Annotated in this window: 55 protein-coding genes (2 of these 55 running past the window's edge); 29 read left to right on the plus strand and 26 right to left on the minus strand. The window is 69.8% G+C overall.

Annotated elements, in window-relative coordinates; genetic code table 11:
• From PQI07_RS03630 to ruvA, 5 genes are all read right to left on the minus strand, one after another.
• Positions 1-618, minus strand: partial view of a 2,3-bisphosphoglycerate-dependent phosphoglycerate mutase gene (locus PQI07_RS03630; RefSeq protein WP_274926059.1) — the 5' portion only. 21 nt of this gene lie to the left of the window's left edge; 618 of the gene's 639 nt are visible here — the first part of the coding sequence; the start codon lies at positions 616-618; its stop codon lies beyond the left edge, outside the window.
• 17 nt (positions 619-635) lie between these two features.
• Complete coding sequence (dapB, locus tag PQI07_RS03635) at positions 636-1,433, minus strand: 4-hydroxy-tetrahydrodipicolinate reductase (RefSeq protein WP_274926060.1); 798 nt, start codon at positions 1,431-1,433, stop codon at positions 636-638.
• Between the two features lie 111 nt (positions 1,434-1,544).
• Positions 1,545-2,042, minus strand: a complete 498-nt coding sequence (bfr, locus tag PQI07_RS03640) for a bacterioferritin (RefSeq protein WP_043380322.1) — start codon at positions 2,040-2,042, stop codon at positions 1,545-1,547.
• A gap of 44 nt (positions 2,043-2,086) precedes the next feature.
• Positions 2,087-2,359 (minus strand): (2Fe-2S)-binding protein, encoded by a 273-nt coding sequence (locus PQI07_RS03645; protein ID WP_274927676.1) that lies wholly within the window; start codon positions 2,357-2,359, stop codon positions 2,087-2,089.
• Positions 2,360-2,551: 192 nt separating this feature from the next.
• A complete protein-coding gene (gene ruvA, locus PQI07_RS03650; RefSeq protein WP_043352190.1) occupies positions 2,552-3,169 on the minus strand; it encodes a Holliday junction branch migration protein RuvA in 618 nt (205 codons plus the stop codon).
• 133 nt (positions 3,170-3,302) lie between these two features.
• Between ruvA and PQI07_RS03655 the strand changes: the two genes are divergently transcribed.
• The 6 genes from PQI07_RS03655 to obgE all read left to right on the plus strand — a co-directional run bounded on the left by PQI07_RS03655 (position 3,303) and on the right by obgE (position 7,513).
• Complete coding sequence (locus tag PQI07_RS03655) at positions 3,303-3,935, plus strand: YceI family protein (RefSeq protein ID WP_043352189.1); 633 nt, start codon at positions 3,303-3,305, stop codon at positions 3,933-3,935.
• 415 nt (positions 3,936-4,350) lie between these two features.
• Positions 4,351-4,752, plus strand: a complete 402-nt coding sequence (locus tag PQI07_RS03660; protein ID WP_075382102.1) for a hypothetical protein — start codon at positions 4,351-4,353, stop codon at positions 4,750-4,752.
• A 191-nt stretch (positions 4,753-4,943) separates the two neighbouring features.
• Positions 4,944-5,258, plus strand: a complete 315-nt coding sequence (gene rplU / locus PQI07_RS03665) for a 50S ribosomal protein L21 (RefSeq protein ID WP_010683509.1) — start codon at positions 4,944-4,946, stop codon at positions 5,256-5,258.
• A gap of 86 nt (positions 5,259-5,344) precedes the next feature.
• Positions 5,345-5,611, plus strand: a complete 267-nt coding sequence (gene rpmA, locus PQI07_RS03670; RefSeq protein WP_043352185.1) for a 50S ribosomal protein L27 — start codon at positions 5,345-5,347, stop codon at positions 5,609-5,611.
• Between the two features lie 187 nt (positions 5,612-5,798).
• Positions 5,799-6,395 carry a GNAT family N-acetyltransferase gene (locus PQI07_RS03675; protein ID WP_182592465.1) on the plus strand — a complete coding sequence of 199 codons (597 nt, stop codon included), beginning with the start codon at positions 5,799-5,801 and terminating at the stop codon, positions 6,393-6,395.
• A gap of 89 nt (positions 6,396-6,484) precedes the next feature.
• Positions 6,485-7,513 (plus strand): GTPase ObgE, encoded by a 1,029-nt coding sequence (gene obgE / locus PQI07_RS03680; protein WP_043754988.1) that lies wholly within the window; start codon positions 6,485-6,487, stop codon positions 7,511-7,513.
• Positions 7,514-7,596: 83 nt separating this feature from the next.
• On the opposite strand, the gene PQI07_RS03685 is transcribed toward obgE, so the two are convergent.
• A complete protein-coding gene (locus PQI07_RS03685) occupies positions 7,597-8,787 on the minus strand; it encodes a cupin domain-containing protein (protein WP_274926061.1) in 1,191 nt (396 codons plus the stop codon).
• A gap of 293 nt (positions 8,788-9,080) precedes the next feature.
• On the opposite strand from PQI07_RS03685, the gene proB reads away from it, so the two are divergent.
• The 10 genes from proB to PQI07_RS03735 all read left to right on the plus strand — a co-directional run bounded on the left by proB (position 9,081) and on the right by PQI07_RS03735 (position 18,728).
• Positions 9,081-10,196, plus strand: coding sequence for a glutamate 5-kinase (gene proB / locus PQI07_RS03690; RefSeq protein ID WP_043358093.1), 1,116 nt, complete (start codon positions 9,081-9,083; stop codon positions 10,194-10,196).
• Between the two features lie 158 nt (positions 10,197-10,354).
• Entirely contained in the window at positions 10,355-11,653 is a 1,299-nt protein-coding gene (locus PQI07_RS03695) for a glutamate-5-semialdehyde dehydrogenase (RefSeq protein ID WP_274926062.1), read from the plus strand.
• A gap of 19 nt (positions 11,654-11,672) precedes the next feature.
• Positions 11,673-12,347 carry a nicotinate-nucleotide adenylyltransferase gene (locus PQI07_RS03700; RefSeq protein WP_274926063.1) on the plus strand — a complete coding sequence of 225 codons (675 nt, stop codon included), beginning with the start codon at positions 11,673-11,675 and terminating at the stop codon, positions 12,345-12,347.
• 57 nt (positions 12,348-12,404) lie between these two features.
• Positions 12,405-12,794: a ribosome silencing factor gene (rsfS, locus tag PQI07_RS03705; RefSeq protein WP_075381505.1), complete on the plus strand. Its 390-nt coding sequence runs from the start codon at positions 12,405-12,407 to the stop codon at positions 12,792-12,794.
• Between the two features lie 15 nt (positions 12,795-12,809).
• A complete protein-coding gene (gene rlmH / locus PQI07_RS03710; protein WP_043754982.1) occupies positions 12,810-13,304 on the plus strand; it encodes a 23S rRNA (pseudouridine(1915)-N(3))-methyltransferase RlmH in 495 nt (164 codons plus the stop codon).
• 90 nt (positions 13,305-13,394) lie between these two features.
• A complete protein-coding gene (locus PQI07_RS03715; RefSeq protein ID WP_446720974.1) occupies positions 13,395-14,678 on the plus strand; it encodes a murein hydrolase activator EnvC family protein in 1,284 nt (427 codons plus the stop codon).
• Positions 14,678-16,018: a S41 family peptidase gene (locus PQI07_RS03720; protein WP_043358098.1), complete on the plus strand. Its 1,341-nt coding sequence runs from the start codon at positions 14,678-14,680 to the stop codon at positions 16,016-16,018. The genes PQI07_RS03715 and PQI07_RS03720 overlap by 1 nt, the downstream gene beginning before the upstream one ends.
• A 171-nt stretch (positions 16,019-16,189) precedes the next feature.
• Positions 16,190-17,425, plus strand: a complete 1,236-nt coding sequence (locus PQI07_RS03725; protein ID WP_274926065.1) for a divergent polysaccharide deacetylase family protein — start codon at positions 16,190-16,192, stop codon at positions 17,423-17,425.
• A gap of 94 nt (positions 17,426-17,519) precedes the next feature.
• Entirely contained in the window at positions 17,520-18,074 is a 555-nt protein-coding gene (locus PQI07_RS03730) for an RNA pyrophosphohydrolase (protein WP_274926066.1), read from the plus strand.
• 24 nt (positions 18,075-18,098) lie between these two features.
• A complete protein-coding gene (locus PQI07_RS03735) occupies positions 18,099-18,728 on the plus strand; it encodes a DUF2939 domain-containing protein (protein WP_043754973.1) in 630 nt (209 codons plus the stop codon).
• 97 nt (positions 18,729-18,825) lie between these two features.
• Here the strand turns inward: PQI07_RS03735 and PQI07_RS03740 are convergent, their stop codons facing one another.
• Both PQI07_RS03740 and PQI07_RS03745 read right to left on the minus strand, forming a co-directional pair.
• Positions 18,826-19,191 carry a hypothetical protein gene (locus tag PQI07_RS03740; protein ID WP_053609426.1) on the minus strand — a complete coding sequence of 122 codons (366 nt, stop codon included), beginning with the start codon at positions 19,189-19,191 and terminating at the stop codon, positions 18,826-18,828.
• A 24-nt stretch (positions 19,192-19,215) separates the two neighbouring features.
• Complete coding sequence (locus tag PQI07_RS03745) at positions 19,216-19,644, minus strand: response regulator (protein WP_043358112.1); 429 nt, start codon at positions 19,642-19,644, stop codon at positions 19,216-19,218.
• 207 nt (positions 19,645-19,851) lie between these two features.
• On the opposite strand from PQI07_RS03745, the gene PQI07_RS03750 reads away from it, so the two are divergent.
• The 4 genes from PQI07_RS03750 (at position 19,852) to PQI07_RS03765 (ending at position 23,500) form a co-directional block, all read left to right on the plus strand.
• A complete protein-coding gene (locus PQI07_RS03750) occupies positions 19,852-20,526 on the plus strand; it encodes a YoaK family protein (RefSeq protein WP_043760585.1) in 675 nt (224 codons plus the stop codon).
• Complete coding sequence (locus tag PQI07_RS03755; protein WP_274926067.1) at positions 20,523-21,536, plus strand: WD40 repeat domain-containing protein; 1,014 nt, start codon at positions 20,523-20,525, stop codon at positions 21,534-21,536. Before PQI07_RS03750 ends, PQI07_RS03755 begins: the two co-directional genes overlap by 4 nt.
• Positions 21,537-21,630: 94 nt before the next feature.
• Entirely contained in the window at positions 21,631-22,155 is a 525-nt protein-coding gene (locus tag PQI07_RS03760; RefSeq protein ID WP_182592457.1) for a DUF2937 family protein, read from the plus strand.
• Positions 22,156-22,261: 106 nt separating this feature from the next.
• Complete coding sequence (locus tag PQI07_RS03765) at positions 22,262-23,500, plus strand: peptide ABC transporter permease (RefSeq protein WP_274927677.1); 1,239 nt, start codon at positions 22,262-22,264, stop codon at positions 23,498-23,500.
• Positions 23,501-23,504: 4 nt separating this feature from the next.
• Here the strand turns inward: PQI07_RS03765 and PQI07_RS03770 are convergent, their stop codons facing one another.
• Positions 23,505-24,518: an alpha/beta hydrolase gene (locus tag PQI07_RS03770; RefSeq protein ID WP_043351041.1), complete on the minus strand. Its 1,014-nt coding sequence runs from the start codon at positions 24,516-24,518 to the stop codon at positions 23,505-23,507.
• Positions 24,519-24,634: 116 nt separating this feature from the next.
• Entirely contained in the window at positions 24,635-25,936 is a 1,302-nt protein-coding gene (locus tag PQI07_RS03775; protein ID WP_274927678.1) for an RsmB/NOP family class I SAM-dependent RNA methyltransferase, read from the minus strand.
• A gap of 212 nt (positions 25,937-26,148) precedes the next feature.
• Here PQI07_RS03775 and PQI07_RS03780 point away from each other — a divergent pair, with 212 nt between their 5' ends.
• A complete protein-coding gene (locus tag PQI07_RS03780) occupies positions 26,149-26,322 on the plus strand; it encodes a hypothetical protein (protein ID WP_164706329.1) in 174 nt (57 codons plus the stop codon).
• 21 nt (positions 26,323-26,343) lie between these two features.
• Here PQI07_RS03780 and panE read toward each other — a convergent pair whose 3' ends face one another.
• The 3 genes from panE to PQI07_RS03795 form a co-directional block, all read right to left on the minus strand.
• Entirely contained in the window at positions 26,344-27,288 is a 945-nt protein-coding gene (panE, locus tag PQI07_RS03785; RefSeq protein ID WP_274926068.1) for a 2-dehydropantoate 2-reductase, read from the minus strand.
• Positions 27,289-27,295: 7 nt separating this feature from the next.
• Entirely contained in the window at positions 27,296-28,789 is a 1,494-nt protein-coding gene (gene guaB, locus PQI07_RS03790; protein ID WP_043351032.1) for an IMP dehydrogenase, read from the minus strand.
• A gap of 311 nt (positions 28,790-29,100) precedes the next feature.
• A complete protein-coding gene (locus PQI07_RS03795) occupies positions 29,101-29,991 on the minus strand; it encodes a DUF3313 domain-containing protein (RefSeq protein ID WP_043351034.1) in 891 nt (296 codons plus the stop codon).
• Positions 29,992-30,198: 207 nt separating this feature from the next.
• Between PQI07_RS03795 and PQI07_RS03800 the strand changes: the two genes are divergently transcribed.
• Positions 30,199-31,647, plus strand: coding sequence for an MFS transporter (locus tag PQI07_RS03800; protein WP_274926069.1), 1,449 nt, complete (start codon positions 30,199-30,201; stop codon positions 31,645-31,647).
• Here the strand turns inward: PQI07_RS03800 and PQI07_RS03805 are convergent, their stop codons facing one another.
• The 4 genes from PQI07_RS03805 to PQI07_RS03820 all read right to left on the minus strand — a co-directional run bounded on the left by PQI07_RS03805 (position 31,648) and on the right by PQI07_RS03820 (position 35,290).
• Positions 31,648-32,175: a DoxX family protein gene (locus PQI07_RS03805; RefSeq protein ID WP_274926070.1), complete on the minus strand. Its 528-nt coding sequence runs from the start codon at positions 32,173-32,175 to the stop codon at positions 31,648-31,650. It lies immediately after the preceding gene.
• Between the two features lie 75 nt (positions 32,176-32,250).
• Positions 32,251-33,522 carry a multidrug effflux MFS transporter gene (locus tag PQI07_RS03810; protein WP_075381497.1) on the minus strand — a complete coding sequence of 424 codons (1,272 nt, stop codon included), beginning with the start codon at positions 33,520-33,522 and terminating at the stop codon, positions 32,251-32,253.
• Between the two features lie 87 nt (positions 33,523-33,609).
• A complete protein-coding gene (locus PQI07_RS03815) occupies positions 33,610-34,896 on the minus strand; it encodes an MFS transporter (RefSeq protein ID WP_274926071.1) in 1,287 nt (428 codons plus the stop codon).
• A gap of 37 nt (positions 34,897-34,933) precedes the next feature.
• Positions 34,934-35,290, minus strand: a complete 357-nt coding sequence (locus PQI07_RS03820) for a MarR family winged helix-turn-helix transcriptional regulator (RefSeq protein ID WP_274926072.1) — start codon at positions 35,288-35,290, stop codon at positions 34,934-34,936.
• Between the two features lie 242 nt (positions 35,291-35,532).
• On the opposite strand from PQI07_RS03820, the gene PQI07_RS03825 reads away from it, so the two are divergent.
• Entirely contained in the window at positions 35,533-40,377 is a 4,845-nt protein-coding gene (locus tag PQI07_RS03825; protein WP_274926073.1) for an NAD-glutamate dehydrogenase, read from the plus strand.
• A 4-nt stretch (positions 40,378-40,381) separates the two neighbouring features.
• Here the strand turns inward: PQI07_RS03825 and PQI07_RS03830 are convergent, their stop codons facing one another.
• Together PQI07_RS03830 and PQI07_RS03835 are read right to left on the minus strand one after the other, a co-directional pair.
• Positions 40,382-41,557, minus strand: coding sequence for an MFS transporter (locus tag PQI07_RS03830; protein ID WP_274927679.1), 1,176 nt, complete (start codon positions 41,555-41,557; stop codon positions 40,382-40,384).
• 829 nt (positions 41,558-42,386) lie between these two features.
• On the minus strand, positions 42,387-42,905 hold the full coding sequence (locus PQI07_RS03835) for a Ros/MucR family transcriptional regulator (RefSeq protein WP_274926074.1): 519 nt from the start codon (positions 42,903-42,905) through the stop codon (positions 42,387-42,389).
• Positions 42,906-43,210: 305 nt separating this feature from the next.
• Here PQI07_RS03835 and PQI07_RS03840 point away from each other — a divergent pair, with 305 nt between their 5' ends.
• Positions 43,211-45,025 (plus strand): outer membrane beta-barrel protein, encoded by a 1,815-nt coding sequence (locus PQI07_RS03840; RefSeq protein ID WP_274926075.1) that lies wholly within the window; start codon positions 43,211-43,213, stop codon positions 45,023-45,025.
• Between the two features lie 95 nt (positions 45,026-45,120).
• Here PQI07_RS03840 and PQI07_RS03845 read toward each other — a convergent pair whose 3' ends face one another.
• Positions 45,121-45,612 carry a nucleoside deaminase gene (locus PQI07_RS03845; protein WP_274926076.1) on the minus strand — a complete coding sequence of 164 codons (492 nt, stop codon included), beginning with the start codon at positions 45,610-45,612 and terminating at the stop codon, positions 45,121-45,123.
• Positions 45,613-45,755: 143 nt separating this feature from the next.
• Here PQI07_RS03845 and PQI07_RS03850 point away from each other — a divergent pair, with 143 nt between their 5' ends.
• The 4 genes from PQI07_RS03850 (at position 45,756) to rsmD (ending at position 48,650) form a co-directional block, all read left to right on the plus strand.
• Complete coding sequence (locus PQI07_RS03850; RefSeq protein ID WP_043754943.1) at positions 45,756-45,947, plus strand: CsbD family protein; 192 nt, start codon at positions 45,756-45,758, stop codon at positions 45,945-45,947.
• Between the two features lie 77 nt (positions 45,948-46,024).
• Positions 46,025-46,201 carry a DUF1328 domain-containing protein gene (locus tag PQI07_RS03855; RefSeq protein ID WP_043348682.1) on the plus strand — a complete coding sequence of 59 codons (177 nt, stop codon included), beginning with the start codon at positions 46,025-46,027 and terminating at the stop codon, positions 46,199-46,201.
• 119 nt (positions 46,202-46,320) lie between these two features.
• The gene (locus PQI07_RS03860; protein WP_075381494.1) at positions 46,321-48,096 is read left to right on the plus strand and encodes a pseudouridine synthase; all 1,776 of its coding nucleotides are present in this window, start codon (positions 46,321-46,323) and stop codon (positions 48,094-48,096) included.
• Positions 48,093-48,650: a 16S rRNA (guanine(966)-N(2))-methyltransferase RsmD gene (gene rsmD / locus PQI07_RS03865; RefSeq protein WP_075381493.1), complete on the plus strand. Its 558-nt coding sequence runs from the start codon at positions 48,093-48,095 to the stop codon at positions 48,648-48,650. Before PQI07_RS03860 ends, rsmD begins: the two co-directional genes overlap by 4 nt.
• A gap of 6 nt (positions 48,651-48,656) precedes the next feature.
• Here rsmD and PQI07_RS03870 read toward each other — a convergent pair whose 3' ends face one another.
• The 4 genes from PQI07_RS03870 to PQI07_RS03885 all read right to left on the minus strand — a co-directional run bounded on the left by PQI07_RS03870 (position 48,657) and on the right by PQI07_RS03885 (position 51,404).
• Positions 48,657-49,031 (minus strand): cupin domain-containing protein, encoded by a 375-nt coding sequence (locus PQI07_RS03870; protein WP_075381492.1) that lies wholly within the window; start codon positions 49,029-49,031, stop codon positions 48,657-48,659.
• 58 nt (positions 49,032-49,089) lie between these two features.
• Positions 49,090-49,530: a helix-turn-helix domain-containing protein gene (locus tag PQI07_RS03875; RefSeq protein WP_043754937.1), complete on the minus strand. Its 441-nt coding sequence runs from the start codon at positions 49,528-49,530 to the stop codon at positions 49,090-49,092.
• Between the two features lie 399 nt (positions 49,531-49,929).
• The gene (locus tag PQI07_RS03880) at positions 49,930-50,868 is read right to left on the minus strand and encodes an alpha/beta fold hydrolase (protein WP_179697851.1); all 939 of its coding nucleotides are present in this window, start codon (positions 50,866-50,868) and stop codon (positions 49,930-49,932) included.
• Positions 50,865-51,404 carry a phasin family protein gene (locus PQI07_RS03885; protein ID WP_179697850.1) on the minus strand — a complete coding sequence of 180 codons (540 nt, stop codon included), beginning with the start codon at positions 51,402-51,404 and terminating at the stop codon, positions 50,865-50,867. The genes PQI07_RS03880 and PQI07_RS03885 overlap by 4 nt, the downstream gene beginning before the upstream one ends.
• Positions 51,405-51,629: 225 nt before the next feature.
• Here PQI07_RS03885 and PQI07_RS03890 point away from each other — a divergent pair, with 225 nt between their 5' ends.
• Entirely contained in the window at positions 51,630-53,282 is a 1,653-nt protein-coding gene (locus PQI07_RS03890; protein WP_182592451.1) for an AMP-binding protein, read from the plus strand.
• A 48-nt stretch (positions 53,283-53,330) separates the two neighbouring features.
• Here PQI07_RS03890 and PQI07_RS03895 read toward each other — a convergent pair whose 3' ends face one another.
• Entirely contained in the window at positions 53,331-54,098 is a 768-nt protein-coding gene (locus PQI07_RS03895; RefSeq protein ID WP_043380387.1) for an SDR family NAD(P)-dependent oxidoreductase, read from the minus strand.
• A gap of 215 nt (positions 54,099-54,313) precedes the next feature.
• Positions 54,314-56,163, minus strand: the 3' portion of a protein-coding gene (gene mutL / locus PQI07_RS03900; protein ID WP_274927680.1) for a DNA mismatch repair endonuclease MutL. The gene runs 97 nt beyond the window's last position; the window shows 1,850 of its 1,947 coding nt (coding positions 98-1,947); its start codon lies beyond the right edge, outside the window — the gene reads right to left on this strand; its stop codon occupies positions 54,314-54,316.

Consider the following 56,163-nt stretch of genomic DNA (forward strand, 5'->3'; position numbering starts at 1 on the left):
CTGCTCCAGCACGGTCTTCGAGGCGACCGTGGTGTCGGCGTTGAGGCGGTAGACCAGCGGGACCCCGGTCCGAATCTGGAGATCCGGCACCTGCTCCTCGTTCAGCCCATCGAGGACCATCGCCAGGGCGCGCAGCGAATTGCCATGGGCCGCCACCAGGACCCGCTGGCCGGTCATCACCCGGGGCAGGATCGCCGCAATGTAGTAGGGCAGCACCCGCGCGGCAGTGTCCTTCAGGCTCTCGCCGCCGGGCGGCCGCACGTCGTAGGACCGGCGCCAGGTATGGACCTGCGCGTCACCCCATCGGGCGCGGGCCGCATCCTTGTTGAGGCCGGAGAGGTCGCCGTAATCCCGCTCGTTGAGGGCCCTCTGCCGAATGATCGGAACATCCGGGAGAGCCATCTCCTCCAGGATCAGCGAGCAGGTGCGCTGGGCCCGCAACAATTCGGAGGTGAAGGCGACATCGAAGCCGTAGCCGTCCCGCTTCAACCCGCGGCCGGCCGCCCGGGCCTCGGCGATGCCGCGCTCGGTCAGGTCCGGGTCGCGCCAGCCCGTGAACAGGTTCTGGAGGTTCCACTCGCTCTGGCCGTGCCGGACGAGGACGAGGAGCCGTTCCATGGATGCACCGCTCCCGGTCACAGGCCGAGGACGTCGGCCATCGTGTAGAGCCCCGGCGGCTTGGGATGCGCCCAGAGCGCGGCCTTGACGGCGCCCGTGGCGAAAAGGCCGCGGTCGGCAGCGTGGTGGCTGATCGTCAGGCTCTCGCCGGTGCCGGCGAAGATCACGCTGTGGTCGCCGACGACGCTGCCGCCCCGCAGGGTGGCGAAGCCGATATCGCCTGGCCGGCGGGCGCCGGTATGCCCGTCCCGGGTGGAGACGCGGACCGTCTTCAGGTCGACGCCGCGGCCCTCGGCGGCGGCCTCGCCCAGCATCAGCGCCGTGCCGGACGGCGCATCCACCTTCATGCGGTGGTGCATCTCGGCAATCTCGATGTCGAACTCGTCGCCCAGCGCCTTCGCGACCCGGCGGACCAGCTCGGCCATCAGGTTGATGCCGAGCGACATGTTGCCCGATTGGACGATCCGGGCATGGTACGAGGCCGCCTTCAGCTTGGCGAAATCGTCCTCGGACAGGCCGGTCGTGCCGACGACGTGGACGATGCGGGCCTGGGCCGCCAGTTCGGCGAAGGCCACCGTGGCGGCGGGCGCGGTGAAATCGAGGACGCCATCGGCAGCCGCGAAGGCCGCGAGCGCGTCATCGGTGACCGGCACGTCGAGGGGCTGGAGACCGGCGAGCAGGCCCGCATCCTGCCCCAGGGCCGGGGAGCCTTGGCGCTCGATCGCCGCCGAGAGCGTACAGCCCTCAGACTGCGCCACCGCGCGGATCAGCATCCGCCCCATGCGCCCGTCGGCGCCGACCACCACGAGCCGCATTCCGTTCCCCAACCCACCTTGCTGCGCGCAGGATCCGCACCGCGCCGGCCCGTCCTGCGTCGGTGTCCGGGCTTCCCGTCTGCCGCAGGAGCGGCGGGAGCCCGGGCAACCTCACTCCTTCTCGGGGGCGATCTGCTCGAGGCCGCCGATATGCTTCTGCGCGTAGAGCGGCAGGCCGATCTGCTTGATCAGCTCCAGCTGCGTCTCGAGGAAGTCGATGTGCCCCTCCTCGTCCTCGGCCAGATCCTCGAACAGGCGCTTGGAGACCCGGTCGTTGATCGAATCGCAGTACTTCGCGGCCTCGAGATAGAGGCTGCGGGCCTCGTTCTCGGCGGCGAGATCGGAATCCAGGATCTCTTGGACGTTCTGGCCGATCCGCAGCGGGTCGAGCTCCTGCAGGTTCGGGAATCCGTCGAGGAACAAAATCCGGTCGATGAACCGGTCCGCGTGGTTCATCTCCTCGATCGATTCCTTGCGCCAGAATTTCGCCAGCTCGACGTAGCCCCAGTCATTGAGCATGCGGAAATGCAGCCAGTACTGGCTGACGGCCGTCAGCTCGCTGCGCAGGCCGCGATTCAGATACTCGATGACCTTGGTGTCGCCCTTCATGCCCCCGTACTCCTTACCGTGCTTTCAGGCGGGGGGTAGAAGCATCAGGCCGCGACTCCCTCATCCGCAGTTTGGAACTTCACCAAACTACACGCGCTTGCGCAAGTCGTCGTGCAGGCATGGCTGCTCTCCGCCGGCGCGCCTTGGCCCAGGGCACTCTGCATGATCGCCCGGATCGTGCGGGCGCAGCGCCCGCATTTCGGGCTGCAGCCGAGACAGGCATAGACCTGCGCGGGCGTGCGCGGGCAGCCTGGGCCGGGTGCGAGGCAGCTGCGGACCGCGCCGTCCGATATGACGTTACAAGAACAGACGATCATGCGCGCCGCAAATCCCGTCATCCCCGCGCCCGCAGCGGTCGTCGACGACCGTCCCGGGCACCTGCGCCAGTTTAGAAGAATTGAAAAGTAGCTGGCTTTTCAATGCCTTATTGGCTGCGGTCGACATGGCACCGCGGCCCGCGCGGGTCAAGGGCGTGCGATCTAAGTGCGCCCCAACGGTTCCGGGGCGCGTCAGCGCGCGAGTTCGCGCAGGCCGAGCCGGATGAGCACCTTGGCCTCGGCGCCCTCGCCCGCACCCTTGAGAGCCGCAGCGATGGCGGCGGCGGCCTGGACCTGCGGGTAGCCGAGATTGACCAGGGCGGAGACGGCATCCGCCACCGGCTGGGGGGCGGCGCCGTCCTCGACGGCTCCCGTGAGGGCAACGAGGGCGGGGTCGATCGGCGCGAAGGCCGGGGCCTTGTCCTTGAGCTCGGCGGCGAGCCGTGCCGCCAGACGCGGCCCGACCCCTGGAGCCCGGCTGATCGCGCCCTTGTCGCCGGTGGCGATGGCGCTGGCCAGCGCCTCGGGCTCCATCACCGAGAGCACGCCCAGCGCCACCCGCGCGCCGACGCCCTGCACGGTCTGAAGCAGGCGGAACCATTCCCGCTCGGCATCCGAGCGGAAGCCGTAAAGGCGGATCATGTCCTCGCGGACATGGGTTTCGATCGACAGCGAAGCGGGCTCGCCGACCTTGGGCATGCGCTGCAGGGTGCGCGCCGAACAATGCACGATATAGCCGACGCCCGACACGTCGAGGATCACGAAATCCTCGCCGAACGAGTCCACGACGCCCTTGAGCTTGCCGATCATGCCACGCCTGTCGCTGTCGCGGGATGCCTACAGAACCGCGGCGCCCTCCGCCAGACGTGCTTGAGCGCGCAGGGAGATCATGAAATCACGGGCGCCGCGCCGGCCGCGCTTGGCCGGTCACGGGGGGATGACCATGCGCGCGCCACTTCTTGCCCTGTTGGGCCTGCTGTGCTTCGGCCCGGCCCGGGGGGCGGACGATCCGTCAACGGCCCCCGTTCCGGTCGCGCCGAGCGCGGATCCGACGCAGGTCCGGCCCGGGAGCTACGTGCTCGATCCGGATCACGGCAAGATCACATGGTCCGTCTCGCATCTCGGCTACTCGACCTATTACGGCCAGTTCGCGGGTCTCAGCGGCACGCTCCAGCTCGATCCGAAGGCGCCGGAGAAGAGCCGCCTCGAGGTCACCGTGCCCCTGGGCGGCGTGATGACCGGGAGCGCGCGCCTGAACGAGCACCTCGCAGCCCCGGACTTCTTCGACACGGCCAAGTTCCCGAACGCCACTTTCACCGCCACGAAGGTCGAGCCCACCAGCCCGACCACGGCGCGGATCACCGGCGACCTGAACCTGCGCGGCACGGTCCGGCCCTTCGCGATCGACGCCACGTTCAATCAGGCCGGCATCCATCCGGTGGATCAGCGCTACACCGTGGGCTTCGACGGCCGGGCGGTCATCAAGCGCTCGGATTTCGGCATCAACGCCTATCTGCCGCAGCTCGGCGACGAGGTGAGCCTGCGCATCGAGGGCGAGTTCAAGGCCGCGCCCTGACGATCGGCCGACTCGGTCCGCGGAGCCGACAGCGCGGCTTCGCAACCGGCAAGGGTCGCGCACGGTGGGGCCCGGAGCCCGACGCGCCGACGCCGGGAACCGACGGTGTTTCCGGATCCGGGCTCGCCTGCGGCGCTCCGAAACGACCATGCGGATGAACGGGCGGGCGGACCCACACGCCGAGGAGCTCGCTCACGTGCGGCGCCCCGCGGCCCCGTATGGGACCGGGTCGAGCCGCGCGGCCTGACCGGGCGGGTGACGCCTCGCCGCCGGGGGTGTAGTCAACCGCCGTCGCGGCGCCGCAGCGAAGGGATGCCCCCAGATGACGACGCTTCTCCTCAGCGGCACCCGGCCTCGTCCCGCGCATGACGGGCGTCTCACCGCGCAGGTCGGCGCCACCCTGGAGGTCTGAGCCGTGCGGCGTTCCGGTGTCTTCAGTCTTGCCCTGGCCCTGTGCTTCGCGGGAGCCGCCGCGGCGCAGGTCCCCGCGCCGGCCGCCCGCGCCCCTGCGCCCGCCGCGGCGGCTTCGCCCCTCGACAACTATGCGACGGCGGCGGCGACGACCATCATCGCCGAACAGGCCTGCCCGGGCGTGCAGGTCAGGGCCGGACAGCTCACGACGCTCCGTCTCGCGGCCCGGGTCAATGCCGGACAGGAAGCGATGCTGGAGGAGAAGCTGAAGCAGCGCGCCATGCAGGTGCGCCAGCAGCTCGCCGCCGACGGCCGCGAGGCTTGGTGCTCCGAGGCTTTGGCCGCCTTCGGCCCCGAGGGCAGTGTCGCGAAGGGCGTCCTGGCGACCGGCGCCCCGATCCGCTGACGGAGCCCCGGGAGTCCGGCGCGGATTGACACGGCGGCATCAGGCCCGTAGTGACCCCGCATGGCGCGCGGCCTCTGTTTGAGGTCCGCGCGTTTCGCGTTGTCCGGGCGGAAAGCCCGCGCAATGACTTCAAACAAGAAGCCGGTCCAGGGGCAGCCGCCCCGGAGGCCGTTCGAGAACACGAGAGAACGATGTTCGCAGTCATCAAGACGGGCGGTAAGCAGTACCGCGTCGCCGCCAACGACACCATCACCATCGCCTCCCTGGCGGGCGAGGCCGGCGAGGCCGTGACCTTCGGCGAGGTCCTCCTGTTCGCCGACGGCGCGGGCGCGACCCAGGTCGGCGCCCCGACCCTGTCGGGCATCAGCGTCACCGGCGAGATCGTGCGCCACGGCCGCGACAAGAAGGTCATCGCCTTCAAGAAGCGCCGCCGGCAGAACTCGCGCCGCAAGCGCGGTCACCGGCAGGACCACACGGTCGTGCGCATCACCGGCATTTCGGCCTGACGCACGCCAGACGCTGGGCGCGTGAGGATCCCTGAGGGTCCGATCAGCGACCGCATCCAAGCCCATCAGATTTCGGAGTTCATCCCATGGCACACAAGAAGGCAGGCGGCTCGTCCCGCAACGGTCGCGACTCGGAAGGCCGGCGCCTCGGCGTCAAGAAGTTCGGCGCGGAAGCCGTGATTCCGGGCAACATCATCGTGCGTCAGCGCGGCACCAAATGGCATCCCGGCGCCAATGTCGGCATGGGCAAGGACCATACGCTCTTCGCGCTGGTACCGGGCCATGTCCGCTTCGAGACGCGCCGCGGGCGCGCCTTCGTGGCCGTAACCCCGCTGGCCGAGGCCGCGGAATAAGAGGCGGGCGCCTTTAGAGGCGAAGCTGGCGTCCCGCCCGGTGTCCCACACCGGACCGGAGACGTCGTTGCCGAGCCCCTGACGGGCCGGTTCGGACGGAACACCCGGGGAGGATGGGACGCCATCCTCCCCTTCGTCGTCTTGAGGCGGTGCCCCGGAGCCGGGAACGCCGCCCTGCGAGGGCACGATGTTCCCCGATCTGACCCGTGATGACGTTTTCCGGATCGAGACGCGGCGGCTGTGGCTGCGCTGGCCGACCGCCAAGGACAGGGACGCGATCCTGAAGCTGGCCGGTGATCCGTCTGTCGCCGCGATGCTGGCGCGGGTGCCGCACCCGCTTCCGGCCCCGGTGGTGGATGCGTTCCTGCTGCAGGCGCGCGCGCAGAACACCGCCGGGTCGGCCCTCACGCTCGCCCTCGCACCGCGGGCGGCGCCCGGCAGCCTCATCGGTGTGATCAGCATCGAGGGGCGGACCGAGGGGCCGCCGGAACTCGGCTACTGGCTCGGGCAGCCCTATTGGGGCAGCGGCCTGATGGCCGAGGCCGTGACGGCTCTGTGCCACGCCTTCTTCGCTTATACCGGCGGGATGGAACTGGCTGCGTCGGCCCGCACGGTCAACCCGGCGTCCCGGCACGTTCTGGAGACCTGCGGCTTCGTGCAGGCCGGCAGCGCGACCCGGCCCTTCCCGGCGCGCGGCGCGGATCTGCCGGTCGATCTCTTCAGCCTCGACCGGCGGCGCTGGCAGAACCCGCCGTCGGAGCCGGCGATGACGCGGGCCGCCTGAGGCGGCCTTACGGCGCCGGGGCTGGCCGGCCGCCGTCGACAGGGTGATGGTGCGGGTCGCGAATCCGCACCCGACAAAGGATTCAGGTCGTGAAATTCCTCGACGAAGCCAAGGTCTATGTCCGCTCCGGTGACGGCGGTCCCGGCTGCGTCTCGTTCCGGCGGGAGAAGTTCATCGAGTTCGGCGGGCCGAACGGCGGCGACGGCGGCCGGGGCGGCGATGTCTGGGTGGAGTGCGTCGAGGGGCTCAACACCCTCATCGACTACCGCTACCAGCAGCACTTCAAGGCCAAGAAGGGCGAGCACGGCATGGGCTCGAACTGCCACGGCGCTAACGGCGCCGACACGGTCCTGAAGGTCCCGGCCGGCACACAGATCTTCGCCGAGGACGGCGAGACGCTGCTCGCCGACCTGACCGAGGTCGGCCAGAGGATCCGCCTCGCCAAGGGCGGCAATGGCGGCTTCGGCAACGCCTATTTCACGACGTCCACCAACCGCGCCCCGAAGCACGCCAATCCCGGCCTGGAAGGCCAGGAGATGTGGATCTGGCTCCGGCTCAAGCTGATCGCCGATGCCGGTCTCGTCGGCCTCCCGAATGCCGGCAAGTCGACCTTCCTGGCGAGCGTCACCGCCGCGAAGCCGAAGATCGCCGACTACCCGTTCACCACCCTGCATCCCGGCCTCGGCGTGGTGCGCTCAGACGGGCGCGAATTCGTGCTCGCCGACATCCCGGGCCTGATCGAGGGCGCGCATGAGGGCGTCGGCCTCGGCGACAAGTTCCTCGCCCATGTCGAGCGCTGCCGGGTGCTGCTGCACCTCGTTGACGGCACGAGCGAGCATGCCGGCAAGACCTACAAGCTGGTGCGCGGCGAGATCGAGGCCTACGGCAACGGCCTCGCGGAGAAGCCCGAGATCGTGGCGCTCTCGAAGGCCGACGCCCTCGACGCCGACACGCTCAAGAGCCAGGTGGCCAAGCTGAAGCGCGCCGCCGGCCGCGCGCCGCTGGTCCTGTCCTCGGCGAGCCGAAAGGGCGTCCCCGAGGCGCTGCGGGCGCTCCAGTCCGAGATCGATGCCAGCGCCGAGGCCGAACGGAAGCCGGTGGACGCCTGGCAGCCGTAGCTCTCGAAGGTTGTCCCGAGGACGCGGCGGCCGGGACCGACAGGACCGGGTCCGGGCCCTGTCGATCCGGCTGGAGCGTCGTCTCAGCCCTGCTTCAGCTTCGCGATCGTGTCGGCGGGGACGCCGGTGAAGTTGTTGGCGAGGAGGTAGTTCGGGCTCGCCTTGATCCAGGCATCGAGGTCGATCTCCTCGAACTTGCCGTTGTCCCAGGTCTGGACGATCTCGAGATCGTCGTCGCCGACGTTCTTGATCGCGTGGCCGAACCCCATGGGGATGTAGGCGACGTCGCCGGGCCTGAACTCCGCGACCTTGCCGCGGCCGCCCGAGCCGAACAGGGCTACCTGACCCTTGCCCTTCAGGTAATAGTGCCACTCGTTGGCGTTCACGTTCCAATGGAACTTGCGCATCTGGCCCGGCCGGATCGTCATCACGCCGCCCGACATCGACTTGGACACCGGCCACTCGTCCACGGTGGCGAGGCGGAACGTCCCACCGTCGAAGTCGCGGACCGCGCGCGGATCCTTCAGGAGCCGGAACTTGTGGGTCGATTCCTTCGGCCAGGGCGCGTCGAGCGCCTGGGCGAGCGGGATCACCGGCCCGGCCTGGATGTAGGCCTCGCCCTTCGGGAACGCGTTCAGCGCGGCTGTCGGCAGGCCGAAATCGAGCGCCAGCATGTCCTTCGGCGACACGTCGACCCAATCGGTGATCGAGAACGTGCCGTGCTCCGAGAAGGCGCCGTTGTCGAACGACAGGATGAAGTGGCACGGCTTGTCGCCGATCGTCTGGATCGAGTGGCCGTGCCCCTTGGGGAAGAACCACAGGTCGCCCGGCTCGTAGTTGTTGATCTCGCTCGCCCCCGAGGGATCGAGGACCACGGTCTGGCATCGGCCGTCGATGACGTAAGCCCACTCGGCCGCGATGGCGTGCCAGTGCAGCTCCCGCGACGCGCCGGGATCGAGGAACATGTGCACGCCCGCGATCCCCTTGCTGATGGGGAACTGGTGGACGGTCGCCTCCTTGGCCCAGCCGCCCGACGTGATCTTGGGGACGTTGCCGTCGAGCGAGAAGTGGAAGTCCGGCATGGCGCCGACATCCTTCGGGTCGTGGTAGGCGACCGGGGCGCCGGGGGGCAGCTGCTGAACGTCCCGCCCGAAGCCGCCGGCCCCGGGCGCCCCGTGATCGGTCGCCGCGGCGGCGGCCCCCTGGGTCAGGGCGACGAGACCGCCGGCCCCGAGGGCTGCGGTCCCGAGAAACGCGCGTCGATTCGCGTCCATCTTGTCTGTGTCCTGTGTGCTGAGGTCGAGCGCGCCGGGGCTCGGTGCGGTGCAGCGTCGAACCGGCCGCCGCGCTCCCGCGCCGCAATATCGATCTTTGGCATGCCACATACTCACGACCACGTGAGGGATGAGGCCGCTCGCAGGAACGTGTGCCGCGGTCGTGCCGGCCCACGATCTGGCTGCGCCGGCGGCCCGAACCGCCCGGGCGCCGCGAGCCATGTCGTCGGACGGCTGTTCAAGAGGCGGGTCTTGCTTCACACCCGGCTCAAACGCGCGTTTTCGCAAGAATCATGATCCCTGCCCTCGAAGAATTCCGCCGTGTGGTCATCAAGGTCGGCTCGGCCCTGCTTGTCGATCGCAGTGCCGGCCGCCTGCGCCACGCCTGGCTCGCGGCGCTGGCCGAGGACATCGCGGAGCTGCACGGGCGCGGCGTCGACGTGCTGGTGGTGTCCTCCGGCAGCATCGCCCTCGGCCGGACGGTGCTGGGCCTTCCACCCGGCGCCCTGCGCCTGGAGGAGAGCCAGGGCGCGGCCTCCGTGGGGCAGATCACGCTGGCCCGCCACTGGGCCGAGGCTCTGGGCCATCACGGCATCGTCGCCGGCCAGATTCTCGTGACGCCCCAGGATACCGAGGAGCGCCGCCGCTACCTCAACGCCCGCGCCACCGTCCTGAAACTCCTGGAGATGCGCGCCGTCCCGGTCGTGAACGAGAACGACACGGTGGCGACGTCCGAGATCCGCTACGGCGACAACGACCGGCTGGCGGCCCGGGTCGCCACCATGATCGATGCCGACGTCCTGGTCCTGTTCTCGGATATCGACGGTCTCTACACCGCGCCGCCCAAGAACGATCCGGAGGCCCGCCACCTCGCCGTCGTCGAGCGCATCACCCCGGAGATCGAAGCCATGGCCGGCGGGCCGGCCTCCGAGCTGTCGCGGGGCGGCATGCGCACCAAGGTCGAGGCCGCCAAGATCGCGGCCTCGGGCGGCACCCACTTGGTCATCGCCGACGGGCGCGGGAAGAACCCGCTCAAGGCGATGATGGAGGGCGCGCGCTGCACATGGTTCCTCTCAGGCTCCACCCCGACGGCCGCCCGCAAGACCTGGATCGCGGGATCCCTGGAGCCGCGCGGCACCCTGACGATCGATTCCGGTGCCGAGCAGGCGCTGCGGAGCGGCGCCAGCCTCCTGCCCGTCGGCGTCCGATCGATCGAGGGCAGCTTCTCCCGCGGCGACGCCGTGTTGATCCGTGATCCCGCGGGACGGATCCTCGGCCGCGGCTTGGTGGCGTATGACAGCGCCGAGGCTGCGCTCATCATCGGTCACCCGAGCGCGCATATCCCGGACTTGCTCAATTATCCGGGCCGCGCCTGGATGGTGCATCGCGATGACTTGGCACTGTTCTAGAAAATGCCGATCTAAACTAATCTATTTACAATTTTCCGCTCCGATCATTGCGCCCAATCACGAGCCGGCACTCTTGTCGGACCGGTGTCGGGTGTGCAAATACGGCGCTTTCCATCGTCTGGCCGTTCCTGCGGCCGTCGCACATCGAGGACGCCAGCGTGCCCGTCCTGAACCTGAGATCGGACCTCGCCGAGGCCGATACCCTGCCGGAGCAGATGGCGGCCATCGGCCGTCGGGCCCGCGCGGCGGCCCGGCGTATGGCGCTGGCCTCGGCGCGAACCAAGGACGGGGCGCTCAAATCGATCGCCGAGCGGATCCGGGCGAGCCGTGACGAAATCCTGAGCGAGAACGCGCGGGACGTGGCCGCCGCCCGGAGCGCGGGCCAGAGCGCCGCCCTGATCGACCGTCTCACCCTGGATCCCGGGCGGCTCGCCGGCATGGCGGATGCCGTCGAGAAGGTCGGCTCCCTGGCCGATCCGGTCGGACGTCAGCTGGCCGCCATCGAGCGGCCGAACGGCCTGCTGATCGAGCGCATCGCAGTACCGCTCGGCGTCGTCGGGGTGATCTTCGAGGCGCGCCCGAATGTCACTGCGGACGCGGGTGCGCTCTGCCTCAAGGCCGGCAACGCCGCGATCCTCCGCGCCGGCTCGGACAGCCATCGCACGGCTATGGCGATCGCGCGGGCCATGAGCCGCGGGCTCGCCGATGCCGGCTTGCCGGAGGACGCCATCCAGCTGGTGCCGACCCGCGACCGCGCCGCCGTCGGGCTGATGCTCGCGGGCCTCGACGGTTGCGTCGACGTCATCGTCCCGCGGGGCGGTCGCGGCCTCGTGGAGCGCGTCCAGGCCGAGGCGCGCGTTCCGGTCTTCGCCCATCTCGACGGCATCAACCATGTCTACGTCGCCGCAGCGGCCGACCTCGACATGGCCCGCACCGTGCTGCTTAACAGCAAGATGCGCCGCACGAGCGTCTGCGGCGCCGCCGAGACCCTGCTGGTCGACCGCGCCTGTGCCGCGACCCATCTTGCGCCGCTGGTCCACGCGCTGCTCGAGAGCGGCTGCGCGGTCCGCGGCGATGCCGAGACGCGCGCCGTCGATCCGCGGGTGACCGCCGCCTCCGAGGAGGATTGGCATACCGAGTATCTCGACGCGATCATCGCGGTGCGGGTGGTCGACGGGATCGAAGCGGCCATCGAGCACATCGAGACCTACGGCTCGCATCACACCGACGCGATCATCACCGAGGACGACACGGCGGCGACCCGTTTCCTCGCCGAGGTCGATTCGGCCATCGTCACCCACAACGCTTCCACCCAATTTGCCGATGGCGGCGAGTTCGGCTTCGGGGCCGAGATCGGCATCGCCACGGGGCGGATGCACGCGCGAGGGCCGGTGGGTGTCGAGCAGCTGACCACATTCAAGTATCGCGTCCACGGCAACGGCCAGACGCGCCCGTGACCTGCGCTGAAGGTCCGGCGTGCGGCTGACCCTGCCGCCGAGCGCCCCCGGCATGCGGATCGGCCTCTACGGCGGGTCCTTCAATCCCGCCCATCTGGGCCACCGGCACGTGACCCTCGCGGCACTGCGTCGGCTCGGCCTGGATCGGGTCTGGTGGCTGGTGAGCCCGGGGAACCCGCTCAAGAGCCGGAGCGCCCTCCCCTCGGTGGAGGTACGGTCTGCCCAGGCCCACCGCATCGCCCGTCATCCGCGGATTGCCGTGACCGGCATCGAGGCGGCTCTGGGCGTCCGCTTCACGGTCCAGACCCTGCGCTTCCTCAAGCGCCGCTGCCCCGGCGTGCACTTCGTCTGGATCATGGGGGCGGATTCTCTCGGCACCTTTCATCGCTGGAAGGGTTTCGCCGAGATCGCCCGGCTCCTGCCGATCGTCGTCATCGACCGGCCGGGTTTCACCATGACACCGCTCAGCGCCCGGGCTGCGCGGCGCTTGGCCGACGCCCGGGTTCCCGAGGAGGCGGCATCGACCCTTGCGCTGCGGCCGCCGCCGGCCTGGGTGTTCCTGCACGGACCCCGTTCGAGCCTGTCCTCCACGCAGATTCGCGCAAGTACGGGGCCTAGGACGTCACGACGGACGCAAGCGCGGTTGCAATCGACGACCGATACCGCCAATTTCTTGTCATCCCGCACGGCATGACGCCGTCGTGCGGCAGAACGAGGAACCAGGACTCTGCCCGAGACCAGCCGCACGGAGATGATCCGCACCCCCGTCCAAGCCCCGGTGGAAGCCGGTCAGGCGCGCTCGGACGACCTTAAGGCCCTTGCGCTCGAATGCCTCGATGACATGAAAGCCGAGGAGACGATCGCAATCGATCTGGCCGGCAAGACGTCGCTCGCCGACACGATGATCATCACCTCTGGGCGCTCGCAGAGGCATGTCGGCTCGATCGCCGACAAGATCGTTCAGGAAATGAAGAACCGCGGCTTCGGCAATGCCCGGGTCGAGGGGCTCCCGGCCTGCGACTGGGTGTTGATCGATGCCGGCGACGTGCTGGTGCATATCTTCCGTCCCGAGGTCCGCGGCTTCTACAACCTCGAGAAGATGTGGGGCGCCGACCGCCCGGTTGGGATCGCGGCCGGCTGATCCGGACCGCGTCCGATGCGCCTGATTCTGGCCGCAGTCGGGCGTCTGAAGGCCGGTCCTGAGCGCGAGCTGGCCTCACGATATCGCGACCGCGCCGCGCAACTCGGTCGCGGGCTCGGCTTCGCCACTTGCGACAGCATCGAGATCGCAGAATCCCGTGCCCGTCGCGCCCTCGACCGATGTGCCGAGGAGGCGGCGGCCCTGACGGGCCACATGCCGCCTGGCGGTGTACTGGTCGCCTATGACGAACGGGGTCGTGCCGATATCGGAAGCGAGGCGCTGGCCGAACGCGTCGCCGCTTGGCGCGATGCCGCGCGGCCGGCACTCGTGGTGGCGATCGGGGGGCCGGACGGTCTCGACGCCTCAATTCGGACGAAGGCGGAGTTGATCCTGTCTTTCGGGGCCGCCACCCTGCCCCATGGACTCGTGCGCGTGCTCGCTCTCGAACAGCTCTACCGCAGCCTCACCATCCTGTCGGGGCACCCCTACCATCGCGGTGAGGCGGGCTGACCCCCTATGGCCATCCCTGAGATGACGGCCGGGTCGAAGTCCGCGTCGAGACGCGCGCTGCAGACGCTGACCCTGGTCGCCCTCGTCTCGATGGGCTCGGCCGCGCGGTCCGAGACGCCTCCGGCCACCGATTCCGAAGCCATTCAGCGTGCCAATGAGGAACGTGAGCGCCGGGCCGAGAATCTGAAGCGCGTCCAGGATGCGATCGCGGCCAGTGCCGGCCAGCGTTCGCAGTTCGAGTCGGAGATCGCAGCCATCGGCTCCGACCGGGCGAAGCTCGACGCCGCCCTTCTCGATGCGGGCCGACAGGCTCAGGCGACAGAAGACCGCCTGAGCCGCCTGGAGGAGCGCCTGAAGGCGATGAGCGAGAGCGAGGCAGCGATCCGCCACTCGCTGCAGGGCCGACGCGGCATCGTCGCCGAGATCCTGGCGGCACTCCAGCGCATGGGGCGCAGGCCACCGCCGGCCGTTCTGGTGAGCCCTGAAGACGTGCTCGCGGCGATCCGGACCTCGATGCTGCTTGGCGCGGTGGTGCCGGAATTGCGCGGCGAGGTCGACACCCTGGCGGCCGATCTCGCGGAAATGATCAGGCTGCGCGGATTGATCGCGCAGGACAAGGAAGGGCTGTCCAATGACCTTGCCGGATGGGCGCGCGAACAGCAGCGCCTGCAGGCGCTGGTCGCCGCCCGCCGCGCCCGTCAGGCCGAGATCGAGAGCGGCCTCACGGCCGAGCGCCGCAGGGCCGCCGAACTCGGTGCCCAGGCCAAGAACCTGAAGGACCTTCTCGATCGTACGGAGGCAGAGGTCGCAGCGGCGAAGCGCTCCGCCGAGGAGGCCAAGGCAGCCGCGGAGCGGGAGGCGCGCATCACCCAGGAGCGCTTCGCCGCGGCCGGCTTCCGCGACCCCGCCCGATTGGCACCCAAAGTCCACTTCGCCGAGGCGCGGGGCGAAGTGCCGCGGCCGGTGAGCGGACGCGTCGCACGCGGCTTCAACCAGCCCGATGGCAATGGTGGCACCACCCGCGGCGTGTCGTTTACGACCCGTCCCAAGGCGTCCGTCTCGTCCCCGGCCGACGGGTGGGTGCAGTTCGCCGGGCCGTTTCGGTCCTACGGGCAACTCTTGATCATCAACGCTGGCGACGGCTACTATCTTTTGCTAGCGGGGATGGATCAGATCAGCGTCGAGGTCGGTCAGTTCGTGCTCGCGGGCGAGCCGGTCGGCACCATGGGCGAGAAGAGCGCAGGTCCCGGCGGGTCCGAGGGTGATCCCACCCTGTACGTCGAGTTCAAGAAGGACGGCGGCTCCATCGATCCGGAGCCGTGGTGGGCGAAGAGCCCGAACAATACGGTACTTGGCGAGAAGGTTCGCGGCTGATGCGCAAGACTTCCCTGATCATGCTCGGCGCCTTCCTCGGTGCCGGCACCTCCATGGTGGCCACCCAGACCGACTTCCTGTCGGGCCCGCGGGCGGTGGCTGCCTCGGCCGAGACCTATCGCCAGCTCAGCCTGTTCGGCGACGTTTTCGAGAAGGTCCGCACGGACTACGTCGAGAAGCCCGACGAATCGAAGATGATCGAGGCAGCCGTCAACGGCATGCTGACGTCGCTCGACCCGCATTCGAGCTACATGGACGCCAAGGCGTTCCGTGACATGCAGACCACGACGCGCGGCGAGTTCGGCGGTCTCGGCATCGAGGTCACGATGGAGGACGGCCTGATCAAGGTCGTCACGCCGATCGACGATACGCCGGCTGCCAAGGCGGGGCTGCTCGCCAACGACATCATCACGCAGATCGATGACGATCAGGTTCAGGGCCTCACCCTGAATCAGGCGGTCGACAAGATGCGCGGCCCGGTGAATTCGAGCGTCAAGCTCAAGATCACCCGCAAGGAATCGAAGGATCCGATCGACGTCACGCTCACCCGCGACGTCATCAAGATCAAGCCGGTACGCTCGAAGGTCGAAGGCGGCGACGTCGCCTATATCCGCCTGACCCAGTTCAACGAGCAGACCTTCGACGGCATGCGGGCTGCGATCGACAAGCTGTCGAGCGAGATCGGGGCCGACAAGATCAAGGGCTACATCGTCGACCTGCGCAACAACCCGGGCGGCCTGCTCGATCAGGCCGTGATGGTCTCTGACGCCTTCCTGGATCGCGGCGAGATCGTCTCCACCCGCGGCCGCAATCCGGACGAGACCCAGCGCTTCTCCGCCAAGGCGGGCGACCTGACCAAGGGCAAGCCGATCGTGGTGCTCGTCAACGGCGGCTCGGCCTCGGCCTCCGAGATCGTGGCCGGCGCCCTGCAGGACCACAAGCGCGCGACCATCATGGGCACGCGCTCCTTCGGCAAGGGATCGGTGCAGTCGATCATCCCCCTCGGCGGTTCGGGCGCCCTGCGTCTGACCACGGCGCGCTACTACACGCCGTCGGGTCGCTCGATCCAGGCCAAGGGCATCGAGCCGGATGTCGAGGTCCTGCAGGAGGTCCCGGACGAGCTGAAGGGCAAGGACGAGACCAAGGGTGAGGCAGGGCTGAAGGGTCACCTGAAGCAGAAGGATACCGACGAGCGCGGTGGATCCTCCGCCTACGTTCCGCCGGATCCGGCCAAGGACAAGCAGCTGATCTCGGCGGTCGATTTCCTGCACGGCATCCAGAAGGGCGCCGCCAACGGCACGCCTTCGGCGCAGCAGCAGAAGCCCAGCCTGCCGAACTGACGGCGTTCGGAACGCCCTGACGACCCGATCCCGCCCGGCGCCGCGCCGGGCGGGATTTTCCGTTCCGGGACCGGGCATTAGCGGAACGTTAACCATAACCGCCGGCAATGGACGGAAGGATTGGCGCATTGCCGATCGGCGCAGCAATCGTGATCCCGCATCGAGAGCCGCTTGACCGAGTCCACGGACGATATCCTCACGCGCCCCCTCGGGGTGCCTGAGGCGGTGCCGGCGCAGCCCACGAGCCGGCTCGGGCAGCTGATCGCGGCTGCCCGGCGGCCCCGTATCGCTGCTGCCGCGATCGCGGCCGGCTTTGCAGTGGCAGCCGGCCTTGTCCTCGCCCTCGGGGATCCCGACGGCGGCGAACCGCGCGTGCAGGTCGCGATCGCGATGCGCGAGCCCACGATGCGTCCGGCCACACAGGCGCCTCCCACCCTGCAGCCCCAGGTCCTTGCGACTGCCCCCAGCACGGCCCCGCTTCAGCGCAGCGCCGAGGAGGTTGAGACCGCGTCCGGCGTGACGGTGGTGCGGCCGCCCGGCAGCGGTCCGAGCGATGCGGTGGTGATCCGCGTACCGCCGCCGAATGCACCGCGGCTCGTCCCGGCGCCTGATCCGCGGATCAGCGAGGCCGGACGCCACGGGCTGATGCCGAAGCTCGGCGAGGGGCGCATCCGCCCGCTCGACGTCTATGCCCGCTCCGAGGAACCCGGCACCGGTCCGCGCATCGCCATCGTGGTGACCGGGCTGGGCATCGGCCAAGCCACGACGGCCGTGGCCACCGCTCGCTTGCCCGCCGCCGTCAGCCTTGCCTTCCTCCCCTATGGCGGCGAGGCCGAGCACGCGGCCGCACGTGCGCGGGATGCCGGCCACGAGATCTTCCTGCAGCTGCCGATGGAGCCGTTCGATTACCCTGACAGCGATCCGGGGCCCCAGACTCTGCTGACGGCCCTGAGGGGACCGGAGAATGCCGATCGTCTTGCCTGGGCGATGACGCGCTTCTCGGGCTATGTGGGCCTCGTGAATTTCATGGGCGCCAAGCTGATGGCCGATGCGGCCTTCGAGCCGATGCTGCGCGAGATCGGCGCCCGTGGCCTGGGGTTCCTCGACGACGGAACGGCGCCCAAGGCCACGACGATGCCCGCCAACAAGGGCAAGACACCGATCGCCCGCGCCGAGATCGTCCTCGACACCACGCCGCGCGCCGACGCCATCGATGCGGCCCTGGCGCAGGCGGAAGCCCGGGCGCGTGCCAATGGCTTCGTCCTCGTCTCGGCGACCGGAACGGCACTGAGCGTCGACCGGATCGCCCGCTGGGCCAAGGACATCGACGCCCGCGGTCTGCGCTTGGTCCCGGCGAGCGTTGCGCTGCGCGGCGTCCGCGACAAGCGGGTCTCGACGGCAGATTGAGGACGCGCGTGATTATAGTCAGCGCAAGTAGATCCACCCCCACCGGGATCGGGAAAGACTTGCGCGGCGTTGCCGCAACGGTCACCCCTGACCTATGGTCGTCTCGATGGTAACGGATTCGGACCTGGGCACCGCCCTGCCCTACCGCCCCTGCGTGGGCATCGCGCTGATTGCGCCATCGGGCGGCGTGTTCGTCGGACGGCGCAAGAAGGGTGCGGGTTCTGAGCATGTGGCCGGCCCGCACATGTGGCAGATGCCTCAGGGCGGCATCGATCCCGGCGAGGATCCCGAGGCCGCCGCGCGCCGCGAACTTTACGAGGAGACGAACGTACCGCCGGAGGCCGTGAAGCTCCTCGCCGAGATCCCCGAATGGCTCGCCTATGACCTGCCCCCGGCCGTGATGAAGCAGGCCTGGAAGGGTCGGTATCGTGGCCAGACGCAGAAATGGTTCGCCTACGGCTTTGTGGGCAGCGAGGACGTGATCGACGTGCTCAATCCCGGGGGCGGCGCCGACAAGCCGGAATTCGATGCGTGGCGCTGGGCGCAGTTCGCCGAACTTCCCGATCTGATCGTTCCCTTCAAGCGGCCGGTCTACGAGGGGGTCGTCGCGGCCTTCTCCGGTCTCGATCGATGGTCGGCGCAGCCTTGACCGCGCGGACGGGGCGCTGAGGCCATGCGCTGGCTCGCGATCCCGCTCGCCCTGGCCGTCGCGTGGCTTGCCTTCACCATGAGCCCGCTGTGGTCGCTCTACGACCTCGCGCAGGCGGTCCGCCGGCACGATGCCGCCTATGTCGAGGGCCATGTGAACTTCAGGACCCTGCGACTTTCGCTGGTCCGGCAGATCACCGCGGCAATGCGCACGGCATCCGAGACCGATCCTGACCTCGAGCCCCGCGACCGCCAGCGCCTCAACGACGCCGCCTACGGCCTGGCGCTTGCACTCTCCGAAACGATGGTGACGCCGGAAACGGTGATGGACCTTCTGGCCAATGGCTGGCCCGACAAGCTCGATGTCGAGCGGCCGGCCGGCGCTCATCCCGAGGGCTTGGCGATCCGCGGTTTGGGGCGGCTTGTGTCATACTATACGGCGTTGGAGATGCGGGGCTTTCGCGCCGTCGTGATCCCGATCCCGCCCGAGGGATCGCGCGCCGAGCGCACGCGCATCCGGCTGCGGCTGCGCGGGTTGAGCTGGCGCCTCGTGGATATCGAGATGGCCGATGTTCTGCGCGAGCAGATCGCCGCCAAGTTGAGCCGGGCTCTGGCCCGCGCCAAGATCGGCGCCAGCGCCGGCGAGGAGCGTTAGACGGCGGGCCCTCGACGCGTCCGGCCGACTTCCGCGGCCGCGTATTCGGGTCGACGCGGAATTGCGCCTGACCCGTGCCGTACGGAGCGGGGCATGGCTACTTCGCCGTCGCGGTGCCGCCGGCAGCCTTGGGCTGGCGCGCCTCGTTCAGGTCCTCGGCCTTCTCCTCATCGGTGTCGCCGCTCTGCTCGATGGTCTTGCTCGGGTTGGCGAGGAGCGACCGCACGATGCCGAGAAGCACCTCGCACTCGCCGGGAAACTTGTAGCTCTCGAGGACGATCGCGGCATCGCGCAGGGTCCGCAGGTCGCGCACCAGCTGGGCATTGGCATCCTCGCGCAGCTCGCTCTTCTTGGCGATCGCCTCCTCGATCTGCGCGCCTTTCACGTCGCAGGCGGCTCGGGCCGGCGATGCAGCGATCGCGGCGGCGAGGGCGAAGCCGATTGCGGGAAGGGAGCGCCACATGGCGGATGTCCTCGAAGGTCCAGTTCAGACGGCATGAAGGAGCGCGGCGCGCAGGACGTCCTGCGTCAGCGCCACGAGTTGGCTCGGACGATAGGGCTTCGGCACGAACACCGAGCCTGGAACGGCCTCGCACGGCGGAAGGCAAGCCCGGCCGCCGGAGGTGTAGACGACCGGGAGGTCGGGAGACAGCTCGCGGGCACAACGCGCCAGCGACAGGCCGTTCGTATTGCGGGCGAGGTCGATATCCGTGAAGAGCAGGTCGACGCTCTCGCGAGCCAGGATCGCCTCGGCTTCCCAGGCATCCGCAGCGGTGAGCACCCGATACCCTTCCTCGATCAGCGCCTCGGCGGCCAGTTCGCACACGGTCGGCTCATCCTCGACGATCAGGATCGTGGCGGCCCGGTCCGGGACGGGCATGGACGGGCAGACGAATGCGGCGGCGAACGGAACCATGACGCAACTCCCACTCACCCGGCGGGGGCTCGATGGCCCCGGGCCGGATCGTAAGGGCAACGGCCCCTTCCGACGCGGCGTTCACCGTGTTTGCATCGAATTGCTCGGGTTTGGTGAGCGGCGCGTTAACCGCGGCCCGGCGTCCCTCAACGAAGCCGTCCGAATGGTTAATGGTTCGTTACCGCGCCGTGACGGGGAGGCTTGGTCGTGAGGCGTCCCTGGCAGCTCGGCTCCGGCCTGCTCCTCACGGGCCTCGCCGGTTATGTCGACGCCCTCGGCTTCGTGCGTCTCGGCGGCCTGTACATGTCGTTCATGAGCGGCAACACCACGCAGCTCGCGGTCCTGGGCGCCGGGGCCGAGCTGCATCGCATGATCCTGCCCGCGACCCTGATCGTCGCCTTCCTGGCGGGGTCGGTTCTCGGCAGCGGACTGGCCATCCTGGTCCCGGCCCGGTGGACGACGCCAGCGGTGCTGGCCTACGAAACCCTGCTGATCCTCGCCGGTCTGGGGCTCGGTCTCGAGTCGCCCGAGCTGGGCCTCGCGGCCTTCTTCGTCGCCTTGGCGATGGGGTCGCAGAACGCCGTCCTGGCGCAGGTCACGGGCTTCCGAGCCGGGACCACCTTCGTGACCGGGGCGCTGTTCAGCCTCGGCCAGAAGATCGCGCAGGCCCTGACCCGCACCGGCGATCCGCTGGGGTGGATCGGCGATGCTCTGGTCTGGATGTCGCTGCTGTTCGGCGCCTTCCTCGGTGCCCACGCCTATCAGCAATTCGGCCTGTACGCGTTGGTCGCCCCGGCGGCCGTCTCGGGCGGCCTGGCGTTGATTACCGCCTTCATGGTCTTGCGCGCCGCGCCGCCGGCCGCAAATGTCCCCCCGACATGAGCAGCGCCATCAGCAATCCCTCCCTCACCAGTCACGTCGCCGCGCTGGAGCCCGGCGAACACGTGCTTGCGACGCATTTCCTCAAGGATGTGCCGGCTCTGGTGCTGAGCGACGGCACCGTCGTCCTGGCGAAGGACGACGGCCTGACCCGCCTCGCCGCCCATCCCGACGGCGGCATCCTCGTGGCTGCCGGTGGCGGCGACCGCCTGCTCACGGGCGGCGACGACGGCCGCGTGGTGGCGATCCGCGCGGATGGGACGATGGAGCCGGTCGGCCTCTCCAAGGGGGGGGCGTGGATCGATGCGCTCGCCGTCCATCCCGACGGCGCCGTGGCATGGTCGGCGGGCCGCACGGTCGTGGCCCGGGACGCGAAGGGTCGCGAGAAGACCTTCGAAGCGCCTTCCTCCGCCCGCGGCCTCGTCTTCGCGCCCAAGGGGTATCGCCTCGGAGTCGCCCACTACAACGGCGTGAGCCTCTGGTACCCGAATCTGGAGACGCCCGCCGAGGTGATCGGCTGGAAGGGTTCGCATATCGACGTGACGTGGTCGCCGGATGGACGGTTCGTGGTCTCCACCATGCAGGAGAACAGCCTGCACGGGTGGCGGCTCCAGCCGGATCGCGGCCACATGCGGATGTCGGGCTATCCCGGCAAGGTCCGCTCGATGTCCTGGTCGTTCGATGGCCATTGGCTCGCCACGAGCGGCGCCGAGGCGGCGATCATTTGGCCGTTCGACTCCAAGGAGGGACCGACCGGCAAGGCTCCGCGGGAATGCGGCGTCCGTCCGGCCCGCGTGTCCCGGGTGGCGTTCCACCCGAAGGCGCCGGTTCTGGCCATGGGCTACGAGGATGGCTGCATCCTGCTGGTCCGCTTCACCGACGCGGCCGAACTCCTGGTCCGTCCGGCCGTATCGGGCAGCGGCGTGACCGCGCTCGCCTGGGATGGCCGCGGCGCCCGATTGCTGTTCGGCTGTGCCGACGGCAAGGCGGGCTTGCTGACGCTGCCGGGCTGACGCTGCCGGGCTGAAGCCTGTCGCGGCTCCGGCTGGAACCGCGACCATCGGCATGTTCTTTGTCCGGGGTCGATTCCCGCACCAGAGGCCAGACATGTTTCGCGTGTTCCGCACCTTCGGCCTCGCGCTCGGCCTGCTGGGCGGCGTCGTCGCCGCGCAGGCGCCGGAATTCGCACAGCAATACGCCCAGCGGCTCGGCGGCGCCGCCGACGAGCTGCGTCGCCAGGTGGCCGTCCTCGAAACCGACGCGCAGGCATCCGGCACGACCCGCGACGGCGCGGTCGATCGGCTGCGCGCCAATCCGGATCAGCTGGTCGCCCGCCGCGGCGACGCTGCCCAGGCGGATATCGCGCGTCTCGCCCGCCTGAGCGCCCAGCAGCAGGCCCTGGCCTCGGCGACGAGCCCCCTCGGGCGCGTCGTGGCGATGCTGCGCGATCCCGACCTGCCCGTGGCCGAGGCGGCCTATCGGGACTTCAGCCCGGCCATCCCCACCAGCGCCGACGGCCTCGCCGCGGGCCTGATCGGGTTCTTCGTCGCGTGGGGCGGCTGGCGCGTCGCCTCGGATGTGGGCCGGCGGGCGGTGCGTCGGCGCCCGCGGGAGACTGCAACCGTCGCCTGAGCGCGGTTCACGCGCCCGAGAGTGTGGCGCCACGTCTACAGCAGCTTGCGCGAGCCTTGCGTATCGAGCAGGGATCCGGCCGTCCCGGTCCGGAAGAAGGCGCATGATGCCGCGCGCGTCGACCTCCACCACCATCGATCCGGCGCTCGACGCCGCCGCCTTGCTGCGGCGCATCGGCTTCTTCGGTCTGTTCGTGGTTCTCCCGGTCCTGGCGCAGGTCGCCCGCCGCGCCTCGGTGATCCTCGCACCGATCGCCGTGATCCTGCTGATCATCGCGAGCGTCATCGACCGGCGCCAGCGTCCGATGCGCCCGGCGACCTACCGCCTCCTGACCGCTCCGGCCTTCCTGGCCGGGATGCTGGTGGTCCTGTGGTCGGCTCTCTCGCTGACGTGGACCCCGTTCCTCGGACCGGCCCTGGAGCGTCTGGCCAATCTGGGCGCCACGATCGGCCTCGCCCTCCTCGGCTATCTCGCGCTCCCAGACCGGATGCGTTCGGCGAATCTCTACCTCCTGCCCCTCGGCGTCGTGGCAGGCGGGATCGTGGCGATCATGCTCGGGTTGTTCGGCGCCCACATGGCGCCGTCCGGTGTCGAGGATGACGGCGCGCTGGATCGCGGCCTCGTCCTGCTGATCCTTCTGCTCTGGCCCGCGCTCGCATGGCTGCGATCCCGTCGCCGCGACCGGGAGGCGCTCGGCCTCGCGCTGCTGGTCGCCCTCGCCCTGACGGTCCAGCCGGACGGGACCCAGATCGCCGCACTGTCGGTCGGCGCCGTCGCCTTCGCGGTGACGAGCTACCGGCCGCGGTTGGGCGTGATGCTCACCGCCGTCCTCTCGGCGGCTCTCCTCGCGGCTGCGCCGCTTCTGCCCTTCCTGGCGCGGCCGGTGGGCGCCGCCCTCATGGGGCCGCTCGCGCCCGCCGTGCTGTCGCTGAAGAGCTGGCAGAAGGTGGTGACCGCCGATCCGGTGCGGCTGATCACCGGGCACGGCTTCGAGACGGCCCTGCGCGGCCGCCTGGTCGGCCTCCTGCCGGCCAATGCTCCGACCACGGCGTTGTTCGAGTTCTGGTACGAGCTCGGTATCGTCGGTGCGCTGGCCGCCGCCTTCGCCCTGTACGCATCGATTCGGCGGGCTGGGCGGGACGGGCCGGCCCTGGTGCCGGGGGCGATGGGCTGCTTCGCGGCCGCCTTCACGGTGGCCTGCCTGAGCGTGGGGCTGACGGCGGTGTGGTGGCTGACGACCGTCGCCATCGCCATCGTGGTCTTCGTCGCTGTGGAGCGAGGTCAGTTCCGAACCAGCCGGCCGAAGGTGGCCAAGCTGCCCAGGATCCAGGCCCGCGAGGAGTAAGCGGTCAGGCGCGCAGGAAGCCGTGCAGGCGGATCCAGGCCAGGAACAGGCCGGGCCACGCCGCCACGGGGGTACCGGGCGCACCGAGGCCGAACCCGTGGCCGCCACGCTCGAACAGGTGCAACTCGGCCGGAACCCGCGCCTTCCGTAGGGCCGAGAACATCAGCAGCGGATGGTCGGCCACGGCGATGGGATCGTCGATGGCCTGAACCAGGAAGGTCGGCGGCGTCTCGGGCCCGACCTGCAGGTCCACCGAGTAGGTCTTCATCTCGTCGGGGGTGACGTCGTCGCCGACCAGGATGCGGCGGGTCGCGGTCCGGTCGAACGGCTTGCGCATGGTGATGACCGGGTAGATCAGCCCGGCCAGCGCCGGCCGGATCGGCAGGGCATCGGCGGTGTCGACGCCCGCGTACAGGTCCCGGGCGCTGCCCACCGCGGTCTCGCCCATCAGGTGGCCGCCCGCCGAGAACCCGAGGACGCCGACCCTGCCGGGATCGATGCCGAACTCCGCGCCGCGCGCCCGGACGAGCCGCAGGGCGCGCTGGGCGTCCTGCCGCGGCGCGTCCGGTCCCGAACCCCAGCCCTCCGCCGGCAGTCGGTAGACGAGGAGGAAGACCGTGATCCCGGCGGCGTTCAGGACCCGTCCGACCGGCACGCCCTCGTTGCCGAGCGAGATGAACTCGTATCCGCCACCCGCGGCGACGATCATGGCGGCGCCGTTCGGATTGGCCGGTCGCATGACCAGCAAACAGGGCCGCGACACCCGGGTGATGTCCCCGAACCGGCCCTCGACGTAGCGGTAACCGTCCGCCTTCGGCCCGTCGCCGCCGCCGGGCGCTTCGCCGGGCCACAGATCGATCACCTGCAGATCCGCGCCGGGCAGGGAGCGCGGAAGCGCCCGGACCGCCTCGTGCGGCGCCGGCTGGGGCGCCGTCTCCCCGGGGACCTCCGCGCGGGCGGTGCGAAGGCCCAGGATGCTTCCGAGGCCCGCGAGCAGGAAACGGCGGTCGAGCCGCAAGTGCATCCCCTCTGATCAAGCCGCGCACGGGGCCGCCCGTCGGCGGTCCCAACTCCTTAAGGTGAGCGGGTCAAACGCCCCGGCAACCGCCTTAGGTTCCGTGGTGTCCGCGCGCGTCAGGCCTTGCGCGCGATGATCGCGACATAGAAACCGTCGGTCCCGGTCCGAAGCGGGCTCATCTGGATCCCGTGAGCGGTTCTCCGCACCGCCGCCCGAAGTGAATCCGGTCCTGCCGCCAGCACCTCCTCCGCCGGGACGACGTCGAAGCGACCGCGCCAGCGCGAGAGCAGACCGGACACGGCTGCGTCGTTCTCCGCCGACAGCAGCGAGCAGGTGATGTAGACGATCCGGCCGCCGGGCCTGACGAGCCGCGCCGCCCGGTCCAGGACCTGCGCCTGTTCGGCGGTGCGCAGCGCGAGGCTTCCCGGCCGCAGACGCCATTTGGCGTCCGGATTCCGGCGCCACGTCCCGGATCCGGTGCAGGGCGCATCGACCACGACCCGATCGACTTTACCGTCGAGATCCTCCAGCACATCGGCCCGTGCCTTGCCGCTCCGCGGGGTCCGCACCTCGGCCACCGCGCCGGACCGGCGCAGGCGTTCGTGGATCGGCGCGAGCCGGCGCGGATCGCCATCGGTGGCGATCAGTCGAGCCTCGTTCCGGGTCTCGGCCGCCAGGGCCAGGGTCTTGCCGCCACCGCCGGCGCATAGGTCGACGATGATCTCGCCGGCCCGGGGGGCGGCCAGGAGTGCGGCGAGCTGCGATCCTTCGTCCTGGATCTCGTACCAGCCGTCCAGGAACTCCGCCTCCACGTGCAGCGCCGGACCGCGCCCATCGGCACCGATCGGAATGCGCAGACCCGCCGGCGCGTGGGTTGTCGGCGCGGCATCGAAGGCCGCCAGCGCCGGCAACACCGCGTCGCGGTCGCCGCGCAGGGCGTTCACCCGGATATCGAGGGGGGCCCGCCGCGCCAGCGCCTTCAGCTCCGGGACGAGGTCGTCGCCGAGCGTGGCCGCAAGATCCGGAAGCACGAAGGCCGGGGCGTCGCCCGCGACTTCGGGAGGAGCGTCGTGCAGCGTCCCACCGTCGAGGCGCGCGCGCTCGTCGTCGCTGAGGGGTGCGGGCGCGAAACGCTCCCCCGTGAACAACGCCGCCACCGAAGCGGCGGCGAGGCCCTGCTGGAGTCGCAGCGTGCCGAGCAGGATGGCGCGCGGCGTCTCCGCGCCCATGATCCAGGCCGCCGAAGCCCGGCGCCGCAGAGCATCGTAGACGAGGCTGGCGATGCCCGCACGGTCACCCGAACCGGCGAAACGATGGGCGAGGCCCCAGTCCTTGAGGGCGTCGGCGGCCGGCCGGCGACGCTCGGCGATATCGGTCAGGACTTCGATGGCGGCGGAGCAGCGAGCGGCGGGAGTCAGGGGTCGGATCCTCCGGAATGGGTCGGCGACGACGCGAAACGGCCACGCTTGGCCCACGATGCCGCCACGATACGGCCGAGCTTCCTGCACCTTCGGGGCGCAGATCGTGCCGCGGTTGGGCCGCCGTGCGGGCCGCCACGTGTCGTATGGCATCCGCCCGTCCCGGACCAGTGTGGTCCGCCGCCGGGCGCATACCGGGAGTACCTCAGCCCATGACGTCCATTGTACGCGTCGCCCTCGCGGCCCTGGTGACCGCCTCCCTCGCCGCCTGCGCGAGCGCCCCCGCCGCACAGCCGGACCTGACGCCGCCGCCGCGTCCGCGGGTCGATGCCAAGACGCAGCTGGAATACGGCACGCCGCCCGCGCCGCCCCCCGGCCGCTACTGAGACGTCAGCGCGGGGCGCGGCTCAGGCCGTTTCCCGCGCCCGCCGAGCCTCGTAGGCCTTGAGGCCGGTATAGACCGCGGTCAGGACCGGGAACGAAACCTCCGGCGCAAGCCGCTGGCCGCGGGCGATCAGGTCGCCGATCACGTGATCCGCCTCGATCCGACCCTTGCTCTCGATGTCGCGCAGCATCGAGGCCGTGAAGGTGGATCCGGCCGCCGTCAGCTGCGCCCGCGCCCGCTCGGCCACGATGGCGCGCGGCTCGAAGCCGCTCGCCGCGGCCACGATCGTGCATTCGGCATGGAGCGCTTCGATCAGGGCGGTCCCCTCGGGTGCCGCCACGATGTCGCCGACCGCGGCGCGCATCAGCGTGGTCGCTCCGGCGAGCGTTGCCAGGAACACCCATTTCTCCCACATCTCCTGCAGGATCACGTCGCTCAGGCGCGGCTGGAACTTCAGGCCGCGCATCATGGCGTCGACAGCCTCGATCCGCGCCGAGCGCGACCCGTCCCGCTCGCCGTAAGTGATGCTGCACAGTTCGCTCATGTGGCGGATCGCACCATCCGGCGCGACCGTCGCCGCGATGGCGCAGGAGCCGCCAAGCACGCGCTCGGCGCCGAACCGGGCGTCGAGCGCGTCGAGATGCGACATGCCGTTCAGCACGGGCAGGATCGCCGTGTCCGCCCCCACCGCCGGCGCCAGATCCGAGATGGCGCTGTCGAGGTCGTAGGCCTTGCAGGACAACAGGATCAGGTCGAACCGCCCGGCCTCGCCCAGACGGTCGGCCGTCACGGTGGGCGGATCGGGCAGGTGCAGATCGCCGAGCGGGGAGCGGACGTTGAGGCCGTCCGCGGCGAGCTTCGCCGCCCGGGCCGGCCGGACCAGGAAGGTCACGTCGGCCCCCGCCTCGGCGAGACGCGCCCCGTAATAGCCGCCGGTCGCGCCGGCCCCGACGATCAGCGTGCGCATCGGTCCCTCAGGTCCGCGACGGGTAGTTCGGGCTCTCGCGGGTGATCGTCACGTCGTGGACGTGGCTCTCGCGCAGGCCGGCATTGGTGATGCGGATGAACTGCGCCCGCTCCTGGAACTCGGGGATCGTGGCGCCGCCGACATAGCCCATGGCGGCGCGCAGGCCGCCGGCGAGCTGGTGCAGGACGTTGCCCACGGGGCCCTTGTAGGGGACCTGCCCCTCGATGCCCTCCGGCACGAGCTTGTGGGTGTCGTTCACCTCGGCCTGGAAGTAGCGATCGGCCGAGCCGCGGGCCATGGCGCCCACCGAGCCCATGCCCCGGTACGACTTGTACGAGCGGCCCTGGTAGAGGAACACCTCGCCCGGCGCCTCATCGGTGCCGGCGAGCAGCGAGCCGAGCATCGCCACGGAGGCGCCGGCAGCGATCGCCTTGGCGAGGTCGCCCGAGTACTTGATGCCGCCGTCGGCGATAACCGGAATGCCGGCCTCGCTGGCGGCCTCGACGGCCTCCATCAGGGCGGTGAGCTGCGGCACGCCGACGCCCGCGACGATGCGGGTGGTGCAGATCGAGCCCGGCCCGATGCCGACCTTGATGGCGTCCGCGCCGGCATCGATCAACGCCTTGGCGCCGTCCCGCGTCGCCACGTTGCCGGCGATGACCTGCACGGCGTTCGAGAGCTGCTTCACCCGGGCGACGGCGTCGAGCACCTTGATCGAGTGACCGTGGGCGGTGTCGACCACGATGACGTCGCAGCCGGCGTCGATCAGGCGCTCGGCCCGCTCGAAGCCGCTGTCACCGGTCGTCGTGGCGGCGGCGACCCGCAGGCGACCCTGCTCGTCCTTGACGGCGTGCGGGTAGGCGACCCGCTTCTCGATATCCTTGACGGTGATCAGGCCGATGCACCGGTAATGGTCGTCGACGACCAGAAGCTTCTCGATCCGGAACTGGTGGAGCAGGCGCTTGGCCTCGTCCTGGGTCACGCCCTCGCGGACCGTGATCAGGCGGTCGCGGGTCATGAGCTCGGCAACCGGCTGGGCCGAATTCGTCGCGAAGCGGACGTCGCGATTGGTGAGGATGCCGACGAGCTTGCCCCGCGAGCCGTTCGGGCCGCGCTCGACCACCGGAATGCCGGAGATCCGGTTGAGCTTCATCACCTCGAAGGCGTCGGCCAGCGTCTCGTCGGGATGGATGGTGATGGGATTCATCACCATGCCGGACTCGTACTTCTTGACGAGGCGGACCTGCTCGGCCTGCTCCGGCGGCTCCAGATTGCGGTGGATGACGCCCATGCCGCCATTGGCCGCCATGGCGATGGCCATCGGGGCTTCCGTCACCGTGTCCATGGCCGAGGCCAGGATCGGCAGGTTCAGGGGGATCGTGCGGGTGAGCCGGGAGGCCACGTTCACTTCGGTGGGCATCACCGAGGAGGCGGCGGGCCGCAGGAGCACATCGTCGAAGGTGAGGCCCTCGATGATCGATGCGGTTTCTACTCGGGCCATGTGCCAACTTTCCTCGGACGGGGGCGCGCAGGGATCGCGCTGCGGGATCGGGTTGGCAAGTGCCAGTATCACGGGCTCCGCGACGGCGCCAATGCGCGCGCGACGCGTCGCAACCCGAAAACACGCAGGGCTCGCGGCTTATCCACGCCCGGTCGGGTCGCGGGGCGGTGCGCGCAGTCCCCGCGACGGTTGATCGCAACCGTTAGCCGCCCTTCGTCTCGGATGAAGCCAAGCGACCCAGGGCGGCGCCTTCGCGTGTAGCGCCGTCGTGGATTGCTTCGCCCGCGAAGACCGGGTTGGCGGCGTGCGCCCTAGCGCATGGCCGGCGTGGCCGGCCCCTTGTCGGTATATTCGGGCGGCAGGCCGATATAATCGCCGAGCATGCCGTCGATGCCGGGCGCGCGGCCGAAGGCCTCGCAATCGGGGTCCAGCGGCGCCTCACCGAGCGTCGTGACGCGGATGCGGTCCCAGGTCGGCAGTGTGTTGGGGGCCGTGAACGGGTCCTCGCCGGTCGCCAGCATGTAGCCGAAATCCTGGCCGAACTCGCCGGCGAGGTCGTAGGCGTCGCTGGCGCGGGAGAAGCGCGGCTGGCTGGTGAAGGAATTCGCCGCTCCGCCCCAGACCATGGCGGCCCGCTGCTCGCGACGCCGGTCCAGAGCCTCGGCCTCGACGGTCAGGCTCCCGAGCCCGATCGGCACCCGCGGGATCGGCACGCGCCCGACCCCCTCCGCGAAGCTGAGACCCAGCTGCGAGGCCACGGTCACACCCGCCGAGCCCGCGATGGTCGCGCCGGCGCCGAGGAGATCCGTCGGATCCACGCGGGTGACCTGCGCGCGCACGGTCAGATCCGCGTCGCGGCTGGTGACGATGTCGTACTTCAGCGACAGGTCATAGCAGAGCGCCCGGTCGGCGGCGTTCGCGATGAGCCGGCGCTCGGCCGCGGTCAGGGGCGCTGCACCGGAAACGTCGGCGTGGAACGCCGTCGGGATGATGCGGACCGTGCGCGCTTTCGCCAGCGCGGGCCGGTCGACGTAGATCCGCGAGGCCGAGGCGACCTGATCGCTGGACTTCAGCCGGTCGTAGCGCGTCAGCGAGCCGCGATCGTTGAGCAGGACGGTGCCGCAGGCGGCGACCATCGAGAGAAGGGCGACGCCGGCGGCGATCCGCGCCACGGAGCGGACCTTGCTGGGGCTGGGCTGCATCGAAATCCTCGCGCGCCGGCCCCGGGCCGGCTGGAGCGGCCTCACGGACGCGTGATGGAAACTTAGCCATTGGCGCACCCGCAAAAAAGGTGGCTCCGCGCCGCGGCTCAACCTCTGTTGCACGATGGATACATTCGCGAAACACGAGGGTGCGAGGTGGCCGCGCTGCCGTGCAACCGCGGCGGTGCGACACGCGTCTGCTGTGTGATGCCTGCGACCGCTCAAAGACCGCTCTGGATCGTCCCGCTGACGGTCGCCACCGCCCTGTTCATGGAGAACACCGATTCCACGGTGATCGCCACGGCGCTCCCGAGCATCGCGGCGAGTCTCCATGAGGACCCGATCGCCCTCAAGCTCGCGCTGACCTCCTATCTGGTCAGCCTCGCGATCTTCATCCCGGTGAGCGGCTGGATGGCCGACCGCTACGGGTCGCGGACCGTGTTCCGCGCGGCCCTCGTGGTGTTCATGGCGGGCTCGCTGGCCTGTGCGGCCGCGAACGGGCTCGCGTGGTTCGTCGCGGCGCGGTTCCTCCAGGGAATGGGCGGCGCCATGATGGTGCCGGTCGGGCGGCTCGTGGTCCTGCGCAGCGTGCCGAAATCGCAGCTCGTCACCGCCCTCGCTTATCTCACCTTTCCGGCTCTCGTCGGCCCGGTACTGGGTCCGCCGGTCGGCGGCCTGATCACGACATGGTTCGACTGGCGGTGGATCTTCTTCATCAACCTGCCGATCGGCTGTGCCGGGATCGTGCTGGCGAGCCTGTACTTCGAGGATATCCGCGAGGCGGAGCGGCCGCCCCTCGACCTCCTCGGCTTCGCGCTGCTCGGCACTGGGCTGGCCGCGCTGATGCTCGGGCTGGCCTCGCTGGGCCGCCACCTGCTGCCGGCCACGATCTCCTGGGGCTGCCTCGCAGCGGGCGCGATCCTGCTGCCGCTCTACTGGGCGCATGCCAGGCGCATCGCCCACCCGATCGTGCGCCTCGACCTGATGCAGCGGCCGACCTTCCGCGTCGCCGTGCTCGGCGGCAGCCTGTTCCGGATCGGCACCGGCGCGATCCCGTTCCTGCTGCCGCTGATGCTGCAGGTCGGCTTCGGCCTCGATGCCCTGCAGTCCGGCCTGATCACCTTCGCGGCCGCGGCCGGCGCGATGTTCGTGAAGACCCTGGGTCCGCGGATCCTGCGCCGCACCGGATTCCGCGCGCTGATGGTCTGGAACGCCGTGCTGGCGTCGGCCTTTCTGGCGGTGAACGGGTTCTACACGGCGCAGACGCCGCACTGGATCATGGTGGGCTTGCTGTTCATCGGCGGTTGCGCGCGCTCGATCCAGTTCACCTGCATCAACGCCATCGCGTATGCCGACCTCGAATCGCGCGAGATGAGCGCGGCCACGAGCTTCGCCAGCGTCTGCCAGCAATTGTCGCTGAGCCTCGGCGTGACGCTCGGCGCGCTGGCCCTGGAAGGAACGGCCCATTGGCATGGCCGAACGCAGATCGCGGCCGCGGATTTCGGGCCGGCCTTCTTCGCCGTGGCGGTGATCTCGGCAGCGTCCGTGCTGGCGTTCCGCAATCTGTCGCACGATGCCGGCGCGGAGATCTCCGGGCGCAAGAGCGTCGCAGCGCCGCCGTCCGCGACCGCCGAGATGAGGCCCCGGCACGGCTGATCAGGCGGCAGCCCGGGCGGGCGGGCGCCCGGCCGCCCGCTTGCCTCCGCCCCGCGACGCGGCGGCCTTGCCGGACGCCTTCGCGGACGCGGGCTTCGGGCTCGGCGCCGGGGCGCGGTTTCCGGCACGCCAGCCCTGCCAGCTCAGGGCGCCCGGGCCGCTCAGGGCGTACATGAGGAATCCGCCCGCGAGACCGAGATCGGCGAGCATCAGCGTGCGCTCGGCGATCGCGGCGGGTCCGACGTAGTGCCAGAACGGGTGGAGCACGAAGGCCGTCACGGCGGCGAAGATGGCGAGCGCCAGACCGGTCAGCCGCGGCAGCACGCCGAGGATGAGCGCCAGCGGGCCGAAGACCTGCACCACGACGGCGGCCGTGGCGACACCGTTCGGGAAGGGCATGCCGGCACCGGCAAGCGTCAGCGCGAAGCCCGAGACGTTGAGCGCCCGCGCGATGCCGGTCGGAAGCAGCGCGGCGGCGAGCAGCAGACGCGCAGCGAGGAGGGTTCCGTCCTGGGCGCGGGCAAGCATGGTCAGGTCCGGTCGGCTGGGATCAGGCGTGGAGCTTGACGCCTTCCCGCTGAAGACCGCGTTAAGGCGTCCGGATCAGCCGCCGACACCGCCGCGGAACAGCCGGCCGCGCTCCGTCCAGGCCACCACGAGCAACGACAATGCACCGAGGCTCGCATAGCCGACAGCCACCGGCATGACGCTGCCGTCGAAGGCCTGTCCGATCAGGAAGCCGCAGAAGGCGCCCAGGATCGTCGTGTAGAAGCCGAGGAACGACGAGGCCGTGCCGGCGATGGCCCCGAGCGGCTCGAGCGCGAGCGCGTTGAAGTTCGGCATCGCGAAGCTGATCAGGAACTGGTTGACCGCCAGGATCGACAGGAACAGCGCGAGCGGCGGATGCCCGTGATAGGCGAGCCCGGCGGCGATCTGCACGAGGCCCACCAACGTGAAGGCGATGACGCCACTGTGCGACATCGCCCGCATCCCGAGCCGCCGGACGACGCGGGCGTTGATCAGCGTCGCGACGCCCATGGCGCCGGCCACGAGCCCGAAGGCCAGGGGAAAGAGCGGGCCGAGGTGGTACAGGCCGGTGTCGAACAGCTGCTGGGCCGAGCCGACGTAACCCATGATGCACCCAGTCATCAGGCCGAGCGCGGTGGCATAACCGACGGCGACGCGGGTCTTTAGGGTCAGGCGGATCGCCTCCCAGGTGGCGGCGGGCGAGAGCGGCCGGCGGTATTCCGGGTGCAGCGTCTCGGGCATGCGCAGGGAGAACCAGACGGTCAGCCAGAAGGCCAGGACCAGCATCGAGACGAAGACATAGACCCAGGAGCCCAGCGCCAGCATCATGCCGCCGATCGCCGGCGCGATCATCGGGACGATCAGGAACACCATCATGGTGAACGACATCACGCTCGCCATCTCCCGGCCGGCGAAGCGGTCGCGCACGATCGCCACCGAGAGAACGCGCCCGCCGGCTGCACCGATGCCCTGGATGATCCGCGCGGCCAGCAGCCAGCCGAAGCTCGGCGCCATCATCGCGAGCCCGCAGCCGACCACGTAGACGGCGAGGCTTGCGAGCAGCACCGGGCGCCGGCCGAGGGCATCGGAGACCGGTCCGTAGACGATCTGCGCGAAGCCGAAGCCGATCATGTAGACGTAGACGAGGAGTTGCAGCCGGTTCGGATCCGGCACTCCGAACCGCGCCTCGATGGCCGGGAAGGCCGGCAACAGATTGTCGATCGAGATGGCCGTCACCGCCATCATCAGCGCGATGATGGCGACGAACTCGGCAAATCCCGGTCCGGACCAGGGACGTGGGGTCCGGACCTCCTGGACCGGCGGCAGGGGCCGGATCGCGACTGTCAAAACGGGCTCTCGGGATGCGCTGGGAGGAGCCGATCAGGGCTCCTCCTTCGCGGCGCACTTATGACGACCGCGCTCACCCCGCGCAGTTCAGGCCGGCAGCGGATGCAGGGCCGGCGCGGCCGGCTTGCGGCCCACGAAGGTCGCCATGAGAGCGGCGACGAGGCAGAGCAGGCCGGCCGAGATGAAGGCGCCGAAATAGGTGCCGCTCTCGGTGCGGATCATCCCGCCGAGCCAGGCTGCGGAAGCCGCACCGATCTGGTGAGCTGCCGCGATCCAGCCGAACATCAGGGCCGCGTTCTCTTCGCCGAACGACTTGCCGGCCAGCTGCACGGTGGGTGGCACGGTGGCGATCCAGTCGAGCCCGTAGAACACCGCGAAGAGGGACAGGCCGTAGAAGCTGAAGTCGAAGGAATAGGGCAGAAAGATCAGCGAGAGGCCGCGCAGGCCGTAATACCACGCGAGCAGCTTGCGCGAGTCGAACCGGTCGGTGAGCCAGCCCGAAGCCGTGGTGCCGATCAGGTCGCAGATCCCCATGAGGGCCAACAGGCCGGCAGCCGTCACTTCGGCGATGCCGTGATCGATACAGGCCGGGATCAGATGCGTGCCGACCAGGCCGTTGGTAGAGGCGCCGCAGATGAAGAACGTGCCGGCGAGCAGCCAGAAATCCCGGGAGCGCAGTCCGATCCTCAAGCCGCGTAGCGCCCGCAGGGCCGGGTTCTCGGTGAGGACCGGCGTCGGCGTCACCGCGGTCTCGCCGTAGCGGGGCAGGCCGAGATCGGCCGGGCGATCCCGCATCAGCAGGGCCACCAGCGGGATCAGGGCCAGGGTCGCGGCCGCGACCACCAGGGAGACCGAGCGCCAGCCCTGGCCGACCGCGAGGGAGGCGAGCATCGGCAGGAAGACGAGCTGCCCGGTGGCGCTGCTCGCCGTCAGCATGCCGAGCACGAGACCGCGCCGCTTGGCGAACCAGCGTCCCGCCACGGTGGCGCCGAGGACGTTGGCGACCATGCCGGAGCCCGACCCGACGACGATGCCCCACAGCAGCACCATCTGCCAGGGCGCGGTCATGAGGCTCGTTGCGGCGGTGCCGAGCGCCAGGATGAGGAGCGCGCCACAGATGCAGCGCCGCAGCCCGAACCGCTCGATGATGGCGACCGCGAAGGGCCCGATCATCCCGTAGAGGAAGATGTTGAGTGCGATGCCGACGCCGATCGTCGCCGCGGTCCAGCCGAATTCCCGCTCCCACGGCACGATCAACACGCTCGGGGTGGCTCGGACTCCGGCGCCGACGAGCAGCACCAGGAAGGTCACCGCGGCGATGATCCAGGCATAATGCAGCGGCGGCTTGGCGTGCGTGTCGGCGATGACAGACATGAACGGCCTCTGGAAAGGGCGGATTGCGGCGGATCGGTCAGGAGACGGAGGTCAGGGCGTCGGCGAGGGCGGCCACGGCCGCTGGCTCGACCCGCGCGTTGATGCGCGCCTGGGCGTCGCGCCAGTACGGCGTCGCCGCCGCGATCGCCTCGCCGCCGGCCTCGGTCAGCACGACCACGCGCTCGCGGGCGTCGGCCGCGCCGGGCGCGATTCGCACGAGGCCGCGACGCTCCAGCGGATCGAGGTTGCGGCCCATCGTGGTCCGCTCCAGGGCCGCCTCCGTGGCAAGTCGCGTCACCGGCGTCGGTCCGAGCCGCTGCAGCAGGCGCAGGATCGCGAACTGCGTCACGCGCAAGCCCACCGGCCGCAACGCGGCGTCGTAGGTCGTGGTCACCGCCCGTGTCGCCCGCCGCAGGGCTGAGCAGGTGCAGAGCTCTTGAGGACCATCGCCGGAATGAATGTCGGCCATAATATGTGCATATACACCCTTCTCGTCGGCGGCAAGGCGCATCTGCGGTGAGCCTGACGGTTTGCGCCGATCGATACTGGCGGGCCGGCAAACCGGCGGGGGTGTCATCGACACGGCGGAAGACGCTGCTATCGCTTGGGCGAGTTACCCGGTTCGGGAGACGCGCGATGACACTCGAAACCGCCACGGCCTTGTCTTCCTCGGAGCAGAAGACGGCCCGAACGGGACTGATCGAGGCGGCCGCCGACATCGTGACCGAGCAGGGCGGACCGGGCGGCTTCGTGCGCGACCTGTTCGGCCGCGTGACACCGGAGGATCTGGCCTCCTACGACGCGGGGACTCTCGCCGATCTTGCCGCGCGCGCCCGTGCCTTCCTGGCTGAGCCGCGCCGGCCCGGTGAACCGGCACGGTTGCGCCTCAGCGAGGGGGCCCTCGTCCGCGGTGGCCGGGCGCGCGAGATGACGATCCTCGAAGTCGTCAACGACAACCGGCCCTTCCTCCTCGACTCGACCCTCGCCGAACTGACCGAGCAGGGCCTGTCCCCGCACCTCGTCGCGCACCCGATTCTCGGCATCGAGCGGGATGGCGGCGGCGGTCTGATACGGGTCGTCGGCGAAACGACGGCCGATGCCCAGGGCAGCCTGGCGCGCGAGAGCTTCATCCACATCCACCTCGACCGGCTGGCGGCCGAGGCCGGCGAGCGGCTGCTGGACGCCCTCGCGGCGGTCTACCGGGACGTCGCTCTGGCGACCGACGATCACGACGCCATGCTGGCGCGCGTGGCGGAACTCGCGACCGATCTCGGCCGCGCCCCGACGCCGATGCCCGAAAGCGAGACCGAGGAAGCACGCGCTTTTCTGGAGTGGCTGACAGAGGGCCAGTTCCTGCTCCTCGGCATGCAGCAGCACGGTATCGACGGTGAGGGGCATCCCCTGGTCGAGGGGTCGAGCCTCGGCGTGCTGCGCGATCCCGGCGCCACGCCCCTGCGCCGGGGCCGGACCCCCGTGGACTACACCCCCGAAATCCTCGCCTTCCTGGAGGAGCCGCAGCCCCTCATCATCACGAAGGCGAGTGTGAAATCCCGCGTCCACCGCTCGGCCTTCCTGGACTATGTGGGCGTCAAGCTCTTCTCCGGGCTCGGGAAGCTGTCCGGTGAGGTGCGGATCGTCGGCCTGTTCACAGCGTCGGCCTATACCAGCCCCGCCCGCGAGGTTCCGGTCCTGCGCCGGAAGGTGGAGGCGGTGGTCCAGCGCGCCGGTCTCGACCCGACGAGCCATGCCGGGCGAAGCCTCCTCGCGGTACTGGAGAGCTATCCGCGCGACGATCTGTTCCAGATCGACATCGAGCGGCTCTACCGGTTCACCCTGGCCATCGCAGCCCTGGCCGACAGGCCGCGGGTGCGCGTGCTCTCGCGCCCGGACCGGTTCGGCCGCTTCGTGTCGCTCCTCGTCTACGTTCCGAAGGACCGCTACGATTCTGCGGTCCGAGGCCGGATCGGCACCTATCTCGCCGAGGCCTATGGCGGCCGGCTGAGTGCCGCCCACCCGGACTATCCGGAGGGCTCCCTCGCCCGGATCCACTACATCATCGGCCTGTCCGACACGGGCAGCCCGGAGCAGGACCCAGCGGCCCTCGAAGCCGGCATCACCGCCCTGGTCCGGACCTGGGGCGACGCATTGCGCGAGGCGCTCGCGGAGGCTCACGGCGGCGACCAGGCGCGCATGCTGGCCGCCCGCTACGGCGATGCGTTCTCGGCCGCCTACCGGGACAATTTCCAACCGGAGGTCGCAGTCGCCGACGTGGCGATCCTCGAGCGCCTCGGCGACAGCCAGCCGCGGGCCGTGCAGCTCGGCCGCCGACAGAGCGACTCGGCCGCGCAGGTCCGGCTGAAGGTCTTCTCGCGGGGCGCCGCCATCGCCTTGTCCGACCGGGTGCCCGGCCTGGAGAATCTCGGCTTCCGCGTCATCAACGAGCGCACCTATCGGGTCGTGCCGACAGGGGTCGAAGACGGCGCCCGAATCTGGCTGCACGACATGCTGATCGAGCGCGCCACCGGTGTCGCGATCGATCTCGACGCCCTGGAACGGCCTCTCGAGGCTGCGATGCTCGCCATCGCCGACGGAGCCGCGGAATCCGATGGCTACAACCGCCTCGTCCTCGAAGCCGCCCTCCTCTGGCGGGAGGCCGCCCTCCTCCGGGCGCTCGGTCGCTACCTGCGTCAGCTGCGCATCCGGTACGGACAGGACTATCTCGCCGGTACGCTGAGCCGGCATGCCGGGATCACGCGGGACATCGTCGCCCTGTTCCGCGCCCGGTTCGATCCGGCACTCGTCGGAGACAGGGCCGCCCGAGAGGCCGGGATACGCGCCTGCATCGAGACCGCGCTCGCCGAGGTCACCAGCCTCGACGACGACCGGATCCTGCGCCGGTTTGTGAACCTCGTCGAGGCCGCGGTACGGACCAACTTCTTCCAGAGCGGTGCCGACGGCCATCCCCGCGAGACGATCAGCTTCAAGTTCGCCTGCGCCCGGGTGACGGCGATGCCGCTGCCGAGGCCCCTCTTCGAGATTTTCGTCTACGCCCCCCGCGTCGAGGGCGTGCACCTGCGCTTCGGCTATGTCGCCCGCGGCGGCCTGCGCTGGTCCGACCGGCCGGAGGATTTTCGCACCGAAATCCTCGGGCTGGTGAAGGCTCAGCAGGTGAAGAACGCCGTGATCGTGCCGGTGGGCGCCAAGGGCGGCTTCTTCCCGAAGCGCCTGCCCCCGGCGTCAGACCGCGCTGCCTGGATGCAGGAGGGCACCGAAAGCTACCGGATCTTCATCCGGACCCTTCTGGAACTCACCGACAACATCGTCGACAACGCCATCGTGCCGCCGCCGGACACGGTGCGGCACGATCCCGATGACGCCTATCTCGTGGTCGCCGCCGACAAGGGCACCGCCACGTTTTCGGACATCGCCAACGCGCTTTCCCTCGAGAAGGGTCACTGGCTGGGTGACGCCTTCGCGTCCGGCGGCAGCCAGGGCTACGACCACAAGGGCATGGGCATCACCGCCCGCGGCGCCTGGGAGGCCGTGCGCCGGCATTTCCGCGAGATCGACGTGGACGTGCAGACCGATCCGATCGCCACGGTCGGCGTAGGCGACATGTCGGGGGACGTGTTCGGCAACGGCATGCTGCTCTCGAAAAGCATCCGCCTCATCGCCGCCTTCGACCACCGCGACATTTTCCTCGATCCGGACCCGGATGCGGCCACGAGCTTCGTCGAGCGGCGGCGGCTGTTCGATCTGGGGCGGTCCTCCTGGGCGGATTACGACAAGAGCCTGATCTCGGAGGGCGGCGGCGTGTTCTCGCGCAGCCTGAAGACGATCCCGCTCTCCGCGGCGGTCCGGGCCGCCCTCGGTTTCGACCGCGCCGAGGCGACGCCGACCGAACTGATGCAGGCGATCCTGCGGGCGCCGGCCGACCTCCTGTGGTTCGGCGGTATCGGAACCTATGTTCGCGCGACCACCGAGACCGACGAGGATGCCGGCGATCGCGCTAACGACGCCGTCCGGATCACCGGGGCGGAGCTGCGCGCGAAGGTCGTCGGCGAAGGTGCCAATCTCGGCCTGACGCAGCGCGGACGAATCGAGGCGGCGCGCGCGGGCGTCCGGCTGAACACCGACGCCATCGACAACTCCGCCGGCGTGAACACCTCGGATGTCGAGGTGAACATCAAGATCGCCCTCATGACGCCGGAGCGGGACGGCCGGCTGAGCTACGAGGCGCGCAACGCCCTGCTCGCCGATATGACCGACGAGGTCGGACGTCTGGTCCTCCGCAACAACGAGTTGCAGACGCTCGCCCTGTCGCTCGCCCAGCGCGGCGGACTCGGCGAGACCGGCTTCGCCGTGCGGACCATGCAGGCGCTGGAGGCGGAAGGCCGCCTCGACCGGACGGTGGAGTTTCTTCCCGACGACGCGACGCTCGCCGAACGCATGCGCCGGAACGAGGGCCTGACCCGGCCGGAATACGCGGTGCTGCTCGCCTACGCGAAGCTGTCTCTGCACGACGCCATCCTCGACAGCACCGTGCCGAACGATCCCTATTTCGACCGGGAGCTGCAGCGCTACTTCCCGAAGGCCCTGCGCGAGCGCTTCCCGGACGCCGTGAAGGCACACCGCTTGCGCCGCGAGATCATCGCCACGGCGCTCGCCAACATCATCGTCAACCGCGGCGGGCCCTCGCTGGTGACACGGCTCGTGGACGGCACCGGCGCCGACGCCGCGATCATCGCCAAGGCCTACGCGATGACCCGGGACGCCTTCGGGCTGATGGAGCTGAACCTTGCCATCGACGGTCTGGCGGGCCGCGTTTCGGGGCAGGAGCAGCTCGATCTCTATGCGGAGGTGCAGGATCTGCTGCTGAACCGGATCGTCTGGTTCATCCGCAACCTCGATCTGAGCGGAGGGCTCGCCCCCATGGTCGCCCGCTACCGGGACGGCATTGCCGCGGTCGAGGCGGCTCTGCCCGAGGTCCTCGGGGATGAGGCCCGCGCAGCCATCGACGCCCGCGAGGCGGAACTGACGGGGCACGGCATGGCCCCGGCCCAGGCCCGGCGGCTGGCCTCGCTCACCGCGCTCGGATCCGCACCCGATGTCGTCCGCGTCGCAGAGGCGAGTGGCCGACCGGTCGCGGAGGTGGCCGCGACCCATTTCGCCCTGGAGCATGCCTTCCGGCTCGACGATCTGGCGGCTGCGGCGCGGACTGTGCCGGTGGCCGACACGTTCGACCGCGTCGCGCTGGAGCGCGCGGTCGCCGGCATCGCCGCTGCCCATCGCAAACTCACCGCAGAGGTGGTGGCGGATCTGGGCGCTGGCCCCGACGCGGTGGAGGCTTGGGTGAAGGCGCGCGGCGCTCCGCTGGCCCGGATCCGCGACGCGGTGGACGCGATCGGTGCGTCCGGCCTCACCGTCTCCAAGGCGACCGTGGCCGCCAGCCTGCTGGGCGACCTCGTTCGGGCCGACTGATTGTTCAGGCCCCGGGCGCGGAAGCCGACGCAACTTCGTGGCGACGGCGGCTGACCGCGGTGAGGACCAAGCCGAGCCCAGCGAGGGACATCGCCGCGGCGATCAACGGAAGCTCGCGGTAGCTCGCGCCGAGGGTCAGAGCGGTACCACCGATCCAGGCGCCGACGGCATTGCCGAGGTTGAATGCGCCCTGGTTGAGCGTGGAGGCGAGGTTCGGCGCATCGGTCGCGGCTTCGACAACCCAGATCTGCAGCGGCGAAACCAGCGCGAAGACGAGTCCTGACCAGAGGACCATCACGGGAACGGTCAGAACGGGATCGTGCGCGACGGCCGCCAGGGCCAGCAAGGCGGCCACGATGCCGAGGAAGCTGCCGATGATCGTCGCCATCGGACTCCGATCGGCAAGATGACCGCCGGCGAGGTTGCCGATGGTCAGGCCCAGTCCGGCCGAAAACAGCACACCCGTCACGCCACGCGGAGAGAAGCCGGACATCCCGGTCAGGAACGGTGTGATGTAGGTGAATACGGTGAAGAAGCTCACCGACGACAGGGTCGAGATCAGCATCGGCCGCAAGACCGGCCAGCGGCCGAGCGCCCTGAACTCGCTGGCGAGACGGCCACGCGTTCCCGGAAGGCCGGTGGGCACACAGAGCTGGATCGCGAGGCCGGCCGCGAGGCCGATCGCCACCACCGCCCAGAAGGTCGACCGCCATCCCGCGACCTGGCCGAGGGCGGTCCCCAGGGGCACACCCAGCACGTTGGCAAGCGTCAGGCCCGCGAACATCAGCGAAACCGCCTGCGTGCGCCTCTCTCGCGGCACGAGGTCCCGCGCCACCACCGCGCCGATTCCGAAGAACGCGCCGTGGGCGAAGGCGGTCAGGATGCGCGCCGTCATCAGCAAGGCGTAGCTCGGTGCCAACGCGCAGCCGAGATTTCCTGCCAGGAAGACGGCCATCAGCGCGAGAAGCGCGGTCTTGCGCGGCAGGCCCGCGGTGGCGATCGCCACGATCGGCGCCCCCACGACCACGCCCATGGCATAGCCCGACACCAGATAGCCGGCCTGCGGGATGGTGACACCGAAGCTCTGCGCCACCTCCGGAAGCAGGCCCATGATGACGAACTCGGTGGTGCCGATCCCAAACGAGGCGACGGCAAGGGCGAGGATCGGCAGAGGCAGCACGGCAAAGTCCTTCGGCACGGGCAAGATCCGATGGTGCAGAGCAGCATCGCAGCGCGTCAGCGATTGGATAGCGCCGTTGACGCGGCGCACACTTGCGCGACGCGCAGAGAGCCCGCCGGTGCGGATCGGCCTGGCCGGAGCGGAGGAGCAGGGAGTTCCCGGTGGATGGGGGCGCGGGAACACGGGTCGCTGCGGCTGGGATGCCGCACCTGCGGCTCACCCGCGCCGCGAGCTTCCGGATGGCCGGAGCCGCCTTCGATCAGGTCGAGACAGCGCCAGCCCAGCGCCGCGCTTGGCCTAGGCGTCCGTCGGAACGTGAAGTGGAGATTGCCTCGTCCGGCGCCCCGGCGCCTGTCTTGCGAGGCCAGAAGTCGCGGCGTGACCGGAGACCACCCCCGAGTGCGGCCGCGGCAATCGATCGGTGGGATCGGCTTAAAGACGATGGAGGCCAAGTAGGCCTGAACCGAGGCAGTGTCGAAGCAACGACACCGCCTCGTTGAGCCGAGGTCATTACAACACTGTCTTCGCAGACGTCAGCATCGCAAGTCAGGTAGGTAGACGGGTCCTGGCCGCGGGGGCCGCCCGAGCTGCGGGACGCGTCCAACGTGACTGAGCGATCCGGGCCACGAGATCCATCGTGCCTGAGCCTAAGTGGCACCGGCGGACATCGAGAGTCGAAGTCGCCGGCCCAGCGGAGCCACGCCAGCGCAGAAGGCAAGACTCCACCCAGCCAATCGAGCGAGGTAATCTGTGCGGCAAGCCGCTCAGTAGTCTTGTGTCATCGCCCGACACATTGATCGCAATGGATCGTTTCCGTCGATTCGGCCGACTACTCCGCCACGACCTTTTTCCGCCCGCGCGGCTTGGAAGCAGGCGCGACCACGGCTTCCGGTGTCGGCGCCGGCGCTGGCGCTGGCGCTGGCGCCCCGACGTTCTTGCGGCGCTGCTGCCCGAGGCCCAGAGCCCGAGCCAGCTCGGAGCGTTGGGCGGAGTAGCTTGCAGCGGTCATGGGATAGTCCCGCGGCAAGCCCCACTTCTCACGGTAGGCCTCGGGCGTCAGACCTCGCAACGTAAGGTGACGGCGAAGCGTCTTGTACGGCTTCCCGTCCTCGAAGCTGATGATATGATCCGCCGTGACCGACTTGCGGATCTGGGACGGGCTCATCTTTTCAACGGGCGAATTCGCGGCACGACTTTGAGTTGTCAAACCACTCAATGCCGCATGGATGCCGCCAATCAACCCGGGAAGCTCCGAAGCCGGCACGGAATTGTTCGACACATAAGCCGCCACGATATCTACCGTGAGATCGACCGACGGGCTGTGCTCGTTAGCTGCGCTGTCACTCACGATAAACTCCATGAGTACAAATCACCAAGTCGATCAATCCAGGTCGGATGCGATCGAATTCATCATAACGATAGCAGAGTATACAAAAAATCTCAATCATAATTGCGGAGGCGCGGAGAGATCGAAACCGCGCGGCGTCGATGCCAGGGGGATGCCAGGGGATGTCAGGGCGATGCCGTCGTTGACCGGGCATTAACCATGCCGTCGCTAGGGTTCGTTAACCATGCCGGCGACCCGTTTCTGGGCGGCATGATCGATGACCTTCGGACTTCGGTGCCGGAGATGTGGGCGGAGACCGGGATCAGGTGCGGACGGCGGCTGACCGGCGGAAACGGCAGAACTCGCGGCTGGCCGTCGCGGCGCTGAGCTTAACGCTCGCGACGCCGGCGCTGGCTCAACGCTTCGACGCGACGAGTCCCGTCACGGGTCAGCCCGACAATCCCGGCATCGGGCAGGAGGCGGCGCCGAACGGCCTGCCAGCCCTCAAGCGGAGCATCCCTGACGGCCTGACCCGCGATTCAGGACGCAGCTCGCTCGGCGGGGACACGACGGGCGGCGAGCAAACCGGAGGCGACAGCCTTCGGTCCCCGCTGTCGCCTCCGATACCGCGACAGACGCTGGGCCAGCCCGGCCAGTCTCAGCTCGACACTCGGATCACGACGGGCGGCCGGCGGACCGGCGGAAGCTCGACGGCTCCGGCCAACCTCGCCCCTTCGACACTCCTGCGCACCCGAGCCGCTCCCCCCCGGCGGATCGGGTCCGCGACCCGGCGAGTCACCCAGAGCGTGACGCAGGTTCCGCCCCCGGCGCTGCGGTTGTCGCCGGTGGTTCAGCAACCGGTGGTCGGCGTACCGAATCCGTCGACGGTGACGCCGATCCGGCCCCTGTTCCCTCTGCAGGCCATCGGACCGACACTCGGCCTCCTGACGCCGGGCTTCATCCTCGGCACCGACTTGGCGCGCGCGATCCCCACCGATCCAGCCTTCGCGCCCATCGGCTATCAGGTCGGCACCTTCACGGTGCTCCCGACCTTCGCACAGAGCATCGGCTACGACTCGAATCCGGACCAGACCAGCCGGCAGATCGCAAAGGGCTCGGTCGCCCTGCGCACAGACGCCACGGTCGACTTCCGCAGCAACTGGTCCTCGAGTTCCCTACAGGGTTCGCTCAGGGGTTCTTACCTCGAAACGCCGCAGAACGAGGCCGCGAGCCGCCCCGCAGCGGACGGCACCGTGCGCCTGCGGATCGACGCCAACCGGGATCTGCGCATCGACGCGGAGGGGCGCTTCCTGGTCGACACGCAACGCACGTCGAGCGCCAACCTGCAGGCCCCCGCGGCGACGAGCCGGCCGCTTCTGGCTGTTTACGGCGGGTCGCTGGGCGCCACGGAGACGTTCAACCGTCTGTCGGTGACTCTGCGCGGGTCGATCGACCGGTCGGAGTTCGACAATGCCCGCTTGGCCAATGGGACGACCATCAATCAGTCCGACCGGAACTTGAATCAGTACAGTCTCCAATTGCGCACGGCCTACGAGGTCAACCCCGATTTCAGCCCATTCATCGACCTCCTCGGCGACACCCGTGTCTACGATCAGCGGTTCGACCTGACGGGTGTGCGCCGGGATTCGGACGGCATCGCGCTCGCGTTCGGCACGAGCATCGGGCTCGCGCGCTCCGTGACGGGTGAGATCTCGGCCGGCATCCAGCATCGGACCTACGTCGACCCGACCCTCCGCGACATCAATGCGCCGTTGCTCAACGCGGCCCTAGTCTGGGCCGCAAGCCCGCTCACCACCGTCCGGCTCACCGCCGCGACGGGCGTCACCGAGACGACGATCCCGGGCTCCAGCGGCGTGCTGACCGAGGTCGCAACGCTGGAAGTGCAGCACGATCTCCTGCGCAACCTGTCGATCGTCCTGGGCGGATCCTACCTCCGCAACGATTATCAGAACAGCACCATCCGCGAGAACGGCTTCTCGGCGACCGCGCGCGTCGACTACCACTTCACGCGCTGGCTGACACTGCGAGGCACTTATCTCTACCAGAAATTCGACAGCACCGTCGCCGGATCGAGCTTCCAGGAGAACACGTTCCTGCTCGGATTGCGGGTGAACCCATGAGGCGCCGCTCGCATCGCGATCGTTAGGGCCGGCGTCATCGCCTCGTCTCGCCGCGCCGTCCGAGGCCGTCGAGTCCAGCGCGGCTGATCCGCGGTTCAACCGCGGCGCTGGGCGAAAAAATCCCGGAGCAGGGCCGCGGCTTCACGCTCGCGGAAGCCGCCATAGACCTCCGGCACGTGATGGCAGGTGGGCTGATCGAAGACGCGCGGGCCGTGCTCGACCCCCCCGCCCTTCGGGTCCGACGCGCCGTAATAGAGCCGCCGTATCCGCGCGATGGATATGGCCCCCGCACACATCGGGCACGGTTCCAGCGTGACATAGAGATCGCAGCCGGTGAGGCGTTCCTCACCGAGGACCGCACAGGCTGCCCGGATCGCCAGGATTTCCGCGTGCGCGGTCGGGTCGTTGAGCCGCCGCGGTTGATTATGCGCGACCGCGAGGACGATCCCGTCCCGGACCACCGCGGCGCCGACGGGGACTTCCCCGGCCACGGCAGCGGCGCGGGCGGCTGCGAAAGCGTGGTCCAGTGCGGTCAGCGCTCCGGACGATGGGCGGTCCGGACGGTGGATCGGATCGGAAGCCACCATGCCCTCAAGCCCGGGCCTGCACAGAGGCGCGGCGGCGTCCCGGCCTGATCCTCGTCAATGTTAAGGGCTGGAACATTCGACCGACCGTGACCGTTTCTTGAACCAGTGCGGCATCGCCGCAGGTCGAACAAGAGGACAACGCCATGAGCAGCACCACCGACAAGATCAAGGGCGTCGCCAACGAGGCTCTTGGGAAGGCCAAGCAGGGCATCGGCGACGTGACCAACAACGACAAGCTCAAGGCTGAGGGCGCGGCTCAGGAACTCAAGGGCAAGGCGCAGGGTACGGTCGGCGACGCGAAGAGCGCGGTGAAGTCGGCCACCGACAAGCTCTGAACGTCAAGCACAACCGGAACGGAACCCGCCTCGCGCGGGTTCCAGTCTTGAACTGGACCGGACTAAGCGAGGATGCCATGATCGGCTGGGCTGTCACATTTCTCGTCGTCGCTCTCGTGGCGGCGCTCCTCGGCTTCGGCGGCATCGCCGGAACGGCCATGGAAGCTGCCAAGATCGTCTTCTTCGTGGCGATCGCCCTGTTCCTGATCTCCGCCGTGTTCGGCGTGATGCGCGGTCGCTCACCCCGGATCTGACGGCACACACGCGCATCGATCTTCGAGGCGGTCCCGATGGGCCGCCTTCGTCGTTTCAGCCTCGGCTCAACCGCACGTGCCGTCTCGCCTGTAGAGTGTGGCTCTGATAAGCGGCAGGCATGACCGATCTGCCGAACGACGATAAGCCCGAGGCGGGCGCTGCCCGCCCGGCCCCCGAGTCAAACCAGGGCCAGGGCTGGACCCCGCCGACCGATGCGGGCAGTGCCGCGGACGCCCCTGACGCTCCGAGGAAGCCGACAGCCAAGGCGAAGGCGGGTGCCAAGACTGCGCAGCCGCTGCCGCCGACCCCGACCGAGGACGAAGGCGCTATCGAGACGCCGCCCGGCGAGCGTATCGCCAAGGCTATGGCACGGGCCGGCATCGCCTCACGGCGGGATGCTGAAGCGATGATTCTCGCCGGTCGCGTCAGCGTCAACGGCGAGACGCTGACCTCCCCCGCCCGCAACGTCACCGAGAACGACCGCATCCTGATCGACGGCGAACCGATGCCGTCGCGCGAGCGGAGCCGCCTGTGGATCTTCCACAAGCCTCGGGGGGTGGTGACCACGGCCCGCGATCCCGAGGGTCGCCAGACCGTCTTCGAGGCGCTGCCCGAAGAACTGCCGCGGGTCGTCGCGGTGGGACGCCTCGACATCAACACCGAGGGTCTCCTGCTCCTGACCAACGACGGCGGCTTGGCCAAGGTGATCGCGCATCCCGACACGGGCTGGCTGCGCCGGTACCGGGTCCGTGCGCACGGCGACACCGATCAGGCGCAGCTCGACAGGCTGGCCAAGGGCGTGACCATCGATGGCATGGAATACGGCCCGGTGGAGGCCACCCTCGACCGCGTCCAGGGCGACAACGTCTGGCTGACGCTCGGCCTTCGCGAAGGCAAGAACCGCGAGGTCAAGCGTATCCTTGAGCATCTCGGCCTCTCGGTGAACCGGCTGATCCGGCTGTCCTTCGGCCCGTTCCAGCTGGGCGATCTGGAGGTCGGGCTGGTGGAAGAGGTGCGCACGCGCGTGCTGAAGGACCAGCTCGGCAAGAGCCTCGCCGAACAGGCGGGCGTGGATTTCGACAGCCCGGTCCGGGAACCGATCGCGCCCTTCGGCGAATCGCGACAGTCCGACCGGGAAGCTCGGGCTGCACAACAAGCTCCATCCCGGCGCAATGCTGCGCGTCCGGCACCGACGCCTCGGGTCTCGACGGGCGGTACCGGACCCGGACCCCGCAACTCCGCGTGGCGCGACGAGGACGCGACGAAGCCGCGGGGGACGCGCATCCCCCGCCGCGGTGCGGACCCTCGTGCGGCGCAGGCCGCCGCGGCCGAGCGGGGTCGCGAACGTGTCGGCTCGATCCGCACCGGCGAGCGCCGCGTCGTCGTCGAGCGCCTGACGGCGACGCCTGCGGAGCCAGCGCCCGTCGAGAAGCCGCGGCGCCGCTTTGCCGACAAGGCCGGACAGGAACGGCCGGAGCGCAATGCCGGCCCACGCGGCGAACGCGGCACCGGCGAGTGGAAGCGCCGGGAGACAGGGCGAGACGACCGGCCGCGCGGGGATGCGCGCTTCGAGGATCGCCGCGACGGCAAGGCTGGCGATCGGCGCGAACGCGCATTCGACGCCAAGCCGGCCGACGGAGCGGCCCGAAAGGCCGGTTCGTTCCCGCCCCGGAAACCCGCCGCCGGTGGCGGCAAACCGGCCTTCGGAGGCCCGAAGCCGGGAGGCGCACGTCCCGGTGGATCCCGTCCCGGTGGATCCCGTCCCGGCGGCAAGCCGGGCGGCTTCTCTGGCGGCGCGCCCGGCAAGGGCGGCGGGCGACCGGGTGGTCGTCCCGGTGCCCCGCGCGGCGGAGCCAAGCCCGGCGGTGGCCGACCGCCACGCGGGACGCGATGAGGATCGTCGGTGGCGCTTGGCGGGGCCGCAGGCTCGCCACGCCGCGCACCGAAGCGATCCGGCCGACTTCGGATCGACTCCGGGAATCGCTGTTCAACGTGCTGACCCATGCCTACGAGCAGGCTGTCGAGGGCGCTCAGGTTCTCGACCTGTTTGCCGGGACGGGCGCTCTCGGATTCGAGGCCCTGTCGCGGGGTGCCGCCTACGCGTTGCTCGTCGATGAGGGCGCCGAAGCCCGCGCGGTGATCCGCACCAATATCGAGGCGCTCGGGGCCGAAGGCGTGACGCGCCTGTTCCGTCGGGATGCGACCCGGCTGGGACCTGCCGCCTCGGCGGGCCCATTCTCGCTCGTCTTCTGCGATCCACCCTACGGCAAAGATCTGGCGCCGCGCGCCCTCGAGAGCGCTGCCGCGGGCGGATGGCTCGCCCCTGGGGCTCTTGTCGTGGTCGAGGAGGCCGCAGCCGTCCAGCTGGTCTGGCCCGCAGGCTTCGAATCGGTGGAACGACGCGTCTACGGCGACACGGCGGTGGCGATCGCTCGATTTGGCGCCTGAGCCCCTCTAGGGAGCTTCGACCATTTCCTCTGCGGAAACCGTCAGCTCAGCGCCGAAATGGATAGCCAGCCAGACGGTGGGAGACGCGGTCCAGTGGACCCGGTGCCGACGGTGCGGAGCGATCATCACGGCATCGCCAGCGACGAGGCGACGCGGGGCCGACTCGTCGGCGAACAGGAGGTCGGCCGCGCCCGTCAGGACGGCGACCCACTCGGCGTGCGGCTGATCGTAGTAGAAGCCCGGCGGACTCGCTTGCCCGGTCGAGACGATGCGCTCCACCCGGAGACCCGGGCTGGCCACCAAGACCGACACGACCTCATCGGCTGCGCCGAGCGGCAGATCGGCCAGCAGATTGGTCACGGTCGTCGGTCGTTCGGCCATGATTCATCCCCGGCAGATCTCACGCGGCGCTGGGCTGGAGCGCCGCGCCGGCCCGATCTCACGCGTTGCGCGTTGCGGTGGGAGACTGAGGCGCCGCTTCGTCCGCCGATCGCAGCTGGCCGATCCGCGCGGCGGATTTCACCAGCGAGAGCACGTCGCGGCGCATCTGATCGTCGGCGATCTGATTGTAGGCCCGCAGGATCTCGACGGCGCCGGCCACCCGAAGCAGCGCCGGGCCATTCTCCGTCGAAGCCTCGGGCTCGGGCTCGAAGAAGCTTGAGACCGGAACGCCGAGTCGCTCGGCGATTGCCTGCAGACGGCCGGCTCCGACCCGGTTCTTGCCGGTCTCGTACTTCTGGACCTGCTGGAAGCTGACACCCAATGCACTGGCCAGGGCCGACTGGCTCAATCCGTTAGCGGCCCGAAGGAACGCGATGCGGCTGCCGACCCCGTGATCAATGGCTGTCGTCTGCTTCGGCTTGGGGGTTGGGTTCGCCATCGTTGGTAGTCCGGATGTTCTTAAATGTTGGCAGGCTTGCTCGCCCGGATCCGGGGCGCCAATCACAACTGACAGGTGCAACATTGCGCCGCGAAGATCCAGACGTGACATCTGTTAGTGCCACAGGTCAGCCGCGCGTGCAACGAATGGTTACGCTTTCAAAATCTTGAACCCGGAAGACTCCCGGGCGGGCCTCTCAATGACCACGACATGAACAACTAAACGATCATCCGCAATCATACAAAAGTGATCGAAATCGACTAAAGCCCCGCATTCGAAAACTGCAGCGCGCTATTGGGTTGCCTGCTCCACGTTGGCCCGGGAATGCCGACCCACGGGGACACGGCGTGACACACAGAGGTTCGACCCGGAAATCGCAGCCGTTCGGCGGCGATGCGTTCACGCCGCAGGACCGAGCCAGTCGGTGACGATTCGCAACTGCTCGTCGTCCAGCAATGCAGGCGCGTGGCCGCACTGGGGGATCTCGACGCGCCGTGTCGGAGGTCCCCTGCGGGTCATCTCGTCGGCGGTCGAAGCGAGGAGCAAGTCCGAATGCTCTCCGCGCAGGAGCAGGACGGGACAGGTTATGACGTCCCAGTCGCGCCACATGCTGACACTGTAAACCCGTCCGGGCCGGAACGCGTCGCCGATCCCGGGATCGTAATGGGGCCGCCAGCCGCCGTTCGGCACTTGGTGAAAGCTGTACTTGGCGATGTGGCGCCATTGCTCGTCGGTGAGCGGTCCGAATGCGCCCAGCACCGTGCGCAGGCGCGACTCGCCCGAGGCCAGGTTATGGTGAAGCCGGGGCGCGTCGCGCAGGCGCGAGCCGATCTCGCGGATGGGCGCCCAGGGTAGAAACGGGCCGATATCGTTGATCACCATCCGGCGGATCGGAGAGCGTGCGGCGGCGGCCAGGACCATTCCGGTGAGGCCGCCGAGGGAGGTGCCGACCCAGTCGATCTTCCCTGGAACCCGGAGATGCGCGATGAGCGCCGCCATGTCGGCGGCGTATTGCGGCAGGCCGTAGAGTTCCGGATCCTTCAACCAGCCGCTGAGACCGCGCCCGGGCAGGTCGGGACAGACGACCCGGTAGCCCAGCTTCGCCAGCCGATAGCCGAGCGCGTCGAAGTCGCGACCCTGGCGGCTCAGGCCGTGCACGCAGATCACCACGTGCGGGCTGTCCGCTTCGCCCCATTCCACGTAAGCGATGCGATGGAAGTCGTGCGGCGCATAGGCTTGGAAATGGCCTGTCCGGAACGGCACATCGGCGCGACTCAGATCGTCGAGCCGCGGCTTCGTCTCGGGTCCGGAAGCCGGCGCCGCGCCGGCGGCGGTCACGGAGTCTCCGTGCGCGCGGCGGCCTCGCGGGCGAGGCGGCTGGCCGTCTGATGGAGGTCGACCATCTGGTCGGTGAGCCGACGCGCCTGCTCCTGCAGGAACGCGATGTTCAGCGCCACGACCTCGCGGGCATCGGCTGCCGCGGCAAGGCGGTCCGCGAAATCGAGACCCGCACGGACATTCGTGTCCGAGGCCACGAGCATCCGGTGGCTGATCTCCCGCATCGCCGCCATGGTATGGACGGCATTGTCCTCAACGGCATTGTAGAGCCGCGCGCCGGCATCGTCCCATTGCTCGCGCAACGTGCGGGCACCGGCCGCATGACGATCGGCGAGATGGTGCGCGGTCTCGCGGCTCGAGCCCATGACCGCGCGCCAGCCCTCGAAACTCTGTGCCGCCGACGCCTCGAAGGCGTTCAGCGCCATCTCGCCGGCCTCGGCGAAGCGCTCATACGCCTCGCGCGCCCGGGCGACACTGCTCTCGGCCATGGCGCGGCCGGTCTCTTTGGAGACCACCGGCAGGTTGTCGTTCCCCACTGTCGTCTCCCGCAGATCGGACGATCGCATCCGGCCTCGGCCGCGCACGGCCAAGGATAGGGCATCCGACAGGGTTGTCTTCCCGTCAATCGCGCCCGGTAACAGAATCCGCGCGCGGCCCACGCTGTCACGGCAATCGCAATTGACAGGTGTGACGGCCGCGAAATCATCGTCGCACGGAGCGCACGCCACGCTCACCGCCCGATCAGAAGGCAGCAAGTGTCGATGATGGAGACCGGACCGATCCCCGCCGAGGCTCGCGAGGCCGGCCTCCACCCGTTCGAGGTCGGGCTCGGCCGCCGGCCAGCCAACTACGTCGCGTTGACCCCGGTGAGCCTGCTGGCGCGCGCCGCCGCCGCATGCGGGGCACGGATTGCGGTCATCGACGGAAGCCGCCGCTTCACCTATGCGGACCTGTACGGGCGCTGCCGCCGCCTCGCCGCGGGCCTCGCCGGTCGGGGCATCGGATCGCTCGACACCGTCGCGATCCTGGCACCGAACGTGTCCGAGATGATCGAGGCGCATTTCGCCGTCCCGATGCTCGGCGCGGTCCTCAATCCGCTGAACACCCGTCTGGACCCGGCGACGATCGCGTTCTCGCTCCGGCACGGCGGAGCCCGGGCGCTCATCGTCGAGGCCGAGTACGCCGCGCTGGCCGCGCGGGCGCTCGCCGATTTCGCCGAGCCCGTCCTGGTGGTGGCGATCGGCGAGACCGGCATCGACGGGGCTGTGCCCTACGATTCCCTGCTCGCCGAAGGCGATCCGGACTATGCCTGGGTCGGTCCAGAGGACGAATGGCAGTCGCTCTGCCTGCTCTACACGTCGGGAACGACCGGAGATCCGAAAGGCGCCGTCTACAGCCATCGCGGTGGCTATCTCCAGGCTCTCGGCAACGCCGTGACCTTCGGGCTGACCGACGCGAGCGTGTATCTCTGGACGCTGCCGATGTTCCATTGCAGCGGCTGGTCGTATCCCTGGGCCAGCGTTGCCGCTTGCGCCACGCAGGTCTGCCTCCGGAAGGTCGAGCCGGCGTCCATCTTCCGGCTGATCGCCGAGCACCGGGTGACGCATCTGTGCGGCGCACCGATCGTCCTGTCCATGATCGCCCACGCGCCGGCCCACGACCGCGTGCCGTTCCCGCAAACGGTGCGCTGCGCGGTCGGCGGCGCGGCGCCCTCCTCGACGATCATCCGCACCATGGAGGATCTGGGCTTCCAGGTGACGCATCTCTACGGGGCCACCGAGAGCTACGGGCCCGCGACGGTCTGCCTGGCACAGCCGGATTGGGCCGACCTTCCCGAAACCGAACGATACGCCCGTATGGCCCGTCAAGGCGTGCCGCTGGCGACCCTGGAGGCCGTAAGCGTCGCCGACCCGGCAACCGACGCGCCGGTGCCGCGCGACGGCGTATCGGTCGGCGAGATCCGGCTGCGTGGCAACACGGTGATGAAAGGCTATCTCGGCAACCCGGACGCGACGGAGCAGGCGCTCGCGGGCGGCTGGTACCGGACCGGCGACCTCGCGGTCTGGCACCCGGACGGGTCGGTGGAGATCAAGGACCGGGCGAAGGACATCATCATTTCGGGCGGCGAGAACATCTCCAGCCTGGAAGTGGAGGAGGTGCTGATGCGCCACCCCGCGGTGATGCTCGCGGCCGTCGTGGCCAAGCCGGACCCGACCTGGGGCGAGAGCCCCTGCGCCTTCCTGGAGCTGAAGCCCGGCGCGACGGAACCCGCCGACCAGGAGTTGATCGCCTTCTGTCGCGAGCGGATGGCGCGCTTCAAGGTGCCGAAAACCGTCGTATTCGGACCGTTGCCGAAGACGTCGACGGGCAAGATCCAGAAATTCGTCCTGCGCGAGCAGGCGCGGGCTCTCTGAGCCACGCCCGTCCGGCGCGTCGGAACGGATCACGTCACCATGCAGCCCCTAGAGGCCGGAGACGAGGTGGCCCCCGTCGACCGCCACGACGCTGCCGGTCATGTAGGCGCCGGCATCCGAGGCGAGCAGCAGCAGCGGCCCATCGAGTTCCGCCGCTTCGCCCAACCGACGCTGCGGCACGCGCTTGATCAGCGCCTTGCCGGCGTCGGATTCGAAGAAGGCGTCATTCAGCTCGGTCTTGATGTAGCCCGGAGCGAGCGCGTTCACCCGAATCCCGTGGCGCGCCCATTCGAGTGCCAGACTCTTGGTGAGCTGCACCACGGCCGCCTTGGAGGCGGCGTAGGGCGCCAGTCCACCGGTCACCCGCAGCCCGAGGATCGAGGCGATGTTGACGATGCTGCCGCCCGCGCCGTGTCGGACCATGCGCCGCCCGGTTGCCTGAGCCACGAGCCAAACCCCCTTGAGGTTCGTGTCGAGAACGGCGTCCCAGTCGGCCTCGTCGAGATCGAGGGCCGGTTTCGTCGCCGTCACACCGGCATTGTTCACCAGGACCGCCACGGGTCCGAACCGCGATTCAGCGGCATCGAGCGCCCGCTCGACGCTCGCGGCGTCGGTGACGTCCATGACGACGGCATGGGCCTCTCCGCCTTCGGACGCGACGCGGGTGACGGTTTCGGCGAGGGCATCGGCCCGGCGGGCCCCCAGCGACAGGCGGGCCCCGGCGCGGGCGAGAGTTCCGGCGAAGTGACGGCCGAGGCCGCTTGAGGCACCGGTGATGAGGACGTGACGTCCGGCGAGATCGAATGGGCCCGTCATCTCAGCGCACCGACGCGACGGCCGGAGCCGCGCTCCGCTTGCGTTCGGCGTCGCGGCACGGGCCGGTGATGAGGATATCGGTCATGGCTCTGCGCCTCCCCTGCATGCACCGGCGATCCGCGGCCGCCGGCTCCCCGGTCTTCGCGCCGAGGCATCGACCGTTCTTTTGGACCGCCCCTGCCCGGTAGGCCAGCCGGACCGGCGAAGCCGTCACCTCATCGGCGGCCAAACAGCCGCTCGATATCGGCGAGCTTCAGTTCGATCGAGGTGGGACGTCCATGGTTGCACTGCCCGGAATTGGGCGTGGCTTCCATCTCGCGCAGGAGGGCGTTCATCTCCTCCGGTCGCAGCCGCCGCCCGGCGCGGATCGAGCCGTGACAGCTCATGCGCGACAGGACCGCGTCGAGGCGCCGGCCGAGCGGGCCGCCCTCCGCAGCCGGGACGCCGCCCTCCTCGTCGCCGCTGGCCTCCAGGGCGTCGAGGATGTCGGTGACGAGGTCGCGAGTCGAAGCGCCGAGCAGCGCGGCCGGCACCTCGCGCACGAGCACCGCCCCCGGTCCGAAGGCCTCGATGGCGAGACCCAGCCGCTCGAGGTCCGGCGCCGCGGCGACCAGCCGGTCCGCCTCCTCGGGGCTCATCTCGACCACGTCGGGGATCAGCAAGCCCTGGCGGGCGATGCCGCCCGTTTCCCGCTCGGCCTTCATCCGCTCGTAGACGAGCCGCTCGTGCGCGGCGTGCTGATCGACGATGACGAGGCCGTCGCGGGTCTGGGCGAGGATGTAGGTTTCGTGAATCTGCGCCCGGGCCGCGCCGAGGGGATGATCCAGCGTCTCCGTCGCATCGTCGGCGACGCGGATATCGGCCTGGGGCGGTGCCGACACCGGGGCCGGATCCGGGCCCGCGAACACGGCCTGCGCAGCCTCGCCGAAGCCCGCCGGCGCGGCCGGCACAGGCTGCGGCGCCCGCCACGCGGTCTGCGGACGGTAGCCTGACGGTGCCGCGACCGACGGCGTGCCCACCGGAAACAGGCCCGGTCGCGTCGGTCGGAACAGGCTCGGGGCGGCAGCGCCGCTATGGGTCGCGAGCGGCGGACCGGCGGGGCGCAGGGCGTCGAGAGTCCGCGCGGCGCCGGTGGTGGCCGAACGGGCGCCGCCGCGCCGCAGGGCGTCGTGGATCGCGCTCACGATCAGCGCCCGCACGAGGCCCGGCTCGCGGAAGCGCACCTCGGTCTTGGCCGGGTGGACGTTGACGTCGACGCGGTCCGGGTCGCACGCGATGGAAAGGCCGAGCACCGGATGGCGGTCGGAGGCCAGGGTGTCGGCGTAGGCGCCGCGGATCGCGCCCAGCAGGAGCCGGTCGCGCACGGGGCGCCCGTTGACGGCAAGATGGATATGGGTCGCCGCGCCGCGATGATAGGTCGGCAGGCCGACATGGCCGGTCACGGCAAAGCCCTCCCGGGCCAGGGAGACCGGCAGCGCATTGGCGAAAAAATCCGGCCCCAGAACAGCGGCGAGCCGGCGCAGCTCCGCCTCGGGTCCGGTCTCCGCGGGCAGGACCAGGGGCTGCCCGGCATCGGCGCGAAGGGTGAAGCGGATCCCGGGCTGCGTCGCGGCGAGCCGGCGCAGCGTTTCGGCGACGGCGGTGTTCTCCGCCCGGTCCGATTTCAGAAACTTGAGCCGTGCCGGTGTCGCGGCGAACAACTCGGTCACTTCGATCCGGGTCCCACGCTGCGCCGGTGCCGGACGGACCTGACCCTTCAGCCCCGCCTCGACCGTCAGGCTGGCCCCGGCCTCGGCATCCGGGGTCCGGGTGACGATGGCGAGCCGCGACACCGCGCCGATCGACGGCAGCGCTTCGCCGCGGAACCCGAGGGTGGCGATCGCCGTGAGGTCGCCGCCTGGAAGCTTTGAGGTGGCGTGCCGCTCCACCGCGAGGTCAAGATCGTCCGGCGTCATGCCACGGCCGTCATCGACGACCCGGATCAGCCGCCGTCCCCCGGCCTCGATGGTGACCTCGATGGCACCGGCCCCGGCATCGATGGCATTCTCGACCAGCTCCTTCACGG

The organism is Methylobacterium sp. 092160098-2 (assembly GCF_028920805.1).
Classification (GTDB): domain Bacteria; phylum Pseudomonadota; class Alphaproteobacteria; order Rhizobiales; family Beijerinckiaceae; genus Methylobacterium; species Methylobacterium fujisawaense.

Bases quoted from the DNA above. Each gene is read 5' to 3' on its own strand.
- dapB (WP_274926060.1), bottom strand. From the start codon at position 1,433: ATGCGGCTCGTGGTGGTCGGCGCCGACGGGCGCATGGGGCGGATGCTG.
- bfr (WP_043380322.1), bottom strand. From the start codon at position 2,042: ATGAAGGGCGACACCAAGGTCATCGAGTATCTGAATCGCGGCCTGCGC.
- PQI07_RS03645 (WP_274927676.1), bottom strand. From the start codon at position 2,359: ATGATCGTCTGTTCTTGTAACGTCATATCGGACGGCGCGGTCCGCAGC.
- ruvA (WP_043352190.1), bottom strand. From the start codon at position 3,169: ATGATCGGCAAGCTCAAGGGCGTCGTGGACTCGTTCGGCGAGGATTTC.
- PQI07_RS03655 (WP_043352189.1), top strand. From the start codon at position 3,303: ATGCGCGCGCCACTTCTTGCCCTGTTGGGCCTGCTGTGCTTCGGCCCG.
- rplU (WP_010683509.1), top strand. From the start codon at position 4,944: ATGTTCGCAGTCATCAAGACGGGCGGTAAGCAGTACCGCGTCGCCGCC.
- rpmA (WP_043352185.1), top strand. From the start codon at position 5,345: ATGGCACACAAGAAGGCAGGCGGCTCGTCCCGCAACGGTCGCGACTCG.
- PQI07_RS03675 (WP_182592465.1), top strand. From the start codon at position 5,799: ATGTTCCCCGATCTGACCCGTGATGACGTTTTCCGGATCGAGACGCGG.
- PQI07_RS03685 (WP_274926061.1), bottom strand. From the start codon at position 8,787: ATGGACGCGAATCGACGCGCGTTTCTCGGGACCGCAGCCCTCGGGGCC.
- proB (WP_043358093.1), top strand. From the start codon at position 9,081: ATGATCCCTGCCCTCGAAGAATTCCGCCGTGTGGTCATCAAGGTCGGC.
- rsfS (WP_075381505.1), top strand. From the start codon at position 12,405: ATGATCCGCACCCCCGTCCAAGCCCCGGTGGAAGCCGGTCAGGCGCGC.
- rlmH (WP_043754982.1), top strand. From the start codon at position 12,810: ATGCGCCTGATTCTGGCCGCAGTCGGGCGTCTGAAGGCCGGTCCTGAG.
- PQI07_RS03715 (WP_446720974.1), top strand. From the start codon at position 13,395: ATGGGCTCGGCCGCGCGGTCCGAGACGCCTCCGGCCACCGATTCCGAA.
- PQI07_RS03720 (WP_043358098.1), top strand. From the start codon at position 14,678: ATGCGCAAGACTTCCCTGATCATGCTCGGCGCCTTCCTCGGTGCCGGC.
- PQI07_RS03730 (WP_274926066.1), top strand. From the start codon at position 17,520: ATGGTCGTCTCGATGGTAACGGATTCGGACCTGGGCACCGCCCTGCCC.
- PQI07_RS03735 (WP_043754973.1), top strand. From the start codon at position 18,099: ATGCGCTGGCTCGCGATCCCGCTCGCCCTGGCCGTCGCGTGGCTTGCC.
- PQI07_RS03740 (WP_053609426.1), bottom strand. From the start codon at position 19,191: ATGTGGCGCTCCCTTCCCGCAATCGGCTTCGCCCTCGCCGCCGCGATC.
- PQI07_RS03745 (WP_043358112.1), bottom strand. From the start codon at position 19,644: ATGGTTCCGTTCGCCGCCGCATTCGTCTGCCCGTCCATGCCCGTCCCG.
- PQI07_RS03755 (WP_274926067.1), top strand. From the start codon at position 20,523: ATGAGCAGCGCCATCAGCAATCCCTCCCTCACCAGTCACGTCGCCGCG.
- PQI07_RS03760 (WP_182592457.1), top strand. From the start codon at position 21,631: ATGTTTCGCGTGTTCCGCACCTTCGGCCTCGCGCTCGGCCTGCTGGGC.
- PQI07_RS03765 (WP_274927677.1), top strand. From the start codon at position 22,262: ATGCCGCGCGCGTCGACCTCCACCACCATCGATCCGGCGCTCGACGCC.
- PQI07_RS03780 (WP_164706329.1), top strand. From the start codon at position 26,149: ATGACGTCCATTGTACGCGTCGCCCTCGCGGCCCTGGTGACCGCCTCC.
- panE (WP_274926068.1), bottom strand. From the start codon at position 27,288: ATGCGCACGCTGATCGTCGGGGCCGGCGCGACCGGCGGCTATTACGGG.
- guaB (WP_043351032.1), bottom strand. From the start codon at position 28,789: ATGGCCCGAGTAGAAACCGCATCGATCATCGAGGGCCTCACCTTCGAC.
- PQI07_RS03795 (WP_043351034.1), bottom strand. From the start codon at position 29,991: ATGCAGCCCAGCCCCAGCAAGGTCCGCTCCGTGGCGCGGATCGCCGCC.
- PQI07_RS03800 (WP_274926069.1), top strand. From the start codon at position 30,199: ATGCCTGCGACCGCTCAAAGACCGCTCTGGATCGTCCCGCTGACGGTC.
- PQI07_RS03805 (WP_274926070.1), bottom strand. From the start codon at position 32,175: ATGCTTGCCCGCGCCCAGGACGGAACCCTCCTCGCTGCGCGTCTGCTG.
- PQI07_RS03815 (WP_274926071.1), bottom strand. From the start codon at position 34,896: ATGTCTGTCATCGCCGACACGCACGCCAAGCCGCCGCTGCATTATGCC.
- PQI07_RS03825 (WP_274926073.1), top strand. From the start codon at position 35,533: ATGACACTCGAAACCGCCACGGCCTTGTCTTCCTCGGAGCAGAAGACG.
- PQI07_RS03845 (WP_274926076.1), bottom strand. From the start codon at position 45,612: ATGGTGGCTTCCGATCCGATCCACCGTCCGGACCGCCCATCGTCCGGA.
- PQI07_RS03850 (WP_043754943.1), top strand. From the start codon at position 45,756: ATGAGCAGCACCACCGACAAGATCAAGGGCGTCGCCAACGAGGCTCTT.
- PQI07_RS03855 (WP_043348682.1), top strand. From the start codon at position 46,025: ATGATCGGCTGGGCTGTCACATTTCTCGTCGTCGCTCTCGTGGCGGCG.
- PQI07_RS03860 (WP_075381494.1), top strand. From the start codon at position 46,321: ATGACCGATCTGCCGAACGACGATAAGCCCGAGGCGGGCGCTGCCCGC.
- rsmD (WP_075381493.1), top strand. From the start codon at position 48,093: ATGAGGATCGTCGGTGGCGCTTGGCGGGGCCGCAGGCTCGCCACGCCG.
- PQI07_RS03870 (WP_075381492.1), bottom strand. From the start codon at position 49,031: ATGGCCGAACGACCGACGACCGTGACCAATCTGCTGGCCGATCTGCCG.
- PQI07_RS03875 (WP_043754937.1), bottom strand. From the start codon at position 49,530: ATGGCGAACCCAACCCCCAAGCCGAAGCAGACGACAGCCATTGATCAC.
- PQI07_RS03890 (WP_182592451.1), top strand. From the start codon at position 51,630: ATGATGGAGACCGGACCGATCCCCGCCGAGGCTCGCGAGGCCGGCCTC.
- PQI07_RS03895 (WP_043380387.1), bottom strand. From the start codon at position 54,098: ATGACGGGCCCATTCGATCTCGCCGGACGTCACGTCCTCATCACCGGT.